The sequence below is a fragment of the Siphonobacter sp. BAB-5385 genome (assembly GCF_002261125.1).
Taxonomy (GTDB): domain Bacteria; phylum Bacteroidota; class Bacteroidia; order Cytophagales; family Spirosomataceae; genus Siphonobacter.
Window position 1 is genome coordinate 57,672 of record NZ_NMPS01000212.1, and the last position, 57,671, is coordinate 115,342.

The window sequence follows — 57,671 nt, forward strand, 5'->3', positions numbered from 1 at the left end:
GGCGAGCTTTCAGTCCATCTTCCGATACTTTAACACCTTTAATGGCATTGCTCTCCCGTAGAATTGGAGGGCTACCATAAACCGGGTGGTACTTATAAACAAAGCTATCCACCGTATACGAAGCCAGATCTTCCGCCGACTTCCGATCTACGGGTTGCGTAAATTCGATTTCAAAGCCATCGGGCATGGCTCGTACGGCCTTCATTTCGAACGGTGTTTTTTCGTTCCAGACCAGGCGTTGCAGCCCTTCGCTGGCTTCACCGGCGGAGCCCCAGCCCCGGTTGGTTTCACCGACGAACAGTGATCCGTCTTTACCCCAGGCCATCCGCAGTACGCCTGACTGGAAACCAGCCCGGAAATCGAAGGACGCTCCCTGGTATTCATCGTTAACTTTTTCCATGAACACCCGCATGATCTTCGATTGTCCCTGATCGCCTACCAGTACCTGTCCGGCGAACGGACCGAAATTACCCTGAGGAATTTCGAGAATCTCGGAGTTGGAAATACCCTGGATTCCGTGGGGTAACCATACGGCGGGTAGTTGCAGAGCCGGGAATTTCTCTTTCAAGGTGTATAAAGGAATCGGCGTTTCGTCGACCACGTTTTCGGGTTTGATGGCCCGGCCATTGGCATCGCGACGACGACGGGAATCCACAATCGCGTATACGTCCTCCTGCTTGATCTTCACGGGTGAGTTCGGCAGGTCTGACCAGCGTAAGCCCGCTGGGTGACCCACCCAGGCTCCTTTTTCAGGTGCCATACGCCACCCGAACCAATCCAGTCGCCCTGGTTATCGCTGTAGAATAATTCACCGTCGATGATCCCCAAACCGCAGGGCGAGCGTACGCCCGTAGCCCAGGGTTTCATTTGCCCGTCTTCGGTAATGTTCATCACCCAACCCCGCCAGGGGACGCGACTTTCGCCCGCCCACCATTCTTCGTTACCGAAAGCCACGTTGCCCGAGACAAAGAAGCTACCGTCCGGAGCGATTTTAGGGCCGAAGCTGTACTCGTGATAGTGACCGGACAAAGGCCAGGCGTATACCGTCTCCAGTACATCGGCTTTGCCGTCTTTATCCGTATCGGTCAGTTTGGTCAACTCGCCGCGTTGGGCACAGTAAAAGGATCCGTTTTTGTAAACCAGACCCAGTATTTCGTGCAGGCCGCTCGCGAACTTGCGGAAAAACGGGCGACGGCTCGTCGGGTTTTCAACAATATAGATGTCGCCCCGACGGGTGGATACGCCCAGATCTCCGTTGGGCAATACGGTCATTCCGCCCACTTCCAGTAGCGTACCTTCGGGAGCGGGTACGCGAAAGATGCGGAAAAAATCTTCTTCTTTAGGTGATTCCTGAGCCACGGCAAGCGTAGTCGTCAGTGCCAGCGAAGCCAGCATCGACGCCCGACGGAACCAGGAAGTATGGAATAAAGCCATAACGATTGCTTAGAATAAAAGGGAGTAACTGAGTTTTCCACTACGCATGGGCACGAGCAGTTCCTGCTGGCCATTCACCTGACGAATCAGGGGTTTCACACCACTTTCCAACTGGATGTAGTAGGCTTTGTCACCGATCAGGTACAACTGATCATTCAGCGTTTGAATACGCTCGGCCTGAGCCAGACGGGCGTACAGATCAGCGGCGGGTTTTTCTACCGTAATCTCACGCTTCACGCCTTCCCGACCGGGCAATACCTGAATGGCATCCTGTACCAGCGAACCGTAGCTCTGGTAGCGAAACGTCGGCTGATTTTCCTTTAGCGTATAGCCTTTCGGACGGAACTGACTGCCCACCGTATCCGCAACCCAGGCGGCCTGCGGCGAAGACAGACGACTCAGGCTCAAAGCCGGTACACCGAACCGTTGCACCATACCCGTAGGCCGTGAAGAGCCATCGCCCCGACTGTTCCACATGGGCGTAGCGTCGAGAAATTCTCCTTTCCAGACTTGCACCAGGGCTCCCTTGTCAAGATCGTAGGTATAATGAACCTCTTCCGGACTACCGACAGAAATAGCATGCGTGACGCGTACCCGCTCGCGGCCGTTCGGCACGTCCATGAAACTGCGGTGTACAATTGGGTTGTTCGCTTCAATCAGGATGGGGCCATTTTCGTTACCCGTCATGCCTTCCGCATTCCCATCGCCCAGGTAAAAGGGACGCAGACCCGTACCCGAGATCATCAGTCCGAGCGAAGGTGCACCGCGACCGTTGAGTTTGGAATACATCAGTTCAACCGGCACATTTCCGGCGGGGAGTTCTACCGTTACGGGAGCACTCCGCATGGTCCAATCACCGACCGATTTGCCATTTACTTTCAACGCGGTAAAACCGTTGACGCCTACGACCTGCATCGTGTACGAACCCGCTTCTTTCACTTGCAGCGTGCCCTTGTACTGAATCAGGAAGTTACTTGGCGTGGAAACGACACCAGCCGACAGGGATTTGGCATTTCCTTTCGAAGCTGCCGTAGCGGTCTTCAGATCGGGTTCCTTGTCGTAAGCACCGGTGTATACTTGATAGGTCAGAGAGGTTAAAGCGGGACGAGGTGTATCGTACGCAGTGTATTGAATATTACGGAAAGCCACGGCTCCGTGATCGCCCTGAATCAGGATCGGGCCATGGGCTACTTCATTATTCGCCAGCGGACCCCGCGTAGGACCGGAAAGCTCTACGTTTTCGTGGATGGCTACGCCATTGAGTTCGAGTCGGACGATACGGGCATTTTCCACTTTTACGCCTTTGGCATCGAAACGGGGAGCCTGAAAGGAGATCCGCAGGTGTTGCCAGAGACCGGGAGCCTTGCTGGCATTTTGCCGGGCCGCCTGGCCTTCGTAGCCTTCCTTACCCGCTCCGCGTTTGTCATCCCAGCGTTGGTAGATGGAACCGTTGTCACCGATTTTAGCTCCTTTGACGCCCCAGCTGTCCATAAGCTGGATTTCGTAACGACCTTGCAGGTAAATGCCCGAGTTGGAACCTTTGGCCATCAGGTAGTCAAGCTCCAGATCGATGTCTCCGTGTTCGAGGCTCGAAAGCAGGTTGGCTTTATTTTTCTCGTTGGGAAGATTGACCAGTACGCCTGAGCCTTTGCTTGTACTGAGCGTGGCCGACAGGGGAGCTGACGCGTCCCCTACAATCTGCCAGTTCGAACCATTCGGTTTCTTGAAGGCACTCAGATCGGTCAGCTTCAGGGCCTGCCCCGTGGGCGTCTGCTGAGCCCAAACACCGGAGTGAAGCACGCAGCCGACCATCAACCCCCAGAGCAGAGGTTTATACGGTTGTTTCAATTGCATGATGGTAAAATGTTGAATAAAAGGCGGCAAGTAGAAAAAAGAGGATTAACGTTCGCAGCATACGTTGCTCCGTCCGTTAATCCTCCAATCAATCCCTTATTGAGCCGGATAACCCGGGTTTTGCTTCAGGTTCGGGTTGGCTGCCAACTGACGCTGGGGCAGCGGATACAGGTTTTTGTTTTGATCACCGCTCGGCGTGTGATCCCACCAGCTGGCAGTCACGAATTTGCCAAAGCGAATCAGATCCGTCCGGCGTTTGCCTTCGAAGATGAATTCGCGACCACGTTCGGCCAGCATTTCATCCAACGTCAGCGTAGCCGTCGTGTAGGCTTCTTTCTCGAAATCAGCGGCGGAGAATGCCCGCTTGCGAACGTCGTTCACCAACTTCACGGCCTCTGCCGTAGCCGTTCCACCGCTTTTACGCATGAGGGCTTCCGCCTTGTTGTAATAAATTTCTGAGAGACGGTACAGTGACCAGTCGTTGCTCCAGTACTTCGGCTCCGACTGGCGGCCCGGACGGTACTTGTTGAAACGAGCACCGCTGTTTTCTTCACCCGTAATCATGGAAGAAGCCGTACCATTTTCACTCGCCCGACGAATTTCCTTCACAAATACCAGCTGGCGATCTTTGTATTCTTCCGTACCCAGTACCGGACGGGTGGGATCAGCCGCGTAGAATTGGGGTCCAATCAAAAACCACTCTTTCTTGCGAAGATCCGTGTCCTTGAATGCATCGTAAGCCGAAGGGATCACTACGACCCCGTTGTTACCATTATTATCACCATCGTAGATGTACCGCTGGTTAAAGTGGTAGAAGTCACTATTCCAACCACAACGCGTGGAGGTTAACTGAGCATCGTACACCAATTGGAACAGGATTTCCTTCGAGTTATTATTGGTGTTACTGTAAGTAGATACTAAATCCGCATCCAATACAGGAGCTCCGTTCAAACCTCCCGTCTGACCGCTGATGATCTTGTCGCAGGCGGCAATACATTCATCCCAGCGGGCCTTTCCAGACCATACTTCGGCATTGAGGTATAACTCAGCCAGCATGGAGTAACCCGCCGCTTTCGTGATCCGGCCGATATACTTTTGTTCGAGGTTGGGCAGTAAGTCAACGCTTTCGGTCAATTCCTTTTCCACGAAAGCGAATACTTCCGCCCGAGGACGTGTCTCGGGACTCGTTGGCGTTCCTACCGTCGTAACGATGGGAATATTGCCGTACATATCCATCAGCTTCATGTAGTGATACGCCCGGAACACCCGCAGTTCAGCGATGAACGCATTTTTGTCCGTTTCACTGACACCTACTTTCGCAAAATCCACCCGGCTAAAATCGCCCAGGGCGTTATTACAGAAACCTACCCCCGTAAACATCAGGTTATAGGGGTTCCATACGGTGTTTTCGGTGTACGACCAGCTGTGACCATGCAGACGAATCCACTGGGCATCATCGTACCCGTGACGACCCTTCTGCGGCCAGGCTAACTGATCCGCCGAAAGTTCGGTAATCCGCCAGTGACCGTTTTGTCCGGTCGGAGCAGTCCAGGCGTTCGCGTGCGTATACGGACGCAGTACGGCTGAAAGAATTTCCTGACGGTTGTTATAGAATTTGGAAGCGTCAATTTCATTATACAGCGTCTCATCAAGATCGGTACAAGCATTCGTACCCGTGAGAATCGCCAGTAAGCCAGCGTACACCAGCCCTTTATAGTAACGTTTCATGAATGCGTTCGAATATTAGAATTGAACATTAAGACCAAGCGTGTACGACTGCGTACGGGGGTAAAAACCACGACCATCGATACCAGGATCCAGTCCGACATCATTGATTTCCGGATCCATACCACGGTATTTGGTAATGGTCAACAGGTTACGACCCGTAGCGTACACCCGCAGATTCTTGATTACGGGTGAGTTGAATCGCCAGTTATAACCTAGCGTTACGTTGTCCAGCTTTACAAATCCACCCGGTTCTAGGTAATAATCCGAATACTGGAGAGCATCGTTGATCTGGTTGTTACGACCCAGGGCATCTTTCAGTACGTTCGTGGGCAAGTATACTTTGTTTCCGAAGAATACCTGTTGCAGATTCAGGATGTCATAACCCAGCTTGCTGCGGAAGAATACCGTCAGATCAAAGTTTTTGTACTGCAGACGGTTGTTCCAGGATAGGTATACTTTCGGAATACCATTACCGATGTAGGTGTAATCTTCGTTAGCCACAATTTTATCCGCCGTTACGGCTTCACCGGAGGCTTTGTAGAACAACCATTTGCCTTCGGGTGTGAAACCGGCAAACCGTTTTCCGTAGAAGCTACCCAGTGAACCACCTTCGATGGTACGGATCGCATCTCCTAAAGCACCGGTACCACCGATACCACCGAAGTTCAGGAATGTAGCCTTGAAGACATCACTCGACAGCGAAACCAGTCGGTTTTTCTGCGTGCTACCCACAACGTCCATACTCCAGGAGAAATCCTTCTTCTTGATGACCGAGCCGCTCAAGCTTAATTCTACCCCGTTGTTATCAATCGTACCTACGTTCGTAAACAGCGTAGCCTGGATGTAAGGAGGCAATTGAGTATTAAAATCACCTAATAAGTCTTTTGTCCGGCGACGGTATACGTCAAACGTACCACTCAAACGACCTTTGAAGAGGGCAAAGTCCAAACCAAAGTTTAATTCCGCCTTCCGCTCCCAACGAAGATTCGGGTTGGGGTTATTAGTCGGTCCGTAGGTTTGACGCCATACGTTATCGTCGTTCAAGTAGAAGTTACCCGTACTTAAACGTACCAGTGAACGGTAGTTTGGGATTCCCTGGTTACCCGTGATCCCATACCCTACGCGGAACTTCAAATCATCAAAGACATTGAGTGACTTGATGAAATTTTCCTGAGCTAAATTCCAACCTACGGAAGCGGCGGGGAAGTTACCGAACTTGTTATTCTTACCGAAGCGAGAAGAGCCTTCCCGACGCAGAATGAACTGAGCGATGTACTTGCCTTTGTAATCGTAGTTCAACCGGCCGAAAAACGCAACGAGCGTATTGTCTTCTTTAAAGCTGCCCAAGGAAGATTTACCCAAAGCGATGAAGTTACCTGCACCGAGGTTATTTTCCTGGAACTGATCGTTTAAGAATCCACTGTTTGCTCCTTGAAACCAGGAACGCACGTTATACTGATAACTATACCCAGCCAGTGCTTTGAATCCATGATCCTGATGAAACTTGGTTTCGTATTCCAATGTAGACTCGAACGTAGACAAGTTTCTGATCTCATTGTACTTACGTGCATACCCTGTTCCAGCGATGGGCGTACCGTTTAACTGATCCAGCACCGAGCGACGCGAATCCCGGTTCCGGTATTCATCATCATTCCAAACATCCCGCTGAACAGCTCCAAAGGCACTCGCTTTAAAGCCTTTAAAGGGTTCTAACGTAAAGCGGATATCGGCAGAAGTCGTTTGCTGATCCCGAGTCAACCTCTCTTGGTTCAAGCGACCAATGGGGTTTACGGTCGACCCTTCCTCGTAGTAGCGGCCCGTCTTAGGGTCAAACAGCGGTTGCGTCGGGTTACGGCCCAGGGCCTCTTCAAAATCACCCGTATTACCACCTAGCAAGTTCGCTTTATTGAAGTTGGTCGCCAGATTAGCCGACGTAGAAAGCAGGTTATTTAATGATTTCTGAAAGACGCTTAAACGACCACCAAATTGCTTCCGCCAGTTTTGAATCGTAATGGGGTTGGCTTCGTTGTAGTACATCGAAACGCGGTAATTACTATTCGCACCGCTACCGCCTGAAAGAGCCATGTTGTGGTAGTGGCTTAAATTACCTTTATCAAGCATCAGATCGTAGAAATCCGTATTCGCCCCCCAATCACGCATTTGGCTAGCCTTGGGGTTCGTTGGATCCTGCATCGCTGCCCGCCAATCCGCAGCGGTTAAAAACTGAGGGCGTTTAGCAACGACTTCGTGCTGAGCATAGGTAGAATACGTCAGCGTTGGAGGGCCTCCTTTTCCTTTTTTCGTCGTCACCAGAATTACCCCGGCATTTCCCCGTGTACCGTAGATTGCCGCCGCTGAACCGTCTTTCAATACGTCAAACGATTCAATATCATCCTGTTGCAGCAGATCCAGATTACCACCGGGAATACCATCGATAACGACCAGGGGTGAACGATCTCCATTGATGGAGACAATACCCCGCAGCTGAATAGCCGGGCTAGAGTTCGGGTTGTTACCCTGGGTACGCGTAATCTGCAGACCTGCTACTTTACCCTGAATCAAATCCAGTGCATTCCGGGTACCACCCTGGTTGAAGTCTTCGGTTTTGATCGTCGATACCGCCGAAGTTACTTCCTGCCGACGCTGCGTACCGTAACCGACTACTACGACTTCATTCAGGGACTTGATGTCCGATTTCATCGTCACATCAATCGTCGTCTGGTTATTGACGGGAACTTCCTGTGACTCATAGCCAATCGAAGAAAATACCAGTACGGCATTGCCATCGGGTACGTTCAGGGAGTAACGACCTTCGGCGTTCGTAACCGTACCTACGTTCGGCGTACCTTTCAGCAAAATCGTTACACTCGGTACTACCGATCCCGTTTCATCTTTTACCTGTCCCGTAACCGTCAGCAGGGGCTTGTCACCCTGAATCTTGCTGGGCATCATCAGCGTGATGTACCGCTCAATGAACGTAGGCTCCAGACGGTTGGCACGCGTGAGAATCAGACGATTGCCGACCAGTTCAAACTTAATCTGAAGGGGTTGGAGCAAACGTTGCAGTACCACACTCAGGCTTTCATTCGACGCGTTCAGCGTTACCGAACGTTGCGATTGAATCAGGTCAGGACTATACGAAAATTTAACACCCGCTGCTTTTTCCAGCTGGGATAGTACTTCACTCACACTCTTATTTTGAAGCTCGATGCTGATCTTTTTATTCATGAACTCCTGAGCTCTACCATCAAGGGCGACGGAGACATTCGTAAAGAAGGCAACAATCAGAAGCTGGAGTACGGTTAATCGCATGATCTTCCACCCAATTTCTTTGGAGAATAACGGTTGTTTCATACATTTGAAATGGTTTTTTTAACAGAAAAACGCAAATGAATCCCTGCATCCGTTAGAAGCGGATGAGCACAAGCTATGCAGAGGGAATTGTTTGAAAAGTCAGTGATGGTAGGAACATCACTGGCTTTTTTCACTTATAGAAAGGGGTTACGACATAAAAGGGGGTTAGGGGTTATAGTATAGGGTTTAGTTCAAATGTTTAAGGTCGGCAGCCCCGACCGCTCACGGCTACGAAATTTTCCTGAGCAGCCCAGTTGGCTTCTATCGTCTTGCAGATAATATCTAATTTTTGTGAAAGCGTTCCTTCTTTCAAATCGGTCGTAATGCGGCAATTGCTCAGCGAAGGATTTTGGAAAATGACCTTAATACCATAGGTCCGCTCAATTTCAGCAATGACTTCGCTGACAGGAACGGCGTTATACACCAGATTGACGGGCCGGAGTACCAGCGTCTTCGCCTCCACCAGCGTATTCACGGGGCTTCGGAATAACCGGGATTCTTTCCGGGCGAAAACGACCTGTTCATTGGGCTGCAGCACCAGATCATCTGCTTCTTTTGAAGCATCCTCGAAGACTTTATGAGACGAAACCGAAACCTTCCCTGTCCGTACGGTCAGGATGACATTATTATCGCGATTGTAAGCCTTGATGTTGAAACTAGTCCCTAATACTTTAGCCACCAGTCCATTGGCGTATACCAGGAAGGGCCGGGTGGTGTCGCGGACTACCTCGAAATAGGCTTCCCCAGACAGAGAAACCATACGATTCTGAGTCCGGAATGGATTTTCGTAGCGAAGATTACTTCCCTTTTGCAAAATAACGGAGCTTCCGTCGGGCAGGGAAACCAGACGAGGCTTGGTGTTGACGTTGCTAATGGTGACTGAATCGGGTTGCGGGATCGGCGTCACCTGAGCGAGCTGCGGAGCTTCTGCAGGCTGGAGCATCGTCCAGCTTAAACCGATACCCAACACCACTACTGCTGCTGCTACCCAGCCCCAGGCAAACGAACGCCGTACGGGTGCCGGGAATAATTGCTGGCGAACGGATTGCCAGATTTCTTCTTCTTTCCGGGGGTCTGGCTGAACCTGAGCCAGTTCCGTACTCGCTTTTTTGAGCCTACGCACTACGGTAGCAGCCTGCCGAATTACGGCTTCCTGTTCGGGGTGTTTCCGGCGATAGCTTTCCCAATGGGCCACGGTGGACGCATCGGGGTCATTTACCCACTTCCGAAACGAAGGATTGCCAATAAAATCTTGTAGCAAGTCAGGCTTTTGATCCATGCAGACGAACTTTTCTAGTAGAGATAGTGCAGAATCACACCCCTCAACTCAGTTTTTAAATTATTTTTTTATTAATTGGACTTCGCAGCTTTCGGGTGATAGCTTCAGCTCGTAGAAATGCAATGACTTATCAGCGTAACCAGTACAGTATCACCACTAAAAGTGTGTCTGTCAGCAGTTTACGCAACAGTCCATACGCCCGGTTGAGATGATTGTTGACGGATTGCTGGTTTATACCCATAATACCCGCAATTTCTTCCGTGCTGAATTCATCGTAGAAAGCAAGCATAATGGCCTCCCGCTGCCGGCCGGGCAGTTCTTCCAGGGCTTTCTTCAAGCGGGCATTTTGTAAGGAAGTGACTTCTTCTTCAATCAGGCTGGCTTCAATGGCAGGACTATACAGTTCCTGAAATTTGTCTTCCGGATTATCCTCGTCATCTTCGGCCACAAGGGGCAGGTCCGCCTGTCGCAGGTTATACAGGCGATTTCGTAAAACCCGAAACAGGTAAAATTTGATGGTATGCAGGCTTTTCAAATTTTCCCGTCGCTTCCACAATTCCACATATACGTCCTGAATGGCATCTTCTACCAGTTCGGGATCATTACTAATGCGTTTTCCGTAGGAAAGCAGCATGGTAAAATGGTCGCGGTAAATTTGCTCAAACGCCTGGATGTCGCCTTGCTTGAAGGCGATCCAAAGTTCCGTATCGTCCGTGTATGTCAGGCTTTTCGTCAAGGGCTACTCGTTCTAACCTTCGAATATACGGCCTAAACTACGCGAACAAAAATCTATTCGGTGGTAAGAAGTCTTTAACTATACGTTACTGCCCGAAATGGTATAACTTTTTCTGTTGTGCTGCCTAACCAACCTTTTAAAGCAATGCCCTGGACGCACACGAATTATCCGGATTCCCTGAAAAACTTCATGGCTCCGGTTCGAAAAAAAGCCATTGCGATTGCAAACGCCCTTCTGGCCGATGGCCGACCGGAAGACTCCGCAATCGCGATTGCCACCGAAAAAGCCAAAGAATGGGCCGAAAACCGTGGCATGAAAGTTCGCAAAACCCGAACTACCTGATAACAAAACCCCACCCCCGAAGCCTCCTCCGGGTGGGGTTTTGTTTTAATACGGAATAAATCGCTGGGTAACTCGCAAAACGGGTTTGAGTGTTTGCAGGTACGCATACATGGCTCCCAGGTCTTTCTCCGCCATACCGCCATACATGGTCCAAGGCATGATCGTCTGAAAGTCGCCGTGTTTCAGCGAACGAAGTTCGTAGGTAGAATCGGCAAAAGACTTAAAGCGGGCAATGAAGTCCTGACGGGTCCAGCGGCCCAAACCCGTTTCCGGATCGGGCGTCAGGTTGGCTGATACCAGTACCCCAACGTCAGAAGCAAACTCCCGCCCTCCGGCAAAGGCCTCTGTTTCAATAACTTGTCCATTCTCTTCCCGGGTGTGGCATTCTTTACAGCCCGCGGCGTTCACCAGGTAAGCTCCATAGGCTACTTCGTCCGACTCGCTGGGTCGTTGCTGTGGCGTCGCTGGTTCAGGAATGGTATTCAGAATAAAGTTAAACGGAAAGTCAGCTTTACTTTCGGGTACCGCATTTTCCTGGGCAGGGATACTCCGCAGGTAAGCGATGATGTCGTACACGTCTTCGGGGTCCATGCGGCCATAATAGCTATAGGGCATGACCGGAAACAAGGCGTGTCCATCTTTGCTAACCCCCGTCGTAATGGCCCGAAAGATTTCGCCATCGGTCCAGTTTTTCAAGGCAGTCGGGGTAATGTTGCTCGCATAAAATGTTCCGGGGAAACCTTCGTCCTCGCCAAACACGGCCCCGCCTTTGCCCAGCGTACCTTCGACCATCGGTCCCGAAAATTTGCGAAAATCGCGGGTACTGTGACAGTCCATGCAAACGGACACGTGATTGGCCAGGTATTCACCCCGGCGGACCCGCTCGGGACTGACTGTCACTTTTAACTGTGGCGGGGGTCCTACATCAGGCAGAGCCATTTTCAGGTAGGTAAGGCCCCCACCTATGGCTATGACGATTCCCAATGCCGTGTAGGCAAGGATTTTTCCAACTGGTTTCATTGACTTTGGCGGTAAGGATAAGTTCTTTATACCGTTGACGGAGAGGGCAAGAGTCAACGGAAGTGCGTGAAGAACAAACCTATGAAAAAATCCTGAAAGCGAAGCCCGGCATCGTTCACACTAAAGCCTTTTTACTCACCGTTTATAGCTTTGACTCCGTAGTTACGAGCCTTCTTTATGATCCGTATGAAATCTTTTTTGATTGGTAGTTTAGTACTTATTTCTTCGGCCCTGCACGCTCAGGACGCCAAAAGCTTACTCGATGATGGCCTGAAGAAAGCCCAGGCTGGTCAGGTCCGCGAAGCCCTTACGTCGTTCGATCAATCCATTGCCCTTAAAGATGACTATCCCGTACGCCAGAGCCGGGGAATGGCCTACTCACTCTTACGGCGGTACGAGGATGCGGTTACGGATTTTACCAAAGCGATTACCTTTAAACCGGATGCGAAAAAATCCATGGTGAGTCGGGGAATTGCCCGTAAGAAATTAGCCGATTATCGCGGAGCCCTGAGCGATTTCTCGGCCGCCCTGAAAGTCGATAGCAAACTTGCCGAGGCTTACTATAACCGAGCTTTGGTCTATGAATTACTGGGCGAAACGGAGAAAGCCTGTAGCGATTACAAAGCAGCCTTTGCCCAGGGGATGAAACCCGCCGAGCTGAAAGTGGAAACCTGTAATAATCCGTTACCTACGCCGGCGAACCGGAAGCCTTTGTTACAACTGGCGGGTACGGCGACGGATGCCAAATACGGTACGACCAAAGCTACACCCATTAAAGTCGGAACGAGTCCGGCTGGCGAATACGAAAACCTGACGACGTACCTGGATTTACTCCGCGACGGCCAGAATAAACCCGTGGAGTATAAGAAGACGGGTTCGTTACCCTATGCCTCCAGTAACGCTCCCAACGGAAAAGGCACCATCGATGTCGTGGAGATTAACTACCGGGATACGAAAAATGTAGCCAAGAAAACGACCCTGTATTTGACCATCTTCGATTTTGAAGCTCCCAAAGCTCCCCTGGGTCTGAAAAGTGTAGTAGCCGTGGCTAGCAAATAAGTAGTATTTCTTGTAGACACACGAACGGCTCGCTTCAGAAAGCGAGCGTTCGTGTGTCTACGCCATTGTTGGGAATTGGCATACCATCATCAGAACCCGGCTATGGCTATACGCTCAAGAATCTTAATATAGTGATTACATGGAATAGGTTATTCCTTCGGATGGATCGTTTAGCTTTGGCTCCCGTGATAAGATCTTTGCCTTTCTAATCAAACGATTATGTGTGTATCCTTCGTAATCATCCCCAACGCACTTCCCCTTTTTTTACTGTTCCTTTCGCTGGTTGATGTTTAGCATAGCCTTACCAGCTACGACCAGACGCTTCACAGATTCCACCGTTTGAATCCAGTGGGTGGATTTACTTTCTTCTTGTCTACTTTTTTTATAGCAAGTTCAGGTACACGACACCTTTCCTTATGCTTGCCCACTACTTCAACCCCAAAACCGAACAGGGCGTTCTTCGCCTGTCCATCGTTGTTACGATTGTGTTGGGCGGTTTCGGTATAGCTTTTGGACTGCTGGCCAGTTCATCGGCCATTATCTTCGATGGCATTTATGATCTGACCGATGCCGGGATGACCTTCCTTGCTCTGCTAGTTTCCAAACTAATAGCGGCCTCTTCGACAGGTAATACCGTCAGGAGCAAACTAACCGAGCGTTTTACGATGGGATTCTGGCATCTGGAGCCCATTGTTTTAGGATTCAATGGCACCTTGCTACTGGGCTCTGCTCTGTACGCTTTGGTGAATGCGGTGGATAGCTTTCTGGATGGCGGTCGAAGGCTGGAACTTAATTACGCTATCATCTTCACGCTGATTTCGCTGGTGTGCACGCTAAGTATGGCTCTTTTCGCCAGCAAAGCCAATCAGTTCATCCGCTCTGAACTTTTGGCCCTGGATGCCAAATCCTGGTTTATTTCCACCGCCCTCAGCATTGCCTGGTTAGTAGCGTTTACGTTTGGTATGATCATTGAGGGTACGTATCTGGACTGGATGGTTCCTTACATTGACCCGGCTGTTCTGGCCATTGTTTGTCTCGTCGTTATTCCGCTTCCAATCAGTAATATCCGACAGGCAGTAGCTGATATTCTTCTGGTAACCCCCGCAGACCTGAAAAAACACGTGGATGAAGTGGCCCAGAAAGTAGTCGAACGCTATGGCTTCATCGCATACCGAGCCTACGTAGCCCGGGTAGGTCGGGGTCGTCAGATCGAGCTTTACTTCATCGTTCCCATGAGCTGGCCCGCCAAACGCCTGGAAGAATGGGACGAACTCCGGGATCAGATCAGCGAAGCCATTGGTGAGGATACCCCCGACCGCTGGCTCACGATCGTCTTTACGACTGATCTGGAGTGGGCGGAATAAAGCTGATTATGTTTGTTGGTGACGCTTTACTAAACATCAACAACGGCGGGGAGTATTAACGAAATGAGCCGCATTTGTCAAAAAGGCCAATACGGGCTCATTTCGTTAACGTATTTTACTAAATCTCTTCTGTTACACTTTTCACACCCAGTTCCGTGAAAAACGTTTTCCAGTACTGCGTGATATTCGGATTGTTGATTTTGGATGAAGTCGTCGGTTCGAAGGGTAATACCATGTGAACCGCCACACCCGTCAAATTCGGATACTGACTTTTCAAGCCCAGAGCGTCGGCCTTGGCCCATTCGTCAGCCTGAGCAGTTGTCTTGGGAGGAGTATGATGAAAATCCCGACGACTTTTCTGGGGCATGCTTTCCACCATGTCCGAAAAGTAATACACTTCCACCGGCTCTCCCTTGGACGCGACGGTCCCAATGGCCTGCAAGCTTGCCTGAATATCCGTTTGTTTGTTACTGCGGCTTTCGTTAGGCGTAGCCAGTTGTGAAAGAATTTGCTTGGTAAAGTTGAGCCGCTCTTTCTGTAAGGAAAAATCGTAGTTGGTCTGGGCCGCCTCTACATCGGTCTGACTCATTCCTTCAGTAGTTTCCAGGACCGTGCGGCTGGTAAGCTCCAGGGCTTTCCCTTTAGCGGTATTTTCGTGCATCAGCCATACTTCAATTTTATCACCTATTCCGTTAATATCCTTCTGTACCAAATCCGTCAGCACTTTCGTGTATTTCTTTTCCACGTAAGCGGCATCCTCATTCACACTCAGGGATTTATCCAGAAAAACGAGGGTGTTTTTTGATTTTGAGGACGAAGTAGTTTCGCTCGCTCCGGTTTCCTGTTGGGTATTTTGTTCGGAATTATCGCCCCCGCAAGCCATCAACAGGCCCAGCAGAGCGAAGGTAAGCCAATAGATTTTCATGAATGAATCAATGTTTCGGCGAAGGGTTTCCTCCGCATGCTTCTTGAGGTATGTACGAAAAACCGGCGTCTTTGGCCCGTTACCTCAGCAGTACCGTAATTAATGCGATGGCTGCGGGCAGAGCCTGTACCAGCAGGATCGACCGCGAGGCCGTCCAGCCACCGTAGACCCCGGCTACGACTACACAGCTTAAAAAAAATAGAGCCACATTCCGCGACCATTCACTATCGCCAATGAGTAGTGACCAGATGAGCCCCGCCGCCAGAAAACCGTTGTACAGCCCCTGATTGGCGGCTAAACCTTTGGTAGGCTCAAATAATTCGGGGGGTAAGGACTTGAAAGTAGCTTTACCACGCGTGGTCCACGCAAACATTTCCATCCATAAAATATAGACGTGTTCCAGAGCAACGACGGCGACAAGAATCTGGCTGAGAAGGTACATTTGGCTGGGGATTATGGGTTCGTGTCAAAGGTAAACTTTTTCGGCATTTCATCATTTTTTCGACTTCAGGCAACCCTCCCCTACGGCTTTGCATATATCCCTTTGAAAACCTGTTCGTCGTGGAATTACTCGAAGCCTTACGTAAACAAAATCCTTTTGCCCAGAAACGGGTCTACGATCAGTACGTAGGACGGATGTTTCGCGTATGCCGCCGCTATGTACGCAACGACGAAGAAGCCCGCGACTTGCTGATGACCGGTTTTGTCAAGTTTTTTCAGCGAATCCAAACCATTGAATGGCGGGAAGAACAGGCTCTGGAGCCGTATCTGCGGAAACTCATGATCAATGAATGTTTGCAACATTTACGGCGGCAGAAGATCTCGTACGTGACTATCGATGAGCTTGCGGAACATCAACAGCCTTTCCAGCCACCGGATGAGAACTGGAGCAGTGAAGAGGTATATCGCCTGATCTTGGAACTTCCCGACGGCTATCGCACTGTTTTCAATCTTTACGCCATCGAAGGGTATAGCCACCGGGAAATCGCAGAGCAGCTTCAAATCAGTGAAAATACGTCGAAAAGCCAGCTTCATAAAGCCCGGCAGTGGTTACAGGAACAACTCCGAAAACGCGGATACGATTATGGAAAATCCCATGGATGACTGGTTTCGAAACCAGCTGGAGGATGTACCGGAAACGGTACCCTTTTCAACGGAATCACTCTGGAAAGACATTCAGACTGCACAAAAGGCAAGACCCCGCCCCTACTATCGCTGGGTTGCGGCCGCGTGCGTTGCCGTGTTGTTGCTGGGAGGGCTCGGTTGGTTTTTGACTCAACCCGATCCCGTTGCCTCTACGCCTGAGCTGGCCCAGCGTTCGACTCCTCGTACCACCGCACCCGCCAAACCTGCGACGCCAACTCCCAAACGAGTCCTTCTGGTGCCGGTGCCGTCCACTCCAGTCAAAAGTCGTTTGGCAACGGTTACAAAAAAACCGGCTCCGCAAGTGACTGTACCCCGTGATTCAGCCGTGGATGTTCTCAGCGTTACACCAACGGAAATCATTGCGGTAGAAACCCCGGTCCTTCCGCTGCCTTCATCCGTGGCCACTCGCCCCGTCAAACGGTTCCGGGTCTTGCACGCCAATGATGTACAGGCTCAGCAGGACGCTCAACCTAAACTGTACCGCTCCGAAGGCTTTGTCCGGCTGGGACCACCCGCCGCCGATTCAGCTCCGGTTCGTATCCCTCACCTTTCTACGCATTCTCAACCCTAAACTTCTCTTTCGTATGCTACGTACCTTTTTACTAGGCTTGCTGATTCTGGGCGAGCTGGGATCGCTATGGGCTCAGTCCATTGATCAGACGTATAAAAGTCACATTACCCTTCGGCTCACTAACGGCCAGTCAGTACAGATGGAATTTAATCAGTTTTCGGACCTGCTGGCTCATCGAAATCTGGATTCCGTACTCCATCTGTTTGTAACGGATTACCGGAAAGTGCGGGATACTTCCGAGGCGTTGACGGCTCATACCATTCGTTTCCGCTTCGACGAAAACCGGCGACAACTTGATGTACGCTCCTACCCGCAAACGCAGCAGGCCTACCATTTCTCCGGTACGGAAGAACCCGCCCTACTCAAAACCCAAAGTGATACGCTTGAGCTACCCGCCTGGCAAGCTCCTGCTGCTGTAGGCTGGGGTTCGGGTTCGCCCCAATTCTGGGTACGATTCGTACTTAATGACCTGTCGTTTATTGAAACGCAACTGAAAAAAGGTGGTTTCAATCCTTTATTGGAAGAAGCCATTCAATCGGTGTATCAGTACAAAAATCATCATCTGACCTCGTCTAAGGTAACGTTCGATTTGGTACAGGAGGGTAAGAAAGCGACGTTCAGTCAACTGAATTTCGTTCGGGCGGCCTTTATCTCTTTTCAGCCCCGGGCTGAAGTAGGTCTCATTCGGCATCGCCTCGTACCTGCTCTGGCAGCTGATGTGATGTGGGTACCCGACTCGTACCGGGGTATGGGCTTCTCGATAGGTTTGCAATCGCACTTCTTTTTTCGGGGTACGCCGGAAACGGGTTTTCATACCGATCGCAATGATTTCCTGAATCTGGGCGTCCACTTCTATAGCCGCCGTCCCAACGGTCAGAAAGCGGAGTTCAGTAAACTCCTGACGCACCTGAGCGTGGGCGTTCCGATCCGGCGAACGGGTGGGTATTTTCCCAAAAATACGGTCCGACTGAGCGGGACGGTTTTTAGTCGCGGATTCATTAAACTTGAACCCGAACTCTACATGTCGGGGTTTTTCAGAAACGTGTATCCGGGGGTACGCCTTCGTCTGGGATTATAGATTTTCCCGGGGTTTAGCAACAGATCGTCCCTGATTTCCGTATGTATTGCTGTACAGATGCCGGGCGGCTAAAACAATCAGGCTAATTGCTTGTTTATAAGATAATTACGCATCGCCCCCCGATTGAAGCGTCGCTCCGGACTCTTCCAGCCCTACGAGCAGGCTGGCTTGAAAGTTTTCAGCAGATCCAAAAGAATTCCATTTCTAGTTCCAACTATTTGGCTTTAAGCTGTGTCTGTAGTGTAATTTTGCCTGTACCACCGCTAAATGAACCAGAACCTTATCGCTGATTTATAATGAGCCAACCCATCAAAAAAGCAGATATCATCTTCGACTGTGAACGGATGAAGCATGCTCATACGGGTCTTTATCACTTCTGTTTACAACTGGGTAATGCGTTACTTTTGAATCGAAAAAGTATGCAACACCGGTTGGGATTTTACCTACCTTCTTCGGAAAGCGATTTATTTGGCGATAATCCGTTTAACAAACGGCAACATTCGCTGCATAAATATGCCATGCCCTTTGCCAATCAGTACAAAGTCTGGCATGGTACCTACCAGGACTCCAATTATTTTCCCTTACGGAGTTCGGCGAAGAAAGTACTGACGATTCACGATCTGAACTTTTTACACGAGAATAAACCCCCGGAAAAAGTTAAAAAGTACACGCAGAAATTACAGGATAAAATCGATCGGGCGGATCGCATTGTGACCATCTCCAATTACGTAAAAAATGAGATTGAGTCTACGATGCACATGGGTGGGAAGGAAGTACAGGTCGTTTACAACGGCTGTAACATCAACGAACACATCAACCCGATTAAACCACAGTTTTCAACGGATAATCCCTTTTTGTTCAGTATTGGTACGGTAGCTCCCAAGAAGAATTTTCACGTTTTGCCCGCCATGCTGCTTCAGAACGATCTGGATCTGATCATTGCCGGCACGACTACGCATAAAGAGTATTATCAGAAAGTACTTAACGAATCCAAACGGCTGGGCGTACAGAACCGCGTTCACCTGACGGGACCGATTACTGAAGCCGAAAAATACTGGTTACTGAAAAACTGTGACCTGTTCTGCTTCCCCTCGCTGGCGGAAGGTTTTGGATTACCCGTTATTGAAGCCATGCATTTTGGCAAGAACGTAGTCCTCTCCGATGCTACTTCCCTACCCGAAATTGGTGGACCTTACGCTCATTATTTCAACGGCTTTGATCCCGAACAAGTGAGTGATCTAACCACCCAGATTCTGGAACAAATCGATACCAAGTCCGAAAGTGAACTCATCAAGGAATGGTCTCAGCAGTTTAACTGGAGGAATACGGCCAACGAATACTGGCGGATCTACGAAGAACTACTGAATGAATAAACGATACTAAAAAAGGCCACCCGATGGGGTGGCCTTTTTCGTGACTATGCTTAAGGATTCGCTTTAGCCGGAGCATTTTTCAGCGAATTAATCCAGGCTGCGATTTTTAACGCATCCCCTTTCGGTACCTGCGGCATGGGAGGCATTTCCGTCGCGTAACCCGGCCAGTTTTGCGGCTTAGGATTATAGATCAGATCCACAATTTTCTCGTTGGAGTAATTGCGTTTGGCCACGTCCCGGTACGCCGGTCCTACCTGACGCTTGTCGGCGTTGTGACAGGCCAGACAGGTATATTTCGAAAGTAGCGGCTTCACTTCTTCGTACGAAGGCACTTTCGCAACGGCAGTTTTGCCGTTTTTAGCTACGGTTTCTTTCGTTGTTGTGGGCTTCTTCACCGTACTCGCTACTGCCGAAGTTTTCGTACTGGCTTCCGAAAGACTCAGTTTTTCACCCGCCGGAATATTATTCAGCGTATAGTAGGCATTGGGGTGTACCAGACTAAACTTGGTACTTTTTTCCCGAATGCCATCCAGCGTCAACTGGTGGATGTAGTACTGACGCAGGTTATCCACGATGATACGGGCCTTGAGACCATCACTGGATACTTTCACGCCTTTCACCGCATTTTCCACTTCATTGATCGTGGGGCTACCATAGGTGGAGTGGTACTTGTAGATAAAGCTCTTCACCTTGTAGCTAGCCAGATCTTCAGCACTGGCTGCATCGATCGGCTGCGTAAACTCCACTTCAAAGCCATCCGGCATGGCACGTACCGCCTTCATTTCGAAGGGCGTTTTACCGGTCCAGACCAGTCGTTGCAAGCCTTCGTTGGCTTCGCCAGCAGAACCCCAGCCCCGATTGGTTTCACCCACGAACAGCGAATGATCTTTACCAAAAGCCATCCGCAGTACGCCTGACTGGAAGCCGGAACGGAAGTCGAAAGCCGCCCCCTGGTATTCACCATTTACTTGTTCCATGAACACCCGCATGATTTTCGACTGTCCCTGATCACCGATCAGCATTTGTCCGGCGAAAGGTCCGAATGCTCCCTGCGTATCATCACTGATGATCTCCGAGTTCGAAATGCCCAGTACGCCATGGGGTAACCATACGGCGGGCAACTGAATTTCGGGGAACTTCTTTTTGGCTTCAAACAACAACAGCGGGTTCTTCTCCGAAGCATCGTTTTCGGGTTTGATGGCCCGGCCATTGTTGTCGCGGCGACGGCGTTCGTCGTACGTTTTGTAGAATTCTTCCTGCGAAAGTTTCACGGGTGAGTTCGGCAGCGACGTCCAGCGTAAACCTGCCGGATGCCCTACGAACGCTCCTTTTTTCACGTGCCATACACCCCCTGAACCCATCCAGTCACCCTGGTTGTCGGTATAGAACAGATCGCCGTTGATCATACCCAATCCGCACGGCGAACGCATCCCGGTTGCCCAGGGCTCCATTTTTCCGTCGGGAGAAATTTTCATGATCCAGCCGCGGTAGGGTACTTTACTTTCCCCCCGCCACCATTCTTCGTCCCCGAAGGCCACGTTGGCACTTACGAAGAAGCTGCCATCGGGAGCCACTTTCGGCCCGAAGCTGTACTCGTGGTAGTGACCAGAAATCGGCCAGGCGTATACCGTCTGGTACTTGTCGGCTTTTCCGTCCCCGTTGGTATCGGTCAGTCGGGTCAGTTCACCGCGTTGAGCACAGTAGAACGAATCGTCCTTGTAAACCAAACCCAGGATTTCGTGCAGACCGCTGGCAAACTTGCGGAAGAAGGGTCGCGGGCTGCTGGGGTTTTCAATCACCCATACGTCTCCCCGACGCGTGGATACTGCCACATCGCCGTTGGGCATACTGGTTACGCCACCAATTTCGAGCACAATGCCTTCGGGCGTACTTACTTTAACAATTTTGTAGAGATCGCTTTCGGCCGGAGAACTGTCCTGAGCCAGGGCCGCCGTAGTCAGGCCCAGTCCGAGAAGCGTCGTATGAAGAATCCGTTTCATGCGTATATGCTTGTAAAGTAGCTGCTTCGCTTAAAGTCAGCTACGGATCTTATTAAAACAGAATTTCGTATTTGATCGCGTTGGTACTCACCGGCATCAGCAGCTCCTGACGATTGCCGGATTTGCGTAAGGTTGCACCCGTCACGCGGACGTAATACGACTTGCCGTCGATGGCATACAGACCGGGCTGTACCTCTACGATGTCGCTACCCGTGGCTACGAGGTGGTACAGATTAGCCGTCGGATTTTTCACTGTGATTTCGCGAACGAGGTATTTATTACCTTCGGCCGGACGGATTTTATCCGATACTTCGCTACCGAAATAGGTGTAGTTGAAGGTCGGCAGACCCGCTTCATCCACGTCATAACCCAAGGGCTTGTACGTGCCGCCTTCTTCGGGCAGATTCTCCGTCCAGGCTTTGGAAGAAGAACTTAACACGGCAAAATCAGGAAAATCATTGAAAGAAGCCAGTACGCCACGGGGCCGTGAGGAACCATCCCCCCGGTCGTGCCACATGGGTGTAGCATCCAGGAAATCGCCTTTCCAGGCTTGTACCAACGCTCCGTTGTCGAGATCAAAGGTGTAATGCAGACCATCGGCAGAACCCACCTGTACGGCGTGTACAATCCGCTTGCGTTTGCCATCGGGGTAAATGTCCATGAAGCTACGGGTAATCGTATTTTCACGAGCATCAATCAAAATGGGGTCCGTCGATGGATTGGTCAGCAGGGAAGCAGGAGCCGTCAGGCTCGTATGCCGCACACCGGGACCCTCCACTTCGAGGGCTAAGCCGGGGCGTACCCATTCGTCGCGTTTGACGTAGGCAATTTCTACGTTCGCCGTACCGGCGGGCAGTTTAATCGTCCCGGCATTGTACTGACCGGGTTGCAGAAATCCTTCTTTCACAACAACCTGATTGTTGACTTTCAAACGAGCCGTACCACCCGCTGAAAGGAAGAATCGGTATTCACCCGCCGTAGGAACCGTAAGCTTACCCGTGTACAGCAGGCCAAAGTTGTTCGTCTGGTTAGTGACGTCCCAATTCACTTCCGAAGGCGTACCCGTACTGGTCGATTTCAGTTTGGAGAAATCGGGAATCTGGGCGAAAGAATCGTTATTGGAAGGCTCGTAGGCTTTGAACTGCGTACCTGTCAACTGAATTTTTTCGTCACCGTAGCTGCGGTAACGGAGATTACGGAAGGCAATCGCCCCGTGATCCCCTTGAATCATGATGGGTCCTTTGGCGGCTTCTTCTTCCGAGATCGGGCCACCCGTCGGTCCGGAAAGTTCTACGTTTTCCTGAATGGTAATGCCGTTCAGCGAAATTTTCAACACCTTGGCGTTGGCAATTTTCTTACCGGAAGCGTCAAAACGAGGAGCCTGGAATGAGATTTCCATGTGTTGCCACAGACCAGGAGCCTTACCGGCATTGATCCGGGGAGCGTGTCCTTCGTACATACGGCCCGAAGGCAGTTCCCGGCGTTTGTAAATTCCGCCCACGTCGCTGTCTGAAGGAGCTTTCACGCCCCAGCTGTCGAGCAATTGAATTTCGTACCGACCCTGCAGGTAGAATCCGGAGTTCGAATGCGAAGCCATCATGAAGTCAAACTCCAGATCAGCATCCCCGTGTTCGAACGTAGTCAGCAGATTCGCCCGGTTGTTGGCATCGGGCTGGTTGACCAGCACGCCCGAACCGGCTTTGGTGGTAAGTACTTCTTTTTGCTGCAAATCGGCCGCTACCTCACCGACAATTTTCCAATTGCCGGCTTTCGTAGGACGAAACGCACTCATATCGGTCAGTGAAAGGGTCTGGGGAACCGTACCAAACTGAGCGAAAGCCGCCGCGTTTAGTCCGGCCACAAGCCACCCGGCAGCCCACAGCCGAAGAAGAGGTCTTTTCATAGTACTGTTGAAATGTTGGTTAGCAATGAACTTGCAAATCAAAGCAGTGAAGCCCACATTCCAACTATACTGATACCCACTTAACAATAAATAATCGAATCTAACCTACTTTAATTAAAATACGACTGGTTTCCGCTAAAGCTGTACAAGTTAAAATTTCGCCTTGGGCCAGCTCCCGTTCGGTCAGTACGTCATTGATGGTCATTTTCACCCGGCCTTCCAGACACTGAGCCACGCAGGTACTACAACGCCCACCCCGGCAACTATACGGTAACGAAATGCCCGATTTGAGAGCCGCCGTCAGCAGGTACGTTCCAGCCGGAACTTCGAGCGTATACCGTTGGTTCCGGTACTCGATTTCAACCTGACTTGCCAAGCCAAAGCCTTCGGGAATAGCGGGTGTTTGCGGGGGAATGACAAAGTTTTCCTTACGAATCGATTCGGCTGGGAAACCCAGAAATAGCAGTACAATCCGGACGAGTCGCATGAAATCTTCCGGGCCACAGAGGTAGAAAGCAGGCTGATTACGTGTGGGATCCAGATGCCGGGCCAGCAACTTTTCAAAAAGGGTATTGTTGAGGCGGCGGGCCCGTTCATCCGCGGGCGGATTGCTATACAGATACTCGATGGTCAGTCGCTCCGGAAATTGCTGCGTGAGGGCATCCAGCTCGTCTTTGAAAATCGTACTACTTCGACTGGTATTACTATAAAAAAGTACGATCCGACGCTGCGGCTGCTGATACAAAGCCGCTTTGATCAGCGAATAAATGGGCGTGATGCCGCTACCTGCCGCTACAAGGAACAGATCCGTATCCGCCTGCGAATCCAGTGTAAACCGGCCAGCGGGCGGCAGGCTTCGTAGCGTATCGCCCACTTGCAGGTTCTGTAAAAGCCAGCGGGACACTTCACCATTAACGACCCGCTTGATTGTCAGACTGAAGCTTGTATCTACTTCCGGCGTGGAGCTGATGGAATACGAACGCCGTAGCTCGTGTCCCTCGTGCTGCAAGAGTAGCGTCAAAAACTGGCCCGCCTGATACGGTACTGGCAAGCCATCGACCGGCTTGAGCACATACGTTTTGCAATCAGCCGTTTCGGGGCGTATGGCCGTTACTTTCCATTCAATCCATTCAACCTTTGAATCCATTGTTTATCTTACGTTAATTTCTGGGCAAAACCCAACCTATCGGGCAAACGCTGTGTCTTAAAGGCGATTAGATATTTCAAGACAGTTGAGTCCGCTTTTCCAGCGATTGATCTGATTTTTACAGCAATTCATTCGCTAGCTTTTTATCATTTTTTTAACATCAGCCAATTTTGTTCCAGACTATGGGTTTCAGAAGCGTCCGTTTACCAGATTGTACTAAAAAATTTTAAGACTCGTGGGGGTAAATCGCTTTCTGACTGTCCTACTGACGATGTTCAGCTTATACACGGTCTTTAACTTCAGGTAAAACAATCCACCCCATGAAAAGGATAAAAAACGGTTCGCTTGAGAAGACACCCCACCAACGTATAACTATCTGTTCCATAGCGGTACTCCAGCACCTTCATGAAACCGTACCTCCTTTATACTTCTGTTATTTTCCAGACCTGGCAGATTAACTGTTACATGCCCCGGTCTGTTTGGATGATGAGGTGCTTCTAACCCTCCTTTTCTGTCAATCGTTTCCTACGGATTCATCCAATTTTTACAGAGCGTTTCTAACCGGCTGTTCATCACCAGGTCTTTAGTAAACGTCCTGCTCCCAACGCGTTCATTACCCCAAGAACTCTATCCATTACCGATCCCGTTGTCCACACCTGCCATGTATCATTTCCCTAAACTTCCTTTTTCCTGGATACTACTCTGCTCATTGAGTGTACTGCTGAGTTTTACGCTGGCAGGTCAGTCTCCCACGCACGAGGTTTCCGGTCAGATTACTGATCAGAAAACGGGCCTGGGTATTCCCTTTGCTTCGGTGGGTGTACTGGGAAAACCCAACGGCACCGTCGCCAACGAAGAAGGTCGTTATCAGCTTCGCTCCAGTCAGCCCCTTGATTCACTACTTATTTCAGCGGTGGGTTACCAGACGACCCGGGTAGCCGTCACGGGGTCTTCGCTTTCGATTTCCCTGCTCCCCATGGCGGCAACGCTGGGTGAAGTAGTCATTCGGGCGGGTGAAAACCCGGCTTTTCGGCTATTGCGGGAAGTGGCAACCCGCCGTTCACAACACGATTTTCAGCAACAGCCCGCCTATACCTATCAGGCGTACAGTCAGCTTACGGTAGGAATCAACAAGATCGATGAGCATTTTCAGCAACGAAAACCCGTTCAAACTATTCTACAGGCCTTACCTAAATCCGAACGGCAGTCGGGCAACCTTCCGGTATTTACTTCCGAAACGCTGTCGAAAATCTACGCTCGTCACCAACCGAACCTGAGCAAGGAAGAGATTCTAAAGACCAACATCAACAGCGTCGGAATTACGGACGACAGCTTTATTGCTCTCTTCACCGGAGCGGGTTTTAATACCCTCAACTTTTACGAAAATCAGGTCAGCCTGTTTCGGAAAGAATTCATGTCGCCCCTCTCCTCTCACGGACGGCAGGCCTATACTTACTTTCTGGCCGATACCACACAACTGGAAGGCCGCTCCTGCTACGTCGTTGAATTCGACCCCAAGCGTAAACACGACCTGGTTTTTGAAGGTCGCCTGTTTGTGGACACCCTCACGTATGCCCTGGCGGGCATTGAGGCTCGTCTGGGGCCCGAAGCAACTATTAATTACATCGAAGGAATGGACCTTTCCATTACGTATGAACCCACTTCAACGGGTGTCTGGGTGCCAACGCTCACGCAGGTAACGGTTCAGGCAGGTGAGGTAGTCAAACACACGTTCGGAGCGATGGTCGCCTACGCCATGGCGTTAACTGATTTCAGCGTGGAAGAGCCCCGTAGCATTCGATTTTTCGATACGGAAGTAGAACTGGCCACCGATCGGCAGCAGGATAGCGAAGCCTTCTGGCAACAGCACCGGGAGCGAATTCCTTTCAGTGAACTGGAGAAAAATCGCCAGCTCGTGGATACCATTCGGAATGTTCCCCTGATTAAGGCCGCCACGCAGGCCGGTGAATTTGTGTACAAGGGAGGTTATGTGCCCATAGCCAAAGGTCTGGAACTGGGTTCCGTATTTTCAACCTGGGCCTACAACCGCCTGGAAGGTCACCGGCTTCGGCTCGGCTTGCAGACGAATGCCCGCTTTAGTAAAACCTGGCAATTTCTGGGCTACATGGCCTATGGCTCCCACGATAAAGTCTGGAAACGAGGTGGAGAAATCCGGTTTATTCCCAGGCGTTCGCCGCTGACCCTTTTTACCCTCCGGCATACGTACGATCTGGAACGACTGGGGCTTCGCCTGGAGCAACTCGCAGATGACCCCATGTTGAGAATTATCAACCGATTCGGCCATTTCAAAAAAGCGTATTACCTGCGAGAAAACGTCCTGACCGCCCAGCAGGATTTAGGACCCAATTTCACGCAGACAGTGGGCGTTCGTCAGCAATGCATGGATTTCCGCTTTCCCATCTTTGTCCCGCTGACCGATCAGTCGATAGCCAGACTAGGCAAACTCTGGAGTCGGGAAGTTTTTCTGGAAACGCGTTACGCACCAGGTCGTCTGCCCAACCGACGGGTGACCAGCCGACGCGTCCGGCAGCGTCCGACGGAAACGGCTCCTGTTGTTACGCTTCGCTATCAGTATGGTACGTTGTATCAGCCCAAAGGATTGGCTACGCCCTATGAGGCTACGTCTTACCAAAAATGGCAGTTGCAACTTGATCATGCCATTCGCTGGGGCATTTGGGGACGAAGCCATTACACCCTGCAAGCGGGCTATACCCCTTCAACGTTACCCTATCCTTTGCTGGAAGTGCATCAGGGCAATTCTACGCCCTTTTACAATCGTAATGCTTTCAATCTTATGAACTACGCCGAATTTGTGAGTGATCGGTACGTGTCGCTGGCCGTGGAGCATAAATTTGAAGGACTGTTTACGAATCGCATTCCCGTCGTTCGTGACTGGGGCTTACGAAATTTTATCACCGCAAAAATCCTCTACGGTCAGCTTAGCACTGCCAACCAGCGACTCTTACTGGACCTGGAACGAAAGCCGGTTATTCATACCCTCCAAACCTTGCCCTACGTAGAAGTAGGGTATGGTTTCTCGAACGTATTTCGGGTAGCCCGCATCGAAGCGATGCACCGCCTAACCTATCGAGATAACCCACGTATTCAGCGTTTTGGGGTAAAAGTCTCGTTTCAGTTGAGTTTATAGCCCGTCTATTTCCCTTTCAACGATTTTCTGCTTTCGTCATAACGGAACATTTGACGTTGTGTAAGAGCCTGAGCCGCTATTCCACTGTTTAACCTTTCAGCCAGACTCGCTCCGGTAGCCAGCCTGACTGAGATGTATAAGCATTCGGAAAACACCTGCTCATCCCTGACCTGGTCAGAGTCGGGTAAATAGCCTGTCGTATAGCGATGGGGTAGGCGAAAATTAGCCGGATTCAGTAAAAAATAAATGCTCCTGCTGACATAGGGTTGTCAATACCCGGTCTTAGGTTTGCTTCAGAAGATTTACAGCATACCTGTGTCAGGCTGGGGTTTCGTACGGTCCGGTAGTTCATCACGAAAATTCGTCCCTCTATCCTAAAAGTATAGGTTGGTAAAGTCACCGGTCTGACTTTTGAAGTCTCATCCTTAACGCTATGAATCCATGATTGTTATGCAGCGTCCGCTTCGGCGAAGTTTTCTCATCCTGAAAAAAACTTCGTAGCTTTGAACGATTCCAGTTCGGCCTATTCTTAACCAATCAACGATTCCTCTCACTACGAGTATGAGCTTGTAAGAACTCGGGGGTTATGCGTCCATCGCCCCTATCCGGCCTCATCCCCGGACCCATCATCTTCGGAGTACTATTCATCCAACGAATCCTTTCAACGGGATTTAACGCTTAAGCCGTGTTTCGGTTCCTGACCGAAATACGTTCAACACAACCATATCCCATGAAACCACTCATTCTGATCCGATGGGGCACGCTTTGGTGTAGCTTCATTGTCAGTTTTACGGGTTTGTGCCAGCAAACCTTCACCCTCAAAGAGGCTGTTGATTACGGGGTCAAAAACAATCGCAATGTTTCCAATACCCAACTGGATGTAGCGATCGCCCAGGCTCGTATCGGCGAAATCAAAGCCACGGGTCTACCCCAGGCCAGCGTAGCACTCGGGCTTTCGCATACCATCAAACCCCAGCCTTTCTTTATGCCACCCGGTATGAGTTTCATTCCCGGTGAGCCCGCTCTGCCGGGCGACGAAGAACTGGCCCTGGCGTTAGGTGGCGTTCGTTACAATTCCAATGCAGTCGCTAATCTGAACTGGCTGTTATTCAGCAGTTCGTATCTGCTAGGTCTGAAAGCCGCCAAGGTGTATACGGAATTGGCTAACAAGAACCTGACGGCCAGCAAGATTACCATTGCTGAAAACGTAACAAAAGCGTACTACTCCGTACTCGTCAACGAAGAACGGCTGAGTTTGCTGGAAGTAAACGTGCACCGGCTGGATACCCTATTGCGAGATACGCGGGCTTCGAACGTGGAAGGCCTCGTTGAAAAAATCGACGTACAACGAATTGAGGTCCAGCGAAATAACCTCGTTACGGAACAGCAGAATGTACAGCGATTACAGGATCTCGCCTACCTGCTACTCAAGTACCAAATGGGTTACCCACTGGATCAACCGATGGCCTTAAGTGAAAAGCTGGCCAAAACGGAATTCAGCGAAGCGATGATTCAGCAGGTCAAGAAACCCTTTCAATACGCGGACCGCATTGAGTATTCAACCTTGGAAACGCAACGCCAGCTACAGGTACTTGACGTCAAGAATGTCAGCCGCAGTTTATGGCCTACGCTTTCGCTGACGGGGAATTATGGCTTTTATAACGGTCGGCAAACCATTGCCCGCTTTGTTACCCGCCCCTGGCTGGACGCTGGCTCGATTGGCTTCGCCATCAACATACCGGTGTTCGATGGGTTTACGCGACGGTACAAGCTTTCCCAGTCCCGTAGTAACCTCCTCAAGATTGATAACAGCATGAAACTTCTTGAGCAGAGCATCGACTTGCAACTCAGTCAGTCGGAAGTACAGCTTCGTAACTACTGGTTTACGCTAGGGGAGCAACAAAAGAACCTCGATCTGGCTCAGGAAGTCCTGCGGGTTACGCAAATCAAGTACCGGGAGGGTGTAGGTTCCAACATTGAAGTCATCAACGCCGAAGCCAGCTTCCGGGAGTCTCAGACCAATTACTACACTGCCCTGTACAATGCTTTGGTCGCCAAAGTTGACCTGGACAAAGCCGCGGGTAAACTGTACACCGAATAACGGACTCAATTCATCTCTTTACACACGGAAACGATTCTCATGAAAGTCACATACCTACTTGCTATTTCCCTCTTCGTTGTTGCCTGTTCCCAGAAAAAAGAAGGGCTGGAAGGCAAAAGAGCCGAACTGGCTGAATTAAAGAAACAACAGGCCGAGCTAACGGGCCAGATTAAAACGCTGGAGGGTGAAATTGCCAAGCTTGACCCCAAAAAAGCGGAAGAAACCAAAGTGAAGGCCGTCTCGGTAACGCCGCTGCAACCCAGTACCTTCGAACACTTGATTGAGGTGCAGGGTACGGTGGATGCGAAGAACAACGTGCAGGTAAGTCCCCAGGCTTCGGGTGTTATCAAGGCCATTTACGTCAAGGAAGGCGATGCGGTGGGCGTGGGTACCCCGCTGGCTAAAATTGACGATGCCATTCTGCGGGAATCCGTGGAGGAAACCAAGAATCAGCTTTCCCTGGCCAGTACCCTGTACGAAAAACAGAAACGCCTCTGGGATCAGCAGATCGGTACGGAGATTCAGTATCTCCAGGCTAAAAACAACAAGGAAGCTCTGGAAAAACGGATTGCGACGCTGCAGGTACAACTCAATCAGTCGAAGGTTACTTCTCCCATCGCTGGTACGGTCGATCAGGTCGATGGCAAAGTGGGCATGATGGCGACACCGGGGGTAAGCATCCTTCGCGTGGTCAATTTGAGCAGTCTGAAAGTAATGGCGAAAGTGGCCGATACCTACGCCGCCAACATTCGCCGGGGCGACGCCGTGACCATCAAGCTCCCGGATTTGAACAAAGAAATGAAAGCGAAACTCAGCTTTGTTGCCACTACGGTAGATCCACTCTCGCGGACCTTCACCATTGAAGCGACCCTGCCTCCCAGCAAAGACCTCAAACCCAATATGTTGGCTCAGGTACTCATCAATGATGTCACGAAAACCAATGCACTGGTAATTGACCAGAACCTGATTCAGAATACGGAAAACGGTCAGATTGTGTACGTTGCCGCTACTGAAGGCAACAAGAAAGTAGCCAAAGCCCGCCCCGTGAAAACCGGCCTGAGCTACAGCGGCAAGATCGAAATTACGGAAGGCCTGCAAGCCGGTGATGCCCTCATTACGGTGGGTTACCAGGAGTTAACGGACGGACAAGCGGTTAGTTACTAACGAAACGCGGGGCCTGTCTCCGCGTTCTCTCAACCATCCAAGCAATGAAATTTGAAGAATACAAAACCCTCGGTTTTACCAACTGGTGCGTAGAAAACCGAACGACCGTATACATCTTCACGGTCATCATTACGCTGGCGGGGTTTCTGGTGTACACGAACCTGCCCAAGGAGCAGTTCCCGGACATCAAGGTCCCGCAGGTGTACATCAATACGGTCTACTTCGGTACGGCTCCGGCGGATATTGAAAACCTGATTAATAAACCCATCGAAAAGCAGTTGAAGTCGCTTTCGGGGGTGAAGTCGGTCAAGTCGAATGCCTTGAATGATGTGTCGGTCATTCTGGTGGAATTTTTGCCGGAAGTGAACTCGGAAGTCGCCCTCCAACGCGTACGCGACGCCATCGACAAATCGAAACAGGATTTACCCGCCGAACTCGATGCCGGACCGACGGCTCAAAACGTCGAGTTTTCGGAATTTCCGATTATGAACGTCAACCTGGCGGGGAATTTCCCCTTACAGAAACTCAAGGATTACGCCGAGGATTTGCAGGATGCCATGGAAGGGCTGCCCGAAATCAGCCGCGTGGATATTGTCGGAGCCTTGGAGCGGGAAATTCAGATCAATGTGGACTTGCCCCGCATGCGATCCACGGGATTAAGCTTTTATGACATTCAGCAGGCCGTTCAGGGTGAAAACATCAACATTTCGGGCGGCGAGTTGAATGTGGATAACGTGCGGCGTACGCTTCGCGTCAAAGGTGAGTTTACCGACGTAGCCCAAATGCGTGAACTGCAAATCCGTACGTCTACGGGAGCAACGGTTCGTTTGGGCGACGTAGCCGATGTACAGGACAGTTACGAAGAACGGCAGGATTTCGCCCGTCTGGACAACAAGGCAGTCGTTACGCTGAACGTCATTAAACGGGCCGGAACCAACCTGATCTCCGCCTCCGAAGGCATCGAAAAAATCATCGAAGAGTACAAGCAGGATCGTTTTCCGGCGGGTTTGAAGGTACAGATTACCGCGGATCAGTCCGAGCGAACCAAAGCCGACATTCACGATTTGATCAATACCGTCATCCTCGGTTTCATTTTCGTAGTACTGGTGCTGATGTTCTTCATGGGCGTTCGGGATGCCATTTTCGTGGGACTTTCGGTACCGCTGTCGACGCTGGTGGCTTTCGTTTGCTTCCCGCTCGTAGGTCCGCTGATTGGCTCGGCGTTTACGCTGAATACGCTCGTACTCTTTGCCTTTCTACTCGGCTTAGGAATCGTGGTGGATGATGCCATCGTAGTGATTGAAAACACCCACCGCCTCTTCAATCAGCACAAGGACTGGGACATCAAGCAGGCCGTCAAAGCCGCCGCCGGTGAAGTATTCGTGCCGGTACTTTCGGGTACCCTCACGACGATTGCTCCCTTCTTCCCGCTGCTATTCTGGCCGGGCATTGTGGGTGAATTCATGAAATTCCTGCCCATCACGCTTATCATTACGCTGTTTGCTTCGCTGTTCGTTGCCTACGTGATGAACCCCGTCTTTGCGGTAAGCTTCATGACCCGGCACGACGATGAACACGGCGAGCACGTACAGAAACAACACTGGCAGGAACTTCGCAAACCCACGTTTGCCATGCTGGCACTAGCACTGGTAGGCTATTTGATCAACCGGGGTGTGGGTAACTTTTTTGTGTTCCTGTTGCTGCTGTACTACTTCAACCATTTCATCCTGACCCCGCGAATTCTGGTTCCTTTCCAGGAAAACACGCTACCGAAACTGCAACACGGCTATCGGCGACTGGTCAGCTGGGTGATTCAGGGCTGGCGTCCCGTAGTGGCCGTTGTCGCGGCCTTCAGCTTGTTGATTGTAGCAATCGTCGCCACGGCGATTCGGCAGCCCAAAGTGGTCTTTTTCCCCAGCGGCGAGCCCGATTACATCTACATCTATAACGTGATGCCGGTGGGTACGGATGCCGTCGTAACCGATAGCGTCACGAAGGAAATCGAGCGGCGGGTCTTCAAGATTCTGGCGGATAATCAGGCTACGAAAGCCGTCAACTCCGTTATTTCTAACGTGGGTAAGAATGCGGGTGACCCTTTCAACCCCGACCGTTCGGATACGCCGCACAAATCGAAAGTGACGGTTGCCTTTGTGAAAAGTACCGATCGTGGGGATATCTCTTCGCAGGCCATTCTGGAAAAAGTACGCAACGCCATGCAGGGCATTCCGGGTACGGAAATCTCAGTGGAACGCGAGCAGAACGGACCGCAGACAGGAAAACCCATTCAGGTAGAAATTGCCGGGGATGAATTCGAGCCGCTGATGAAGATTGAAAAGGAATTTCGGCAGAAGCTCAAGGAATCGGGCATTACGGGGATCGATCAGTTGAAATCCGACCTGATTACTAACAAACCCGAAATCATCGTACAAATCGACCGGACCAAGGCCCAACGCGAAGGCATTAGCTCGCAACAAATTGCCGGAGCCATCCGTACCGCCTTGTTTGGTCTGGAAATCAGTAAGTTTCGGGATGCCAAAGATGAGTATCCGATCATGCTTCGCCTGAAGCCCGACGACCGTAGTCAGATTGAACGCTTACTGAGTCAGGACGTGGTGTACCGCGATATGAACCTGGGTGGACAACTGCGGCAGGTACCGCTGTCGTCGGTAGCCAACATCAGCTACTCCACCACATTCAGCCAGATTAACCGAAAAAACCAGGAACGCGTCATTACGCTGAGTTCGGACGTAGTTCCCGGAGCTAACGCCAACGAAATCAACGTTCAGCTCCAACAGGTCATTAACCAGATGGAATTGCCCAACGGCTATACGATGGCACTGGGCGGTGAACAGGAAGCTCAGGCCGAAACCTCCAACTTTCTGGGCGGTGCGTTTCTGGGAGCCATTCTGCTGATTTATCTGGTACTGGCTACGCAGTTTAACTCGGCCGTTAAGCCCGTCATCATTTTCAGTACCATTCTGCTCTCGCTGATTGGCGTACTGCTGGGCTTTACGATTTTCAACCAGACGTTTTCAGTGATCATGTCGGGCGTAGGGATTTTCGCTCTGGCGGGGATCGTGATTAAAAACGGTATCCTGCTGATTGAATTTACCGAAGAATTGCGACAACGGGGCTTCCCGCTCCGGCAGGCGATTATTGAAGCCGGTGGGATTCGGATGACGCCTGTACTGCTCACGGCTTCGGCGGTGATTCTGGGTCTGATTCCGCTGGCCATTGGTCTGACGGTAGATTTTGCCAGCTTCTTTAGCGATTTCAACCCGCATATTGTGATCGGTGGCGATAGTGCCGTGTTCTGGAATATCCTGGCCTGGACGATCATCTACGGGGTTATTTTCTCGACGGTACTGACGCTGATCGTGGTGCCCTGTCTGTACTACATCAACGAACGGGTACGGATGAAGTGGTTCGGAAAAGTGGACCCGGCCGAGGGAAAACCCTTACCGGAATCCGCTGAGATGGCGATTTAATTTTTCCTTACAATCCCCGGCCAAGTAGCCGGGGATTTTTCTTTTGCTGCTGAACGTAGGCCCACGCGGCCGGAATGGCAATCGCCAGGGTTTTACTGATTCCGGCATACGAAGCCCAGGCCTCCGACCAGGAATGGCCTTTCAGCCAGGGATACACGACTTCCATACCTACGCCAATGCCCTGCATTATTAGAGCATAGCCTAAGAAGTAAACGAAATAGCGTTGGAGCGAACGACCTCTTTTCATACGCCTATTACTGAAACAGGAACATGACTAGAATACAAACCAGGTTATGTAAGCCATGCTGTCCTACACCATACCAGAATCCGTACCGCATCCGGGTGTAGCTCAGTAAACAACCGCTGATCAATTGGGGTAAGGTGACCAGCGGGTACAGCAACAGCGGAACGTGTGTATAGTTACTCACGTGAACGAAGCCAAACATCAGTACCGAACCGTAAAATAGCAGGGGAAAGATTCGGGAAAAGAAGGGATACAAAGCCGCATCGAGTCGATGGATTCGCGTCCGGCCCAGTCCTTCGATCAGGATTCCGATTACTAAATACCCCAGCCAGAAATAAAGCACCGGCATGGTCCATACCGGTTGCAGGACGACAAACAAGCCATAGAGTGGCAAGGCACTCAGCACATACAAGGCCTGGTGGGGACTGCGTAACCAGCTCCGAAATAGAAATTCTTCCAGCAGCGGAGCAATCCCTACGCCCGCCAGCAGGGCCATCGGCAGATGCTCAAATAACTTCCTGTATTCCGGACTCAGCTCGGTTTCTTCCAGCATGCCCTGCTGTCGCAGAAAGGTCAGCAGCAGACCCACAACCGCCGCCAGGAAGAAATTCGCAACCGTCAGTAACCCCACCTGACGCACCCGGATAGCCAGCGATGAATCAGACGAAGCCCGTACCTTGGGGTGGCGGAGAAATCGCAGTACATCTTTGAAGAGGGCTTTCGGTGAAAAAGAACGGTGACCCGCGTAGGTCGTTTTGAAGGTGTACGAGGAAAGTAGCAGCGTTTTCATGCGTAGGTCTTGGGTTTAGAGGATCGTGGATTTACGGAAGGCCTGTACCAGTGTTGTCACCAGTACGAACAGCAAAAGGGCCGGGAGAATGATATTCAGAACGCTGGTTGCTCCCCAGTACCCGAGGTTGTACCAGATGGACTTATCCGTACATTTTCCGAAGTCCATGGTAGCTAGTTTCTGGCTACCCTGAACCAGTTTTACCAAGATTTGAAGGGTCAGTACAGCCGTGGCTAATTTCAGACGAATGGCAGTGTTCATGATTTTTGAATGGTTTGTGTGTGATTGATGATCCAAAATTGGCCGCTCTCCGGGGCTCAGAAAAGTTAAGATGACTAAGTCCGCCTACGCCGTGACGAAGCCGGGTTACACCGGGTAAAAGGCTTCGTACCGCCGAATCGGGGATTCGTCCAGTGCGATAGGATTCGTACAAAGGCTACGGGGATTCATCCATTCGCACGGGGGGTTGATCATACAAACCCGTCGACCATTCCTTTTCTGCGTACTTTTGATTTTCTCTGAACTCCTGCGTATGCCCCTGTTTATAAAAGCGTTGCCGAAGTGGTTGGGACTAGTCGTGGCGTTTGGCCTGTACGGGCTGGTGTTTTACGGATTGATCGTTGCCGACGGAGCTACTTATTTACGGAACTACGCTCTGGTTTTTATCAGCTCGAGTGTATTGTTGTTTGTCAGTCAGTATTACGTCTGCCTCCCCTACTGGCAGCAAAGCAAACGGGCGGAGTTTCTGCTGGCTACGCTCCTGCTACTCGGAGTCTGGACCGCGTTCCGTTCCTGGTTCCTGTTGCAGTATACCCCGGTCGATCGACTCCTTTCGACGAATTCCGATGCCCAGCGGGGCTTCAGGGATGGGTTGATGGAAAGCAAACCGGCCTTTGCTCCCGTGTTACCTCAGATCGTCGGGATCCTGCTGAATCTAGGCTTAACGCTACTGGAAGGACTGATTTTTACAGTATTAATTCTTTGGTATCAACGGGGCAGGAAGCCCTTACCGCTCTTTTCCAAACGGCTGGGTCAGTGGATACAGCCGTCAAAAACCAGCAGTCTGGTCTTAGGTCACCTGCTGGGCTGGGTAGCGTATCTGCTCCTTTCCAACCTGTTTGATTTCTTTCGAAAAACGTTTTATCTGCCCATGGAACTGCTCCTGCTGGTTCCTACGGTAGCAGCCTTTTACCTCTGCTTACGCAGCAGTTTCCGTTTTTTGTCCCAGAACCGGCTGATTGTAGCCATGGTTAGTGCCCTGAGTATTGGGGTAATTTCGGCCATACTGAAAGGAATTCTCTTCGGTATCGCCGTGAAAGCGGGTTGGCCGCCGTACCTGGATGGCATTAACGTGTTGGCGAACCACGCGAACTTCCATACGATTTCCGTGGCTAAGCTTACCGGCTATGGCATGGCCCGTACCTTGTCGAGCGAAGCGTATCCCATTCTGATCAGCTTTATTTATGGCTATGCCCTACAGGCCGTACGGGATCAGCAGAAGCTCCGTCTCTTGAGTGAAGAACGGCAAAGGGAAATCCAACGCCAGCAACAACTCGAAAATGAAGTCACCGCGGCGAAACTTCAAACCCTCCGCTATCAGATCAACCCGCACTTTCTCTTCAATAGTCTCAACTTTCTCTACGCTCAGGCTCTGCCTTTATCCGAAAATCTATCCCGGGCGACGCTGCTGCTTTCGGAAATCATGCGGTATGGCCTGCAGGAATCTGAAGCGAAAGTACCGCTGGAACAGGAAGTACGACATTTACAGAATTTTGTGGATTTCAATCAGTTGCGGTTCGCCAATCGCCTACAGGTACAGTTTACGATGGAAGGCAGTCCCGCCTTTCGTCGTATCATGCCCCTGCTTTTGATCACTTTTGTAGAAAATGCGTTTAAATACGGCGAGTTACACGACCCTGGTTTCCCTTTACAGATTAACTTACGGGTTGATTCCGAAACGCTTTCCTTCTTCGTTCGTAATAAAAAACGGCAGGGACCGAAGGAAGAATCGACGGGTATTGGGCTGGATAATATTCGCAGGCGACTCGAACTGGCTTACCCTTCCCGCTATACGCTGAATTTACACGATCAGCTCCAGGAGTATACCGCTGAACTTCAGATCCAACTCTAATGCATCCATTGAACTGCCTGCTGGTCGACGACGAGCCCGCTGCTCTCGACATTCTGACGCACTACGTCAATCAGACGCCTTTCCTGAAACTGGCGGGGCGTTGCCTGGGACCGATTGAAGCCCTGCAAAAAGTATATAGTGAACCCATTGACCTGATTTTTCTCGACATTCACATGCCCGAGCTTTCGGGGCTGGATTTTATCAAGGTACTCAACGGCCGGGCTAAAGTGATCCTGACCACAGCTTATAGTCAGTACGCTCTGGAAGGGTATGAACACAACGTGGTCGATTACCTGCTCAAACCCGTAGCGTTTGACCGGTTCCTCAAAGCCGCCCAGAAAGCACTGGACCAGCGTTCGTCCTTAACGCCACCCAACCCTACCGTACCTACGCAAACCGTCGAGGAAGATTACATTTTCGTCAAAGCCGATAACCGTACCCAGCGAATTACGCTTTCCGACATTCAGTATGTGGAAGGGCTGGGTAACTACGTAAGCATTTACACGGATCAGGGCCGCGTGGTCACCTTACTGACGATGAAAGAAGTGGAAGAACGCCTGCCCGAACGCCGCTTCATGCGGATTCACCGGAGCTATCTGATCGCTCTGGATCGTCTCCAGTACATTGAAGGCAATGAAGTATTCCTGGATAAAAAAACGGCGATTCCTTTGGGTGAAACGTACCGGGAAAAGTTTTTCAAAGCCCTGGAGTCTAAGACGTTAAATAAACGTTAATGCAGGTCGTTGCTGCCTAAACTGGAGAGATAACTCCTAAAACCAGGCAGACCACCCGCCCTAAAGGAGCGTGGGTGGTCTGCGAGCAATCCTTCACTTTCTTACGGAATGGCGGCGTAACGAACGAGCCTTCCTTACCAGCCGGGGTTTTGAATCATCGCCTGATTTTTATCCACTTCACTTTGGGGAATGGGCCACCAGTAGTGCTTATTTTCAAAAACTCTGGTTTCAAAAGTGGTTCGTTTGAAGAAACTTTCGTCGGTTGCACTGGAGCCCAAATCAACGGACATGCCCTCAAAACTTCCCTTTAGCTCCGAGGCCTGTTTCCAGCGACGTAAATCGAAATAGCGTAATTGTTCGTTAGCCAGTTCAATCGCCCGCTCATGCTGAATTTTCTTACGAAACTCGGTTTGCGAAAGACCGGAGGCCAGAGCCGGAAGCCCCGCTCTTGAACGGATTTTATTCACATACCCAATGGCATCAGCGGTTGGTCCTTCCAGTTCATTAGAAGCCTCGGCGTACATCAAATAAATATCAGCGAGCCGAATGTAGGGGAATAGTTTCGCCCGGTTCCGGTTGGCGATCGGATCACTGACAGGGTCTATGAATTTACGCAGCAGATAACCCGTCCGGGAATGATCATCCCGGCCCACTTCCTTGCCGTCTTTTCCTTTGTAAAAGAATTCCGCTTTGGTATTGTCCCACCAGGGTGCTCCGGAGTAGTTGACCGTTACGTAGAAACGAGGCTCACGGCCCACGTACATGTTCCAGGTTCCTTTGGGGGCGTAAGTCGTAGCCTGTTGGGAGAAACCCGTTTCCACGTAGCCCGAGCCCGACTCCGTGATGGCTTTTCCATTCGCCATTTCATATTCATCGACTGCCTTTTGTGTAACCGCTACGCCATTCCATCCACCTTTACTGCGTAACATACAGTGTCGATCCAGTACCAGGGAATTACCCCCGTCCAGATTCCGTCCCCAGATCATTTCTTCATTGGCATACTGGCTGATAAACAATCCTTTGTAGGAAGCCAGGGGATTGACGGCTCCTTTATCATCCAGTACGGTATACAGATTATAGATGCCCAGATCGATCACGGCCTTGCTGGCTGCCTTGGCCAATTGCCACCGCTCTTTATTGTAACTAGTAGGAAACAATGCTTTTCCATCGCGGTTCACCAGTCCAGCCAAGTCAGGGTTTCCGTTGACTAATGGACTGGCAGCCCAGAGCAGGATGCGGGCTTTCATCGCCAAAGCCGTTCCTTTGGTAGGTTTCCCAGCCCAGATGTTCTCATGTTTCAGGGGCAAATCGGTGGCCGCCTCGTCGAGGTCTTTCAAAATTTGGGTCAGGCACTCGTCGAACGTATTACGAGGAATATTGAAGGTACTGGCTTCAAAGGATACCTGATCCAGAATCAGCGGAACCGGCCCGTATAATTGAACCAGATTCATGTAATAATAGGCTCTCAAGAATTTGGCTTCAGCCTTGTAGAGCGTCTTGTTTTGCGTAGAAATCGGGGCTTTATCGACATTATCCAGGAAAATTGCAATTTGCCGGAACGACTGATAGTAATTTTTCCAAAGGTTCGTCACCAGACCCGTGGTTGGATTCCAGTTACCTAAATTCATATCGTAGCTAGGGTAATTACTGCGATTCCAGGTAATGTCTGTATCATCGGCCAAGCCATTATACGGGAGATCCGTCCAGAAGTTATAGCTGGGTAAATACGCGTAAATGCGATACAGGAAGTTCTCCGTATACTGACGATTGGCGAACGTAACTTCCAGCGATAGAAGCTCATCGGGGGCTTTATCCAGGTACTTTTCGCAGGAAGTAAACAGGCTAACGGTAACCAGAATCAGGAATCGTACTACTATCTTTTTCATACATTTAATAGTCTTAGAAGTTCACATTGAGGCCCATGTTGATAACGCGTGACGGCGGATATTTTCCAGCACCGTCGCCGCTCTCCGGGTCATAGAGTTTGATCCGATCCCACAGCAGTAAGTTCAGGCCATTCACATACAGCCGGATATTATCAGCCTTAATCCGTTGAGCCCAGAGTTTCGGAATTGTATAGCCGAGCTGGGCGTTTTTCAGGCGTAAATAATTACCATTGATTTGCCAGAAGGTACTGTTGCGATAGTTGTTGTCATTGTTCCCAGGATACAGTCTTGGGAACGAAGCGTTAGGATTGGGATTTTCTGGGGTCCAGCGGTCTAAAGCTACCTGCAGGACATTCCCAAACTGGCCCTGAGCAAAAGGAATATAGCCCTCGTAGTTGCGGAACACGGATACGTTACCTACGCCCTGGAATAGAAAAGACAAGTCAAATCCTTGATACGTGAAGGTTCCTCCAAAGCCGTAAACCATTTCGGGAATGTTAGAAAACCCAATGGGCTTTTCATCATAGATATCTATCGTTCCGTCGTTATTCGTATCCCGGTACTTGACATCACCCGGAACCACCGTCGAGTTAAAAACCTGTTTGGGGCTGTTGTTGATTTCTTCCTGACTGCTAAAGATTCCTACAGCCTCCAGGCCAAAAGGCTGACCAATTCGCTGGCCCGTCCGACGTAAATAATCATAGCGGCGTGAAGGTTCGTCGTTATGAATAATGCGATTACGGGCAAACGTATACGTTCCTTTCAGATCCATTCGGACGGGACCAATGGATGTTCGATACGTCAGGGTCGCATCAATGCCTTTATTGTCTACGATTCCGATATTCGCATAGGGCAGCGACTGAATTCCTAAAAGGTCGGGCACCGTTCCGCGTTGAGTAAGAATATTGGTGCGGTGCTCCCGAAAAAAGTCAAGCATCAGGGAAATTCGATCTTTCATCGCACGCAGTTCCATACCCACATTCGTCTTGCGAGAAGTCTCCCAGGTAATATTGGCATTACCAATGGCATCTTCCATAATGCCTCCGATTCCATTATTGAACTCGGTTCCAAACAGGTATCCATCGGTTGTTTTTAGGGTAGTCAGGTACATAAACCGCTGGTTGTTGATCTGGTCATTCCCTACAATCCCGTAAGAACCTTTCAGTTTCAGGAGCGAAATAAAGGGCACGTTATTCTTGAAGAAAGGTTCATCCGAAACGACCCATCCGCCGGAAAAAGCAGGAAACAAGCCAAATCGCTTACCCCGTGGAAAGTTTTCTGAACCATTATAGCCAAAGTTAATTTCGGCAAAATACCGCTCTTTCCAGCCGTAGGTAGCTCTTCCGACCAGTCCCATCCGTCGGTAAGGCAAAGAACCGATGGCTGAACCAGCCGTAGCCTGCCGGCCACCCTGATTGTATAGAAGCATCCCCCCCACGTCATGCCTTCCAAAACTGCGATTGTAATTCAGGCTTGCTTCCAGGTAACTGCGGTTTTCACCCCAGGTATCAATACCGTAGCCTAAAAACTTGTCTCCTTCGGCCGTCAGATTGTAAATCGGCTCGCCGGTAGTGGGGTCATTCTCGGCAGAAACCAGCCACGTTTCAAAGTTTTTCTTACGACCGATATTATTACTACTATAGCTATCAAAAGCAAAACGCCCCATCGCACTCAAGCCTTTCGTTAATCGGCCGAGATTATACTTCAGTCCAAAGGTTCCCTGCGTAGTTCCTCTAAACTCGGTTGCGTAGCCGGTTTGCGTCAGTCGGCCGTAGGGATTTTGCTGGGCAGAAGCAACGGTACCTGGTATACGTCCATCCGGATATACCATCGGATACAGAATCGGGGTTGCTTTATTCATCAGGTTGAAAATCTCCTGAGTCCCTGTTCCGGGAAAATTCCGGTTTTCCGTAATGCCCGTAATGCCAATGCTCAACTCCAGATCTTTACTAAGATTGATATCGACATTGGTTCTCAAATTGAAGCGACGGCGACCTAGATTGGTTGAATAGGCGTTGCGGGGATCTTCAATGAAAAAACCTTTGTCATGGAAATAGGACGTAGAGACGAAGTACCGTACCGTTGTATTTCCACCCGAAATGTTAAGGTTTACGTGCTCCTGACCCGCCGAACGCTTCATGAGCTTCATCCAGTCTACGTTAGGGTATCGGAGGGGATCGCTCTGGTCTTTAATTTTCTGCAATACCTCGTCGGTAAAAGGCAGGGGTAAGTCAGCATTCCGGTTCGCTTCATTATACAGCGTAGCGTAGGTGTATCCATCTACATATTCGGGTAAACGAGTCGGACTTAAAAACCCTTTTTCTACGGTAAACGATACCTTGGGCTTGCCCCCGGTTCCTTTACGCGTGTTTACCAACACCACACCATTGGCCCCTCGTACCCCAAACACGGCTGTAGCAGAGGCATCTTTGAGAATGGTAAAGCTCTCGACTTCGTGCGGGTCAATGTTGTTGAAATCCCGTTCTACCCCATCGACGAGTACTAAAGGCGACTGGTTCGAGCCAAAAGTACCCAGGCCCCGGATCCAAATGTTGGCCCCATCGTAGCCGGGCTCCCCCGAACGCTGCACCGTAACCAGCCCCGCCATACGTCCACCCAGGGCATTACTCAGCAGAGCCGTTGGGCTTTGCTTCAATTCACGCGTAGTGATGATGGACTCTGATCCGGTGAAGCTTACCTTCTTTTGTTCACCATACCCCACGACCACGACCTCCTGTAAGGCTTTTTCATCGGGTTTAAGCTGCACGTTCACCAGTGTTTGACTGCCGAGAGGAATTTCCTGTTTGAGATAGCCAATGGAGGTTATTACTAAAATGGCGGATGAACCCTCCGGTACCGACAACTGGTAGTTCCCATCGTTATTGGTATTGACGCCCACGTTCGTACCCTTCACCATGACATTGACGCCGGGTAACGCCTCGCCCGTTTCAGAGGTAATCTGTCCACGAACGATCCGATCCGGTAGGGGTTGAAGCTCCACGGATGGCAAAGGAGACCCTCTTTCCTGGACCGACATAGCGAGGACTGAAGCGGGTGTAGTGACGGTTGAGGACAGGACCCGACTCAGTACAATGTTTCCATTGATGACTTCATACTTGATTTGCAAGGGGATAAGCAAGCGATCCAGAATGTTTTTTACCTTTTCACGTTTGCTGACCAGGTTCACTTTCTGATCCAGTGCAATGACATTTTGACTATAGACAAAATGCAACGAAGCCCGTTTTTCCAGCGATTGAATCGCTTGTTTCAGGGTAATATTGGACCAGTTGACGGAAATTATTTTTTCAATTTCAGGCTGAGCATGGGTTACTTCTGCTTTCCCAATGCTGACCAGAAGTAAGAAGAAAAGCTGCATGCGTGCGATCCGCATAATTTTTCCAACGAATGGTGAAATAAGGAGATTTTGCTTCATAGATTTAGGGTGAATTGAGTCAATAAGCTCCCTGTCACTCGGTTAGAGCGATGCGGGAGGTGAAGAAGGGTGCTGGTACCACCCTTCTTCTTTTTAGAAAATAGCGTATACTACATGAAAAGAGGATTCTGCAACTATAAGGAACAACCCTGACCTTTAATGATGACTCGGTTCTGGTTAAGCTCGTATGAAATGTTGAGCGATTTACTGATCATTTCCAGGATATCAGGTAAATTTTGATTGGTGAAATGAGCAGAGAGCTGGCATTGATAAATTTTTTCGTCTTCTACCTCGAATACAACACCAAATCGCTGGGTTAAAGCTTCCGTAATAGCCGTTAGAGGCGTATCTACGAACACGAAATCGCCTCTCTCCCAGACCTTCGAAGGATCTCGCTCTGACGTTTCGTATACTTTGGTCTCTTCTCCGTTTTGATAGTATGCTTTCTGTTTAGGTAACAGAACAATGTAGTTTTTTGACTGTTCCTCTTTCACCCGTACTTTTCCCGTAAGCACCGAAACCTCTACCCTACGCGAAGCCGGATTTGCATCAATCAGAAAGCTGGTTCCTAGCACCTGAGTTACCAGTCCTTTGCTATGAATGATAAAAGGGCGACGCTCATCACGCTGGACCTGGAAGAAGGCAATCCCCGTTAACGTCAAGGAGCGGGTATCATCGCCAAAATCTTTAGCTAAGCTGACACGTGCACCGGGATAGAGACATAGTTGGGATTGGTCGGGTAATGTGAGTCGCTTCAGTTCTTTCGTTGGATTCTCGTAAACCAATTGTTGCGGGCCCGTCGCTTCCTGCTTCCAGACATAAAAACCTAAGGACAGAACCAGGATAATTCCAGAAGCGATAGCAATCGCTCGTTTCCAGTCGAACGGGGATCGCTCCCTGGGAAGGCCGACTTGTTCGGTAATTTTACTGTATAGCTCTTTTTTTATTTCTTCCCGTTCGGGAGCACTCCAGGATTCGGGTAAATCTTTATCAGGCTCGAAGGACTTATACCATTGTTCCACCTGCTCCCGTTCCTCTGGAGAAGCTTTTCCAGCCGTATATTTTTCTAGTAACTCGACGGGTAAGAGTGGCTTCATACCTGGACAGCGAAAGTACAAATTGATCTTCTATGTACTAAGTGTGTCAACGCAGGGTTTACCCCCAAGCCTGTCACCGAAAAATTTAAAATTTTATGAGAAAATAAACAAAACGAAGACGCTGACGTATTCTCGCAGGGAGCTACGTAAGGCTCTGAGAGCTCTACCTAAGTGATTTTCAGCGGTTTTCTCGGAAATATTTAACTGCTGAGCAATTTCTGGAATCGTCAGGTGATGCTGTCGGCTCAGCTCATATACTTTTTTACTTTGCGGAGGTAAGTACGCAACGTGTTGCTGCAGAACATTTTCTAACTCATTGAAGGCCAATTCTTCTTCCGTACAGGAAGTCTCCGGATCGTTATTCTGTTCGTAATAGGCTAAGTACCGATGGCGAACTTCTTCCCGCTGGAAATAGTTGATAACCAGATATTTTACTGCCGTTCTTAAATACGCTTCGAGGGAAGAAGTAATCCGTAAGTCGGCTCGTCTTTCCCACAAATCGGCGAATAACTCCTGGATGACTTCTTCTGTACTATCTCTGAATTTTAAGCGTTTATAGGCCTGACTATAGAGTTTCGACCAATAACGGTTGTAAATTTCTTCAAACGCTTGAGCGTTGCTCTGACGAAGTAACAGCAGCAGGTTTTCATCAGTATGAAGAAGCCGTCTTTTCATTGCTAAGCTTGGTCTAGGGTATAGCGAAATAAACTATTACAAAAATCATAAAAAAGATACAAATAATTCAAAACTTATTCAATTACATTTAGTGGAAATGGTACCTTGTGCAGCATTATTCGCTTTTTGAGCGTATACGTTCAAGGTTGGACTTGACCAAGGCTCTTAAGTGTCGTCTTACCTAGAAATGGCATTTTGGATAAAAGCTTCCCATGCGTTTCTCTGGCAAAGACGGGTAGCTTTTTCCCCAAAGGAATACTTTTTTAATGTATTGTAAGCAGAAGTAAAGCGAATCCTTATGAACTCAACAAATCTCTGGAGTAATTCGGCTACTCCTGACCCTCAGCCCAAAGATAATCAAGAAGGTAATGATGAAGAACCTTCCAGTACTAGTGTTCGTGAAGACGCAGATTTTCCAAATACGGAATCCAAAATACTGGAAAAACTAATAGAAGAACTGGAAGGAGGTTCTAAAAAGTAATTACTTCCACCTAGTGAAAAAGCCGCCCACGGTATCCACGGGCGGCTTTTTCTATGCATTACAGTTAACCAAACTATTTACCGGCTAGCCAGCTTTCCGGGTTCATCTTTCCGCGACCTTTCCAGATCTGGAAGTTGATTTCCGCTCCACCGTTTCGATCTGACAACGCTGTTCCAATAGCTTCACGAGCTTTTACCCGATGCCCCTCGGATACCGAGGCACTGGCCAGCTTGGCGTAAATAGTAAAATATTCGCCATGCTGTATGGTAATTACAGTTCCCATGCCCGGTACGGACATGACGTTCCGTACGATGCCCTCGTATACGGCCCGAACGGGCTCACCTACATTGGTAGCAATATCCACACCCAGGTTCCGGGTCGTAATTCCCGGCAAGGGAGAGTTCAGTCCAAAATGTTCGGAAATATACCCTGAACGAACCGGCCAGGGCAACCGTCCCCGGGAAGAGCCAAACGAAGCCCCAGCTTCGGCCTCAGGAGCCGCTCCAATATTGGCCCGAACGGGTTCGGCTGGCCGCACTTCGGGGGTCTTCGCGACTTCTTCCTCGGCTTCTTTAATAATTTCTTTCGCTTTTTCGGGCGTTTCGGCTTTCGCTGCTTTGGCAGCAGCATCCGCCCGGGCTTTAGCAATGGCTTCGGCTCGGGCTTTGGCGGCAGCTTCCTGCCGCTCGGCCTGCTCGCGGGCAATACGTTCCCGCCGGAGTCGCTCCTCCCGCTCTCGGGCAGCCCGCTGAATTTCACGCTCAATCACATTCGCGATGGCATTATCCAGTCGGTTGACAGCTTTGGTCCGTTCGCCCAGTTCTCCTTTCAGGGTAGTTTCCTGTTTGCTTAGTTCACTGGCTACGGCAGCTTGCCGTTCTTTAGTAACCTCCAGCGTCTTGGTTTCCGTTACCTGAGCCTGTAAGACGTCGGTTTTTCGAACCTGCTTGTACTTGATCGTTTGCTGCTTGGTGGCGAGTTCGCCGCGTACTTGCTCAATGTGCCGGGCCTGCGTTTCGCGGGCTTCCGTGTACTGACGCAGGTATTGGTACCGCATCACCAGGGAATTGAAGCTGTTGGCTGAGAAGAGAAAACTCAGCTTATTGTACGTGTTGGCCGTTTTGGAAGCCGCGTACACCATGGAGGCATATTCCCGCTTCAGGTTTTTCAGATCACGGGCCAGTTTGCCGGACTGTACGGCCAACCCCCGCATTTCCTGATTCAACAGGTTCAAATCCTGGGAAAGCAGATCAATCTGCTTGGACTTGGTTTCGATTTTACTGTTAAGGGCCTTGAGTTCGGTCAGCGTAGCCGTTTTTTGCTGGCAGTCTGGTTGAGTACCCGGTTGATCTCCGTAATACGTTCCTGATTTCGGCGTTTTTCGGCTTCGAGCTGCTGACGGCTTTGTCGTAAGGAGACTTCGGTATCCTCCGTTTCGGCTCGCGAGGTACGCCGGGACGTGGGCCTTTGCGACGTTGTTTTTTTCGGAGCTGGCTGGGGTTTCGTCGGTTTTTTAGCCTTCGCGGGAGCCTGTTTCGCTTTTGCTTTTCCAGCAGCAGACTGCTGACGCGTAGGCGTTTTCTTTTTTCCCCGCTGGGCCAGTACGGGCTGAAGACCTACCAGAAAAAGTAAAATGCCCAGCCCCATCAGCTTTGGCTGTACGATTCGCTTTACCAAAGACAAGGTTGGGAAAATACGCAAAATGTGAAAAGGCAAAAGTTGAACCACTACTATGAATAAATTACGACTTGGCTAGTTACGGGTGTACCGCGAGGGAATACTGAACGGAAAGGTTTGTACCTGATTGGTCAGCTCCACTTTGCGGTGCCGGAGTTCCACGACGGTTTGCTGCGGCGTTCCCGTTCCGGTCTTTCCTGCCAGGGTCAGGGTACTACTCAGCGGAAACAGGAAACGTTCAATGGTTGTGAAATCCTGGAATGACAAAAGTAAGTGACGGGAGCCTTCCGAAGCTTCTACCTGCACAATTTTACGAGTATCCGGATTGAGATAATTGGCGATTTGTACGGATCCCGAACGTTGCCGGAGGACATACGTGCTGCTGTCTTTCTGGATTTGCTCGATCTGGGTTTTCCAGGGCATACTACCTATGATAATGGATTGTAGCAGATCATAACTGACTTCAATACCCAGGCGGGCACTGAGTTGTGGAAAGCTCAGTTGCGTGTAACTCCGGTGTAATACATCAACGATCGTGACCGAATCCCGCGTGATTCGCCCCCGGGCTCCGGTAATGCCAAACTGACCAGCGGTGAACCAGATCAGGCTGTCTTTCTTCATGCGGAGCGTTAAATCGGCATTATCGATACCGTCTGCTTTGGAACGGAAAGACACTTTGGAACGAGCGACCAGGTAGGTAAAATCGACCTCATCCATGGCTACTTTCTCGCTGGTTCCTTCCGGTGTCCGGATCGTAGGTAGCTTCGTAACTTCTGTAGGGCCGCTGGCCGAATCGACGCGGGCCATCGGAGCTGATTTACGCGTTTTCTGCCGCTTACAACTTACCGTCGTACTCAGAACTATTCCTAAAAAAAGATATACAAACCAATGCTTCATGGTCAATCGTTACAAGTGCGGTCTTTTCCTCGCTCACCCGGTACTGCAAATGCGTTCACTACCTTACAGCGATCCGGTGGATATTTTCTTCTCAATTCGCTCCGAAGCTACGCCCAGGCTTTTTGCTTTTTTCCACTGTTCCAGGGCTTTCTCTTTCTCGTTTAACTGGAAGAGTACGTCACCATAATGTTCCCAGATGGTTCCATTCGAAGCGTCGAGTTTGACGGCTTTTTCCAGGAACGTACGGGCCATGGCATACTCACCCCGAGCAAAATACACCCAGGCATGGGTATCCAGATACGTGGCGTTCTGCGGGAACAGTTTCACAAGGCGGCTCGTCATTTCGGTAGCCTTATCAAGTTTAACCTTACGCAGAGACAAAAAATAACCGTAATTGTTTAAGACATGCTCATTATTGGCATCAATTTTCAGGGCGTCTTCGTAGGCTCCGTCCGAAGCTTCGAACTTACCCATTGCATTGTACGCATCCCCTAACTGGGCATGAATGAACGTTAGCAATTTCGTATCGCTCGAAAGACGTCGGGCTTCTTCCAGAGCATCCGTTGCTTTTTTATACTGCTTTTTTGCCAGATTGGCCGAGCCACTAGCGTACCAGAATACGGCCTGATTGGGAAATACTTCCAGAGCCTGTTCGGCATGCGTGACGACGCTATCCATCTGGTTAAGATCGCCGTCGAGTTGAATGACGCGTTGCCAGACTTCGTTGAGCGAGCCATCCAGCCGGACCGCTTTCGCGTAACTATCCCGGGCGGCGGCTTTATCATTTCGCTGAGCCAGTAAATCACCGAGAATGACGTGTCCCTGGGACTGCTCCGGATGACTTTGCACCAGACTGCGGGCGAAGGTAAGTACGTCCTCGTTCTGACTCTCCTGCGGCAACATGGCCATGTAGCTCGTCAGTACGCGGGCTTTCGTCGTGGCGTCGAGTGCAGGGTCGGCAAAGGCTTTGCCCAATTCTTCATTACAGCGTTTCAGGTCGCCTTTCTTCCGGTAAAGTTCCGCTAGCATAATGTGAGCCTGAGCGTTGTCGGAGCGAAGCTGGAGGATTTTTTCGAGGACTGGAATGGCCTGTTCCGAGCGGTCGTGCGTCATGAGCAGTTCAGCCTGATCCACCAGGTATTCTACTTCCGAAGGATCGGAATTGATGAGTCGTTCGCCTTCCTTGATCGCTTCGTTTACTTTGCCCTGCTTGAGCAGTACCATTTGCTTCTGCTGGGTAATTTCTTCCGAAAGCCCCAGCGTTTTTTCCACTTTGTCGTACGCTTTCAGAGCTTCGGCGTACTGATCCTGCTGTAGGTACAGCGAGGCTAATTCAATGGCGTATTCCGTATTTTCGGGGTACCGCGTCGCCAGCAGTTGATACAGCTTGGCGGCTTCGGCAAACTTGTGCTTTTTCTCGTAAATATCGGCCAGTAAGGTGGTTGCGAACTTATTCTCGGGGCTGAGCAGAAAGGCCTTTTCGGCGTGCGGCATCGCCTTGTCCGTATCTCCTTTTTTATCGTAGGCTTTGGCCAGGGAATAACTAACCCCGGCGTTTTCCGGGGACATTTCCAGGGACTTCTGGAAGGCAGGAATAGCCTGATCGAAATCATCCTGCACAAAGAACTTCATCCCTTCCGCGAATACGCGTTCCGCCTCGGCGATTTGCTCTGCCGTAGGTGCTTCTTTTTTCTTTTTTTGCTGGGCAATCGTAGGCCCGGCCAAAAAAGCCATCAATACGGCTAGGGCAACTGCTTTCATAGAGGCTGTCAGTGGGCTCAGGATTGCGAAAAAATAACCTTCGGAGTGTTTTACTTTTACAATTTACTGGATTTCAACGAATTGAAAGCAAAAATTAATACTTTCAATACCCACAAAAAAATGCCTGTGGGCATTGAAAGTATTAAAATGGATGCTCGTCGGAAAGCTACGTCCGTCATTTCTAAGCAGATACGACGGCTGCGTTGTTTGCTTAAACCGTAATCGAGTTATAATCGCCGACACTCAAATCAGCAGCTTTACTGGTCAGGTGAACGAAGTTGCCTACCATGGAATTTTCCAGATTGACACTTTCGATCACTGTATTTTCCTGCACGATGGAATTGCGAATCACGGAATCCTTCACGCTCGTCTTTTTACCCACGGAAACGTGCGGCCCGAGTACTGTATTTTCAATGACCGCATTTTCGCCCACGAATACGGGGGGAATCACCACCGAGTTGATCAGCTTTACGGATTCGTGAATAAGGTTCTGATCGCGGACGAATTCCAGGTAACGGCGATTGGTTTCTACCGTGGCCTGTTTATTGCCACAGTCGAGCCATTCCTGGACCTGACCCGGTACAAACTTCAGGCCTTTCCGACGCATATTTTCAATAGCATCGGTCAGCTGATACTCACCCGAAACTTTGATATTGTTATCCACCAGATACTGCAATTCCTTCCGCAGGTTTTCACCGTCTTTGAAATAGTAGATACCGATGATCGCCAGATCCGATACGAAGGTTTGCGGTTTCTCCACAAAACCGATGATTTCGCCCGCTTCGTTTACCTGAGCTACGCCAAACGCACTCGGATCTTCCACCGCCTGTACCCAGATGATGGCGTCCTGATCCGTCTCCAGTTTAAAATCTGCCCGGAACAGGGTATCGGCATACGCAACAATAACATTTCCGTCCAGGCTTTCAGCCCCGCACAAAATGGCGTGAGCCGTTCCGAGGGGTTCGTTCTGGTAGCAAATCCGTCCTTTCGCTCCGACTGACTCGGCAATGGCCAGCAGTCGTTGTTCTACTTCCTGACCAAAATCACCAATGACAAAAGCTATTTCATCAATGGGGGTGCCACATACCTGGGCGATGTCTTCTACTAACCGCTGTACAATGGGTTTTCCGGCGATGGGAATCAGGGGTTTAGGGATACTAAGGGTGTGAGGCCGCATCCGCTTACCCATCCCTGCCATGGGAATAATAATGTTCATGACTAAATTTTCTTCGATTCGTTACGTAGCACTAGGTGGTTGAATAGAATTCAGGTATAGCGGTGATTGATTGTCGGCGTTACCAGTACTGGCTACAAACATAAGCCGATAGTTCTGCTTCAGCAAGTTTTAAATTTGTGAAGCCAAACGGGTGATCCACAGGCTTTTTCGCATTCGTTTGGATTTTTTTTAAAAAATATTGCTTCAGGTATTGCTTTTGGCTGTTTATGCTACTACTTTTGCAGTCCCAAAACACACGTAGTAGCGGGACAAAAAATGGTGAAGTAGCTCAGTTGGTAGAGCAACGGACTGAAAATCCGTGTGTCGGCGGTTCGAACCCGCCCTTTACCACCATTTTTTAAAAGCACGTTAGTCTCTGGCTAACGTGCTTTTTTATGCCCTTTGCCGAAGAATCATTTTCTGCTTCCCGAATGATTCAATCCTTCCCTGCATGAAACCATTGGTTTTTTCCTGAGTCGTCGACATTTTCCAGCAAAAAATCTATTTTCCTTCCGCGATTTGACTTCGTGGCCCCGATTGCGTCCAATACGGGCTATGGCCATTCTGTTCACCTGGGGGGCACGGATGAGCTAATCAAATCCGATGAGCCAACTCCTAATTCAATACATTTTATGATGCGAATGACGCTGGCCCTGGGGCTGGTACTCGTGACGTGCTTTTACGGTTACGGTCAACAGGTGTATTCATTCCGCCAAACCCTGAAACGGGTACGGGAAGCCAACCCTACGTTGCAGTTGCAGACGCTGGACGTAGCCGCCAGCCGCTCGGATGAAATTACGGCAGGCCTTCGAAGCAATCCTATCCTCAATAATCAGACCCTCCTTCAGCTTTCGTCCAAACGCCTTCCCGCCGACGCGGGCTACCTGAGCCGACAGAATCGGCAGTTCTGGTTGCAGTTGACTAAAGAATTTGATCTTTACGGAAAACGAAACCGCCGGGTAGCCTTTGCTCAGGGCCTGACGCAGGTTTCAGAAGCGAATCTGAAAGAAAATACCCGTCAGATGCTACGCGATGTAGCCCTCAGCTGGCTGGATGCCTGGTATGCGTCAGTGAAACTGGATTTATTGCAACAAACCCAGGCTAACCTGGATAGCCTGGTGGCCGTCAACCGGGTGCGTCTTCGGAATCAGGTCGTGAGCACATCGGATCTGACCCGGACGGAAGTGTTCTCCGAACGCAATGCCGTACTGATTCTGACGGCCCGACAAGCGTTCGCCAACCAGCTCATGATGCTACAGGTTCAGCTGGGTCAAACCGATAGTGTACAAATTGATTTGAAAGATCCCGTTCTGTCACAGGTACAGTTTGATAGTCTGCTAAACTACGCACTTCAGCAACGCTCCGACGTGCAACTGGCCCGAAGTGGTATGGTGGCTGCCCAACGAAATGTGGAATTGCAACGTGTACTGGCGAAACCCGGCAACGAACTCGGAGCCATCTGGAACCCACAGAATGCCGTACCGTATCTGGGCGTGTTTCTGACCTTCGAGCTGCCCGTTTTCAGTCGTAATCAGGGCGAAATTCAGAAGTCAAAAATTTTACAGCAGCAGGCTCAGGATCAGCGTACGTTTCTGGAAAAGCGAATCAGCGTAGAGCTTCAGACCGCTGTCAACACCTTTCGTAATCACCAGCGGTCCATTCAGCGGTTCGAACAGTTGCTTCGCCAATCTGATCAGGTGCTCAATGCCGTACGCTACACTTACGTCAAAGGAGCAACGACACTGGTCGATTACCTGGAGGCCCAGCGGGCCTGGTATGAAACCCGACAAAGCTACTTTGACGCCTTGTACGATTACCGGAAAAGCTTCGTAGACGTGCTGTATACTTCCGGTCTAATTTCTGAATGGTAACCCCTCACTTGAATGAACGTACGTATCTACACCTGCCTACTTCTGCTGGGACTTCTGGCCTGTCAGAAAACCGAGAAAAAAGCTCCCCCCGAACTACTCCGCCCAACCATCACTCCGGATGGCCAACTGATTACCATGCCAACGGATACAATGGCGGCCGATTTCAAAACCATCGTTACGCAACCCGGTAATCTGCGGTCCGATTTTGAAGCTCCGGCTCAGGTAGCTGCCACGGTGATTCCCTCGCAGGAGAACCCCTCGCAAAATCTGGTACTTTTCAACGATGCAGAACTGGCTTCGGAATATACCCAGCTACTCCAGCACCGGATCAACATTCGTACGCTGAAGGTAAATGTGGCCCGGGCGAAAGATCTGGCCAATAACGGAGCCGGTACGGGACGCGACGTACTGGAAGCCGAAACGCAACTGGAGAACGAAAAGGCCGCGTTGATCGAGCACGAAGCCCGGCTGCAAATGGGCGGTTTTCCGGCGGATTTACTGATGAAAGCCCGCACCCGCACGGCCTGGGTGGTTTGCGAAGTCCCCGAAAGCCAGCTCACCCGCGTGAAACAGGGCCAAAGCTGTCAGCTCAGTTTTACGGCTTATCCCGGCGAAATGTTCCGGGGCACCTTACAGGCCATCAACGAAATTGCGGACGTACAAACCCGTATGATCAAATTGCGGATTCTGGTCGCCAATGCCGGTAGTCGCCTCAAGGCGGGGATGTTCGCTACGGTTCGTTTTGGTAGCAGCGAAGGAAATTTCCTGTCGGTACCACAGTCGGCAGTTGTAACCATTCAGGGAAAAGACTATGTGTTTGTCCAAACCCAGCCCCGCAGTTTCGTTCGCCGGCCGGTCACCACGGGTTCTCAAACGGGTTCGTCCATCATCATTCTCTCGGGCCTGAAAGCGGGTGAAGCCGTAGTCTCCGAAAACACCATGCAGCTCAAGGGGCTGAGTTTTGGATTTTAACCTGTCCATCGATTCCATACGCTGTTAACTGAAAATACCCATGCTCCTTCAGGCTCAGATTATTCTCAACAAGGACGAAATGGATGACCAGGGCCATCCGCTGTACCTTACGATTCTGCAATGGATGGTTCAGCAACACCTGCCTTCGGCCCGGGTTCTGGAAGGCATCAGCGGCATTGGACAACAGCGGATTATCCATCCCGGAGCCCTGTTTTCTTTCGATGAACCACCCATTCTGATTCTCTTTGAAGCCGAAGCCGAGCGGGTACGGCATGCCCTCCGGGAGATTCGCCAGTTTTCGCCCACGGCCTTGATGCTGGCTTACGAAGTCGAATTATTCTAATCCCCCCGCTCGGTGCCCTGGTATCGAGTGACGTCCTACTACTTCTTCCATGATTCGCAGTCTTTTATTGTTCTCCCTCAAGAACCGATGGGTGGTCGTGGCCCTGGCGGCGGCCCTGATGGGCGTGGGATACGCGTGTTTCCGTACGCTCAAAATTGAGGCTTACCCGGATATTGCCGATACCAATGTGATCGTCATTGCCAAGTACGACGGGCGGGCCGCCGAGGAGGTCGAACAGCAGGTAACCATTCCCATCGAACGGGCCCTGAACAATACGCCCCACGTAACGGACCGCCGTTCGCGTACCATTTTTGGTTTGTCGGTAGTACAGCTCAATTTTGATGAAACCGTTACGGATTATTTTGCCCGTCAGCAGGTACTCGAACGCATTGCGGACGCCGAATTGCCCGATGGCGTTACGACCGAACTGGCTCCGCTGACGACGGCCGTGGGTGAGATTTTTCGTTACGTAGTGGAAGCTCCGCCGACGTACACGCCCATGCAACTCCGCGATTTGCAGGACTGGCGAATTGTCCCGCAACTCTTACAGGTGCCGGGTATTGCCGATGTGGTTACGTTCGGGGGACCTCTGAAAGAATTCCATATTCTAACCGATCCGGCCAAGTTGCGGAAGTACAACCTGAGCTTGCCCCAGGTGATGGAGGCTGTCAGTAAGAACAACCAGAATACGGGTGGAAATCTGATTGATCGGGGCGGACAGGGCTTTGCCGTACGCGGACTGGGTGTACTGAAAACGCCCAAAGACATTGAGAACATCGTACTAACGGCGGTGGACGGCGTACCCGTTTTCCTTTCCGACGTAGCTCGCGTGGAAATTTCGCCGCCTGCTCCGTCGGGTATTTTAGGCTATACGGTACGCGATGCGAAGGTCGATGTAACGGGTTCTACTGAAGGCATTGTCGTACTCCGACGCGGTGAAAACCCCAGTGAAGCCCTGGAAGCGTTGAAAGCGAAAATGGCCGAACTCGAAGCCCGCGAGTTGCCCAAGGGCGTACGGCTACGAGTGCTGTACGATCGAAGTTTCCTGATTGATCATTCGCTGGAGACGGTAGCTCACACCCTTTTCGAAGGCATTTCCATTGTCATCATTCTGCTGGTATTGTTTCTGGGAAGCTTTCGGGCGGCCCTGGTCGTTACGGTTACCATACCCTTTGCCCTGCTCTTTGCCTTTATGCTGATGAAACTGGCAGGCATACCGGCCAACCTGCTTTCGCTGGGAGCCATTGATTTTGGGATCATCGTAGACGGAGCCTGCGTGATGGTTGAGCACCTGGTGCGGCGGTATCGATCGGCCACGGCTGAAGAAAAACGCCGGGGAATTGTCCCGCTCACCTTATCGGCGGCTCAGGAAGTAGGCCGGGAGATTTTCTTTTCCGTAACCATTATCATTCTGGCGTATTTGCCCATTCTGCTCATGCAGCGGGTAGAAGGCAAACTATTCCGCCCCATGGCCCTCACGCTGGCGTTTGCGGTGGTTGGTTCCATGCTGGCCGCTCTGACCTTCATTCCGGTACTGGTTTCCTTCGCTTTCAAGAAAGCCCTCGACCCGAACGCCAAGCCTTTAAAAGAGCACCGAAACATCTTTTTACTGCCCTTCGAAAAGGGGTACGCCTGGCTGCTGACCCGCCTGCTCAAAGGGCCTAAACTGGTACTGACGCTGGGCTTTGCGGTGGTCCTGGTGATGATTGGTATGGGTGCCCGGCTGGGTACAGAATTTCTTCCGGAACTGGATGAAGGCTCTATCTTCCTACGGTCGTTTATGCCATCGGGCGTAACCATTCAGGAGAACGCCAAGATTGCTCCGAAAATCAGGTCGATTATCGCGAAGAATTATCCGGTCGATTTCGTGATTACCCAGACCGGACGCAACGATACGGGTACCGACCCTTTCCCGCCCAACCGAACAGAAATTCTGGTGGGTTTGAAGGATTACTCAACCTGGACGGATAGCCTCCGCAAAAAAGACCTTGTCGCCCGCATCCAGACCGAGTTACAAAATGCTTTTCCCGGCTCCTTCTTTTCTTCGGGACAACCCATCATCGATCAGGTAATGGAGATCGTCACGGGCTCGGCGGCGGATCTGGCCATTTCAGTCGTCGGAAACGACCTGGATTTATTACGGGAAAAAGCCAATCGGATTTCGAAGATTGTCCAGCAAACAGCGGGAGCTTCGGCCACCAATATCGAACAGGAAGGTCCGCAGGATCAGCTTTCCATTCAGGTCAACCGACAGGCTGCCGCCCGCTATGGTGTGAACGTAAGCGACGTGGAAACCATGGTTGAAGCCGCCGTAGGTGGCAAAGATGTCGGTACGATTTACGACGAAGACCGTCGCTACGATCTCGTGATCCGGTTCACGCCCGAGAGCCGGAACTCCATCGATGTCATCCGGCAGTTGCAGGTACCGGCCGCCTCGGGGGCACTGGTTCCCATGAGCGAACTGGCCGACATCAAGTACGTACAGGGCCAGACCAACATCTACCGCATTGACAGCAAACGGATGGTTACGGTGCGTACCAATATTCGGGGTCGCGATCAGGGGGGCTTTGTGCAGGAAGTCCAGCAGAAAATTCAGCAGCAGGTCCAGATTCCCGAAGGGTATCAGGTCATCTACGGCGGGCAGTACGAAAACCTCGAACGGGCCGGCGGACAACTGTTACTGACCATTCCGCTGACGGTGCTCGTCGTGTTTCTGTTCCTGTACATTCTCTTCCGGAATTTCCAGGATACCTTACTCACGCTTACCTGTATCCTGTTTGCCCTGGGCGGCGGTATTGTGGCTTTGCTGATGCGGGGTTATAATTTCAACGTGTCGGCAGGCGTGGGCTTCGTTTCAATTTTCGGCATTTCCGTGATGGCGGGTGTACTGCTGGTTTCGGCCCTTAACCGGGCGACGATTGAAGGCAGAGAGCTATTCACCACCGTTTACGACATATCCCGCGAACAACTGCGGGCCATCATGGCGATTATGCTGGTCGCCATCATTGGTCTGGTACCGGCGGCGACGTCCTCGGGCATTGGCTCGGATGTGCAGCGACCGCTGGCGACGGTAATTATTGGTGGACTTACGTCTACGCTGATCTTTGCTCCTTTATTGATTCCGCCCCTGTTCCTACTGCTGGCTCAGCGGGCCGCTCGTCGTCCCAAACGCGTTTCCAGTGAATCAACCGAAGAACTTTAGTTTTTTAAAGATGACGTATAACCTTC

The 57,671-nt window shown here is 50.5% G+C and carries 41 protein-coding genes, 1 tRNA gene and 1 pseudogene (1 of these 43 only partly in view); 19 read left to right on the top strand and 24 right to left on the bottom strand.

Going from position 1 to position 57,671, the window contains the following annotated elements; all coding sequences use genetic code 11:
• The 6 genes and pseudogenes from BWI93_RS20650 to BWI93_RS20675 all read right to left on the bottom strand — a co-directional run.
• Positions 1 to 1,395, bottom strand: a pseudogene (locus BWI93_RS20650) (c-type cytochrome) (it extends 530 nt beyond the left edge of the window).
• A 48-nt stretch (positions 1,396 to 1,443) separates the two neighbouring features.
• Positions 1,444 to 3,288, bottom strand: coding sequence for a family 16 glycoside hydrolase (locus tag BWI93_RS20655; RefSeq protein WP_094814803.1), 1,845 nt, complete (start codon positions 3,286 to 3,288; stop codon positions 1,444 to 1,446).
• Between the two features lie 96 nt (positions 3,289 to 3,384).
• Positions 3,385 to 5,016 carry a RagB/SusD family nutrient uptake outer membrane protein gene (locus BWI93_RS20660; RefSeq protein ID WP_094814805.1) on the bottom strand — a complete coding sequence of 544 codons (1,632 nt, stop codon included), beginning with the start codon at positions 5,014 to 5,016 and terminating at the stop codon, positions 3,385 to 3,387.
• A 15-nt stretch (positions 5,017 to 5,031) separates the two neighbouring features.
• Positions 5,032 to 8,370 (bottom strand): SusC/RagA family TonB-linked outer membrane protein, encoded by a 3,339-nt coding sequence (locus BWI93_RS20665; protein ID WP_094814807.1) that lies wholly within the window; start codon positions 8,368 to 8,370, stop codon positions 5,032 to 5,034.
• Between the two features lie 199 nt (positions 8,371 to 8,569).
• Positions 8,570 to 9,649, bottom strand: a complete 1,080-nt coding sequence (locus BWI93_RS20670; RefSeq protein WP_094814809.1) for a FecR family protein — start codon at positions 9,647 to 9,649, stop codon at positions 8,570 to 8,572.
• A 130-nt stretch (positions 9,650 to 9,779) separates the two neighbouring features.
• Positions 9,780 to 10,385, bottom strand: coding sequence for an RNA polymerase sigma factor (locus BWI93_RS20675; RefSeq protein ID WP_094814811.1), 606 nt, complete (start codon positions 10,383 to 10,385; stop codon positions 9,780 to 9,782).
• A gap of 144 nt (positions 10,386 to 10,529) precedes the next feature.
• Here BWI93_RS20675 and BWI93_RS20680 point away from each other — a divergent pair, with 144 nt between their 5' ends.
• Positions 10,530 to 10,727, top strand: a complete 198-nt coding sequence (locus BWI93_RS20680) for a hypothetical protein (RefSeq protein WP_094814813.1) — start codon at positions 10,530 to 10,532, stop codon at positions 10,725 to 10,727.
• Positions 10,728 to 10,772: 45 nt separating this feature from the next.
• On the opposite strand, the gene BWI93_RS20685 is transcribed toward BWI93_RS20680, so the two are convergent.
• The gene (locus BWI93_RS20685; RefSeq protein WP_094814815.1) at positions 10,773 to 11,747 is read right to left on the bottom strand and encodes a c-type cytochrome; all 975 of its coding nucleotides are present in this window, start codon (positions 11,745 to 11,747) and stop codon (positions 10,773 to 10,775) included.
• Positions 11,748 to 11,933: 186 nt separating this feature from the next.
• On the opposite strand from BWI93_RS20685, the gene BWI93_RS20690 reads away from it, so the two are divergent.
• Positions 11,934 to 12,806: a tetratricopeptide repeat protein gene (locus BWI93_RS20690; RefSeq protein WP_094814817.1), complete on the top strand. Its 873-nt coding sequence runs from the start codon at positions 11,934 to 11,936 to the stop codon at positions 12,804 to 12,806.
• A 416-nt stretch (positions 12,807 to 13,222) separates the two neighbouring features.
• Positions 13,223 to 14,170, top strand: coding sequence for a cation diffusion facilitator family transporter (locus BWI93_RS20695; RefSeq protein ID WP_094814819.1), 948 nt, complete (start codon positions 13,223 to 13,225; stop codon positions 14,168 to 14,170).
• Between the two features lie 118 nt (positions 14,171 to 14,288).
• Here the strand turns inward: BWI93_RS20695 and BWI93_RS20700 are convergent, their stop codons facing one another.
• Both BWI93_RS20700 and BWI93_RS20705 read right to left on the bottom strand, forming a co-directional pair.
• Complete coding sequence (locus BWI93_RS20700) at positions 14,289 to 15,095, bottom strand: hypothetical protein (protein ID WP_094814821.1); 807 nt, start codon at positions 15,093 to 15,095, stop codon at positions 14,289 to 14,291.
• A gap of 79 nt (positions 15,096 to 15,174) precedes the next feature.
• A complete protein-coding gene (locus BWI93_RS20705; RefSeq protein ID WP_094814823.1) occupies positions 15,175 to 15,537 on the bottom strand; it encodes a DUF1304 domain-containing protein in 363 nt (120 codons plus the stop codon).
• 119 nt (positions 15,538 to 15,656) lie between these two features.
• On the opposite strand from BWI93_RS20705, the gene BWI93_RS20710 reads away from it, so the two are divergent.
• From BWI93_RS20710 to BWI93_RS20725, 4 genes are all read left to right on the top strand, one after another.
• Positions 15,657 to 16,199 (top strand): RNA polymerase sigma factor, encoded by a 543-nt coding sequence (locus tag BWI93_RS20710; protein ID WP_255157979.1) that lies wholly within the window; start codon positions 15,657 to 15,659, stop codon positions 16,197 to 16,199.
• On the top strand, positions 16,192 to 16,812 hold the full coding sequence (locus BWI93_RS20715) for a hypothetical protein (RefSeq protein WP_141217548.1): 621 nt from the start codon (positions 16,192 to 16,194) through the stop codon (positions 16,810 to 16,812). Before BWI93_RS20710 ends, BWI93_RS20715 begins: the two co-directional genes overlap by 8 nt.
• 13 nt (positions 16,813 to 16,825) lie before the next feature.
• Positions 16,826 to 17,890: a hypothetical protein gene (locus BWI93_RS20720; protein ID WP_094814828.1), complete on the top strand. Its 1,065-nt coding sequence runs from the start codon at positions 16,826 to 16,828 to the stop codon at positions 17,888 to 17,890.
• A gap of 419 nt (positions 17,891 to 18,309) precedes the next feature.
• A complete protein-coding gene (locus tag BWI93_RS20725; RefSeq protein ID WP_158242796.1) occupies positions 18,310 to 19,263 on the top strand; it encodes a glycosyltransferase family 1 protein in 954 nt (317 codons plus the stop codon).
• 50 nt (positions 19,264 to 19,313) lie between these two features.
• On the opposite strand, the gene BWI93_RS20730 is transcribed toward BWI93_RS20725, so the two are convergent.
• From BWI93_RS20730 to BWI93_RS20740, 3 genes are all read right to left on the bottom strand, one after another.
• Positions 19,314 to 21,263 (bottom strand): hypothetical protein, encoded by a 1,950-nt coding sequence (locus BWI93_RS20730; RefSeq protein ID WP_094814832.1) that lies wholly within the window; start codon positions 21,261 to 21,263, stop codon positions 19,314 to 19,316.
• Between the two features lie 52 nt (positions 21,264 to 21,315).
• Positions 21,316 to 23,166 (bottom strand): family 16 glycoside hydrolase, encoded by a 1,851-nt coding sequence (locus BWI93_RS20735; protein WP_094814835.1) that lies wholly within the window; start codon positions 23,164 to 23,166, stop codon positions 21,316 to 21,318.
• 100 nt (positions 23,167 to 23,266) lie between these two features.
• Positions 23,267 to 24,313: a ferredoxin--NADP reductase gene (locus BWI93_RS20740; protein WP_094814837.1), complete on the bottom strand. Its 1,047-nt coding sequence runs from the start codon at positions 24,311 to 24,313 to the stop codon at positions 23,267 to 23,269.
• A 661-nt stretch (positions 24,314 to 24,974) separates the two neighbouring features.
• Here BWI93_RS20740 and BWI93_RS20745 point away from each other — a divergent pair.
• The 4 genes from BWI93_RS20745 (at position 24,975) to BWI93_RS20760 (ending at position 34,235) form a co-directional block, all read left to right on the top strand.
• A complete protein-coding gene (locus BWI93_RS20745) occupies positions 24,975 to 27,482 on the top strand; it encodes a DUF5686 and carboxypeptidase-like regulatory domain-containing protein (protein WP_094814840.1) in 2,508 nt (835 codons plus the stop codon).
• 730 nt (positions 27,483 to 28,212) lie between these two features.
• Positions 28,213 to 29,583: a TolC family protein gene (locus BWI93_RS20750; protein ID WP_094814842.1), complete on the top strand. Its 1,371-nt coding sequence runs from the start codon at positions 28,213 to 28,215 to the stop codon at positions 29,581 to 29,583.
• A 39-nt stretch (positions 29,584 to 29,622) separates the two neighbouring features.
• Entirely contained in the window at positions 29,623 to 30,747 is a 1,125-nt protein-coding gene (locus BWI93_RS20755) for an efflux RND transporter periplasmic adaptor subunit (RefSeq protein ID WP_094814844.1), read from the top strand.
• A 44-nt stretch (positions 30,748 to 30,791) separates the two neighbouring features.
• Positions 30,792 to 34,235 (top strand): efflux RND transporter permease subunit, encoded by a 3,444-nt coding sequence (locus BWI93_RS20760; RefSeq protein ID WP_094814846.1) that lies wholly within the window; start codon positions 30,792 to 30,794, stop codon positions 34,233 to 34,235.
• A 7-nt stretch (positions 34,236 to 34,242) separates the two neighbouring features.
• On the opposite strand, the gene BWI93_RS20765 is transcribed toward BWI93_RS20760, so the two are convergent.
• The 3 genes from BWI93_RS20765 to BWI93_RS20775 are packed head-to-tail and all read right to left on the bottom strand — an operon-like array spanning position 34,243 to position 35,530.
• The gene (locus BWI93_RS20765; RefSeq protein ID WP_141217549.1) at positions 34,243 to 34,482 is read right to left on the bottom strand and encodes a hypothetical protein; all 240 of its coding nucleotides are present in this window, start codon (positions 34,480 to 34,482) and stop codon (positions 34,243 to 34,245) included.
• A gap of 7 nt (positions 34,483 to 34,489) precedes the next feature.
• On the bottom strand, positions 34,490 to 35,269 hold the full coding sequence (locus BWI93_RS20770) for a CPBP family glutamic-type intramembrane protease (RefSeq protein ID WP_094814850.1): 780 nt from the start codon (positions 35,267 to 35,269) through the stop codon (positions 34,490 to 34,492).
• A 15-nt stretch (positions 35,270 to 35,284) separates the two neighbouring features.
• Positions 35,285 to 35,530, bottom strand: a complete 246-nt coding sequence (locus BWI93_RS20775; protein WP_094814852.1) for a hypothetical protein — start codon at positions 35,528 to 35,530, stop codon at positions 35,285 to 35,287.
• A gap of 271 nt (positions 35,531 to 35,801) precedes the next feature.
• On the opposite strand from BWI93_RS20775, the gene BWI93_RS20780 reads away from it, so the two are divergent.
• Together BWI93_RS20780 and BWI93_RS20785 are read left to right on the top strand one after the other, a co-directional pair.
• Positions 35,802 to 37,400, top strand: a complete 1,599-nt coding sequence (locus tag BWI93_RS20780) for a sensor histidine kinase (RefSeq protein ID WP_141217550.1) — start codon at positions 35,802 to 35,804, stop codon at positions 37,398 to 37,400.
• Positions 37,400 to 38,134: a LytTR family DNA-binding domain-containing protein gene (locus BWI93_RS20785; RefSeq protein WP_094814856.1), complete on the top strand. Its 735-nt coding sequence runs from the start codon at positions 37,400 to 37,402 to the stop codon at positions 38,132 to 38,134. The genes BWI93_RS20780 and BWI93_RS20785 overlap by 1 nt, the downstream gene beginning before the upstream one ends.
• Before the next feature lie 134 nt (positions 38,135 to 38,268).
• Here the strand turns inward: BWI93_RS20785 and BWI93_RS20790 are convergent, their stop codons facing one another.
• The 4 genes from BWI93_RS20790 to BWI93_RS20805 form a co-directional block, all read right to left on the bottom strand.
• Complete coding sequence (locus BWI93_RS20790) at positions 38,269 to 40,020, bottom strand: RagB/SusD family nutrient uptake outer membrane protein (RefSeq protein WP_094814858.1); 1,752 nt, start codon at positions 40,018 to 40,020, stop codon at positions 38,269 to 38,271.
• Positions 40,021 to 40,033: 13 nt separating this feature from the next.
• Positions 40,034 to 43,453 carry a TonB-dependent receptor gene (locus BWI93_RS20795; RefSeq protein WP_094814860.1) on the bottom strand — a complete coding sequence of 1,140 codons (3,420 nt, stop codon included), beginning with the start codon at positions 43,451 to 43,453 and terminating at the stop codon, positions 40,034 to 40,036.
• A 134-nt stretch (positions 43,454 to 43,587) separates the two neighbouring features.
• Entirely contained in the window at positions 43,588 to 44,550 is a 963-nt protein-coding gene (locus BWI93_RS20800) for a FecR family protein (RefSeq protein ID WP_141217551.1), read from the bottom strand.
• 93 nt (positions 44,551 to 44,643) lie between these two features.
• Complete coding sequence (locus BWI93_RS20805; RefSeq protein WP_094814864.1) at positions 44,644 to 45,225, bottom strand: RNA polymerase sigma-70 factor; 582 nt, start codon at positions 45,223 to 45,225, stop codon at positions 44,644 to 44,646.
• A 298-nt stretch (positions 45,226 to 45,523) separates the two neighbouring features.
• Here BWI93_RS20805 and BWI93_RS20810 point away from each other — a divergent pair, with 298 nt between their 5' ends.
• Positions 45,524 to 45,706, top strand: a complete 183-nt coding sequence (locus BWI93_RS20810) for a hypothetical protein (RefSeq protein WP_094814866.1) — start codon at positions 45,524 to 45,526, stop codon at positions 45,704 to 45,706.
• Positions 45,707 to 45,779: 73 nt separating this feature from the next.
• On the opposite strand, the gene BWI93_RS20815 is transcribed toward BWI93_RS20810, so the two are convergent.
• The 5 genes from BWI93_RS20815 to BWI93_RS20835 form a co-directional block, all read right to left on the bottom strand.
• Entirely contained in the window at positions 45,780 to 46,919 is a 1,140-nt protein-coding gene (locus BWI93_RS20815; protein ID WP_176454290.1) for a murein hydrolase activator EnvC, read from the bottom strand.
• 89 nt (positions 46,920 to 47,008) lie between these two features.
• Positions 47,009 to 47,389 (bottom strand): hypothetical protein, encoded by a 381-nt coding sequence (locus tag BWI93_RS20820; protein WP_141217552.1) that lies wholly within the window; start codon positions 47,387 to 47,389, stop codon positions 47,009 to 47,011.
• Between the two features lie 69 nt (positions 47,390 to 47,458).
• Complete coding sequence (locus BWI93_RS20825; protein WP_094814872.1) at positions 47,459 to 48,280, bottom strand: DUF4292 domain-containing protein; 822 nt, start codon at positions 48,278 to 48,280, stop codon at positions 47,459 to 47,461.
• A gap of 63 nt (positions 48,281 to 48,343) precedes the next feature.
• Positions 48,344 to 50,041 (bottom strand): tetratricopeptide repeat protein, encoded by a 1,698-nt coding sequence (locus BWI93_RS20830; protein ID WP_094814874.1) that lies wholly within the window; start codon positions 50,039 to 50,041, stop codon positions 48,344 to 48,346.
• A gap of 211 nt (positions 50,042 to 50,252) precedes the next feature.
• Entirely contained in the window at positions 50,253 to 51,257 is a 1,005-nt protein-coding gene (locus BWI93_RS20835) for a sugar phosphate nucleotidyltransferase (protein WP_094814876.1), read from the bottom strand.
• A 278-nt stretch (positions 51,258 to 51,535) separates the two neighbouring features.
• Here BWI93_RS20835 and BWI93_RS20840 point away from each other — a divergent pair.
• The 5 genes from BWI93_RS20840 (at position 51,536) to BWI93_RS20860 (ending at position 57,645) form a co-directional block, all read left to right on the top strand.
• A tRNA-Phe gene (locus BWI93_RS20840) sits at positions 51,536 to 51,611 on the top strand.
• Between the two features lie 278 nt (positions 51,612 to 51,889).
• Positions 51,890 to 53,128, top strand: a complete 1,239-nt coding sequence (locus tag BWI93_RS20845; RefSeq protein ID WP_094814878.1) for a TolC family protein — start codon at positions 51,890 to 51,892, stop codon at positions 53,126 to 53,128.
• 12 nt (positions 53,129 to 53,140) lie between these two features.
• Positions 53,141 to 54,100 (top strand): efflux RND transporter periplasmic adaptor subunit, encoded by a 960-nt coding sequence (locus BWI93_RS20850; RefSeq protein WP_094814880.1) that lies wholly within the window; start codon positions 53,141 to 53,143, stop codon positions 54,098 to 54,100.
• A gap of 40 nt (positions 54,101 to 54,140) precedes the next feature.
• On the top strand, positions 54,141 to 54,443 hold the full coding sequence (locus BWI93_RS20855; protein ID WP_094814882.1) for a DUF190 domain-containing protein: 303 nt from the start codon (positions 54,141 to 54,143) through the stop codon (positions 54,441 to 54,443).
• 49 nt (positions 54,444 to 54,492) lie between these two features.
• A complete protein-coding gene (locus BWI93_RS20860) occupies positions 54,493 to 57,645 on the top strand; it encodes an efflux RND transporter permease subunit (protein ID WP_094814884.1) in 3,153 nt (1,050 codons plus the stop codon).
• The last annotated feature ends 26 nt before the right edge of the window (positions 57,646 to 57,671 follow it).

Bases quoted from the DNA above. Each gene is read 5' to 3' on its own strand.
- BWI93_RS20655 (WP_094814803.1), bottom strand. From the start codon at position 3,288: ATGCAATTGAAACAACCGTATAAACCTCTGCTCTGGGGGTTGATGGTC.
- BWI93_RS20660 (WP_094814805.1), bottom strand. From the start codon at position 5,016: ATGAAACGTTACTATAAAGGGCTGGTGTACGCTGGCTTACTGGCGATT.
- BWI93_RS20665 (WP_094814807.1), bottom strand. From the start codon at position 8,370: ATGAAACAACCGTTATTCTCCAAAGAAATTGGGTGGAAGATCATGCGA.
- BWI93_RS20670 (WP_094814809.1), bottom strand. From the start codon at position 9,649: ATGGATCAAAAGCCTGACTTGCTACAAGATTTTATTGGCAATCCTTCG.
- BWI93_RS20680 (WP_094814813.1), top strand. From the start codon at position 10,530: ATGCCCTGGACGCACACGAATTATCCGGATTCCCTGAAAAACTTCATG.
- BWI93_RS20685 (WP_094814815.1), bottom strand. From the start codon at position 11,747: ATGAAACCAGTTGGAAAAATCCTTGCCTACACGGCATTGGGAATCGTC.
- BWI93_RS20690 (WP_094814817.1), top strand. From the start codon at position 11,934: ATGAAATCTTTTTTGATTGGTAGTTTAGTACTTATTTCTTCGGCCCTG.
- BWI93_RS20695 (WP_094814819.1), top strand. From the start codon at position 13,223: ATGCTTGCCCACTACTTCAACCCCAAAACCGAACAGGGCGTTCTTCGC.
- BWI93_RS20700 (WP_094814821.1), bottom strand. From the start codon at position 15,095: ATGAAAATCTATTGGCTTACCTTCGCTCTGCTGGGCCTGTTGATGGCT.
- BWI93_RS20705 (WP_094814823.1), bottom strand. From the start codon at position 15,537: ATGTACCTTCTCAGCCAGATTCTTGTCGCCGTCGTTGCTCTGGAACAC.
- BWI93_RS20715 (WP_141217548.1), top strand. From the start codon at position 16,192: ATGGATGACTGGTTTCGAAACCAGCTGGAGGATGTACCGGAAACGGTA.
- BWI93_RS20720 (WP_094814828.1), top strand. From the start codon at position 16,826: ATGCTACGTACCTTTTTACTAGGCTTGCTGATTCTGGGCGAGCTGGGA.
- BWI93_RS20725 (WP_158242796.1), top strand. From the start codon at position 18,310: ATGCAACACCGGTTGGGATTTTACCTACCTTCTTCGGAAAGCGATTTA.
- BWI93_RS20730 (WP_094814832.1), bottom strand. From the start codon at position 21,263: ATGAAACGGATTCTTCATACGACGCTTCTCGGACTGGGCCTGACTACG.
- BWI93_RS20735 (WP_094814835.1), bottom strand. From the start codon at position 23,166: ATGAAAAGACCTCTTCTTCGGCTGTGGGCTGCCGGGTGGCTTGTGGCC.
- BWI93_RS20740 (WP_094814837.1), bottom strand. From the start codon at position 24,313: ATGGATTCAAAGGTTGAATGGATTGAATGGAAAGTAACGGCCATACGC.
- BWI93_RS20745 (WP_094814840.1), top strand. From the start codon at position 24,975: ATGTATCATTTCCCTAAACTTCCTTTTTCCTGGATACTACTCTGCTCA.
- BWI93_RS20750 (WP_094814842.1), top strand. From the start codon at position 28,213: ATGAAACCACTCATTCTGATCCGATGGGGCACGCTTTGGTGTAGCTTC.
- BWI93_RS20755 (WP_094814844.1), top strand. From the start codon at position 29,623: ATGAAAGTCACATACCTACTTGCTATTTCCCTCTTCGTTGTTGCCTGT.
- BWI93_RS20760 (WP_094814846.1), top strand. From the start codon at position 30,792: ATGAAATTTGAAGAATACAAAACCCTCGGTTTTACCAACTGGTGCGTA.
- BWI93_RS20765 (WP_141217549.1), bottom strand. From the start codon at position 34,482: ATGAAAAGAGGTCGTTCGCTCCAACGCTATTTCGTTTACTTCTTAGGC.
- BWI93_RS20770 (WP_094814850.1), bottom strand. From the start codon at position 35,269: ATGAAAACGCTGCTACTTTCCTCGTACACCTTCAAAACGACCTACGCG.
- BWI93_RS20775 (WP_094814852.1), bottom strand. From the start codon at position 35,530: ATGAACACTGCCATTCGTCTGAAATTAGCCACGGCTGTACTGACCCTT.
- BWI93_RS20780 (WP_141217550.1), top strand. From the start codon at position 35,802: ATGCCCCTGTTTATAAAAGCGTTGCCGAAGTGGTTGGGACTAGTCGTG.
- BWI93_RS20785 (WP_094814856.1), top strand. From the start codon at position 37,400: ATGCATCCATTGAACTGCCTGCTGGTCGACGACGAGCCCGCTGCTCTC.
- BWI93_RS20790 (WP_094814858.1), bottom strand. From the start codon at position 40,020: ATGAAAAAGATAGTAGTACGATTCCTGATTCTGGTTACCGTTAGCCTG.
- BWI93_RS20795 (WP_094814860.1), bottom strand. From the start codon at position 43,453: ATGAAGCAAAATCTCCTTATTTCACCATTCGTTGGAAAAATTATGCGG.
- BWI93_RS20800 (WP_141217551.1), bottom strand. From the start codon at position 44,550: ATGAAGCCACTCTTACCCGTCGAGTTACTAGAAAAATATACGGCTGGA.
- BWI93_RS20805 (WP_094814864.1), bottom strand. From the start codon at position 45,225: ATGAAAAGACGGCTTCTTCATACTGATGAAAACCTGCTGCTGTTACTT.
- BWI93_RS20810 (WP_094814866.1), top strand. From the start codon at position 45,524: ATGAACTCAACAAATCTCTGGAGTAATTCGGCTACTCCTGACCCTCAG.
- BWI93_RS20815 (WP_176454290.1), bottom strand. From the start codon at position 46,919: ATGCGGGGGTTGGCCGTACAGTCCGGCAAACTGGCCCGTGATCTGAAA.
- BWI93_RS20825 (WP_094814872.1), bottom strand. From the start codon at position 48,280: ATGAAGCATTGGTTTGTATATCTTTTTTTAGGAATAGTTCTGAGTACG.
- BWI93_RS20830 (WP_094814874.1), bottom strand. From the start codon at position 50,041: ATGAAAGCAGTTGCCCTAGCCGTATTGATGGCTTTTTTGGCCGGGCCT.
- BWI93_RS20835 (WP_094814876.1), bottom strand. From the start codon at position 51,257: ATGAACATTATTATTCCCATGGCAGGGATGGGTAAGCGGATGCGGCCT.
- BWI93_RS20845 (WP_094814878.1), top strand. From the start codon at position 51,890: ATGATGCGAATGACGCTGGCCCTGGGGCTGGTACTCGTGACGTGCTTT.
- BWI93_RS20850 (WP_094814880.1), top strand. From the start codon at position 53,141: ATGAACGTACGTATCTACACCTGCCTACTTCTGCTGGGACTTCTGGCC.
- BWI93_RS20855 (WP_094814882.1), top strand. From the start codon at position 54,141: ATGCTCCTTCAGGCTCAGATTATTCTCAACAAGGACGAAATGGATGAC.
- BWI93_RS20860 (WP_094814884.1), top strand. From the start codon at position 54,493: ATGATTCGCAGTCTTTTATTGTTCTCCCTCAAGAACCGATGGGTGGTC.